Below are 56,675 nucleotides of genomic sequence, written 5' to 3' on the forward strand. Positions count from 1 at the left end.
GGTGCTATCTTGGCTTTCAAACTATTTTCTTTTCTAGGTGCGGGGGCCGACTGATTCGGTGCGCTTCCGCGCCCCTTCTCTCTCGACCGCTTAGCCAATATAACGAAGTCCACATAAGACTGTCAAGGGGTGGGGGAAAGTTTTTTGGGAAAATTTCAAAGGCTCTCTGTGTCGAGGTTTGCGTGACAATAGTACAGAAGAGATGCCAGAATGCATCGTGCTTGCGCAGAAGGGGGAGTTTGTGAATTTTCAGTCGGTTATTGCTACTCTGCATCAGTTTTGGAGCGATCGCGGTTGCTTGATCGTCCAGCCCTACGACACAGAAAAAGGCGCTGGAACTAAAAGCCCGCATACCTTTTTGCGGGCTATTGGACCAGAGCCTTGGTCAGTTGCTTATGTTGAGCCCTGTCGTCGGCCTGGAGATGGGCGCTATGGAGAAAATCCAAATCGAGTGCAGCATTATTATCAGTATCAAGTGCTGATTAAACCCTCGCCAGACAGCATTCAAGAAATCTATCTAGATTCTTTAAGAGCGTTAGGTATTCATCCAGAGGAGCATGACATCCGTTTTGTAGAGGATAACTGGGAAGATGCAGCAGTTGGAGCCTGGGGTGTTGGCTGGGAAGTCTGGCTAGATGGCATGGAGGTGACACAGTTTACTTACTTTCAGCAGTGCGGTGGTATTGATTGCCGCCCTGTTTCCGTTGAGATTACTTATGGTTTAGAACGATTAACGATGTACCTTCAAGGGGTAAACTCAATTTTCGACATTCGTTGGAATGATGAGCTGACCTATGGAGATGTACACCTCCAAGGAGAGGTTGAGAACTCGACTTACAACTTCGAGGCTTCAAACCCAGAACTACTGTTCACGCTGTTTGAGTTGTATGCGCAGGAAGCAGAACGACTAATGCAGCAGGAGCTAGTTTTGCCTGCATTCGATTACGTCTTGAAGTGTTCTCACACATTCAATTTATTGGATTCTAGGGGAGTTATTTCTGTTACTGAACGTACGCGGTATATCCTAAAGATTCGCAATTTGGCACGGCAGGTAGCTCAGCTTTATTTAAAGCAGCGAGAGGCATTGGGATTTCCGCTACTAGAATTTCAAAAGACTAAAGTGTCTTCACTCTAAGTATTAAAAGATTAAAAGTAGTCTTTAGCACTTGAGAATTTTCTGTTTCGGAGAGGTCTTCAGGTTCGACGTTGAGCCAACTTCTATGCTTAGCTATCTACTGTCACTATAGTGATAGACCTAGAGCTATTACTGAAGCATAAAGGAAAACAAATGTCGGGATTGAGCGAATTCCTGGAACCAATTGCTGCTTGGTTCCGCAGTCTGGGTATTCCTGAGCCCGTTGTGCATTGGGGGCATCCTGCCATGATGGGCATCGTAGTTGTTGCCATGGGTAGTGCTGTTGGCATCACCGGATGGCGCAGCCGACTAGCAACTGATTTTACGATCGCAGACCAAAGCCGCAATGCACATCCTAAGATTGCTGGTTGGATGTTTTTGTTTATGGCTTTGGGTTTTACGGGTGGTGTTCTATCACTAGTGATGCAACAGCAGCCAGTTCTTGAAAGCCCTCACTTTTGGACGGGCTTGGTGGTGTTGAGCTTGTTAGCTTTTAACGGTGTAATTGCTCTCGCAGGTTTTGGTGGTAACAAATCACTGCGTACAGTTCACGCTTTGCTAGGGAGCATTGCCTTGTTGCTGATGCTGGTTCATGCGGGGTTAGGTTTGAAGTTAGGGTTATCAATCTAGTTCAGGAGGCGATTGATGACCCTAGCGGGTATTATTCTATGTTTTGCTTACATTCTGGGATTGTTGATAACTACAATCCCAGGCGGCGGTTATTTATTGCTGGGGCTGGGCATTGTAGCAGCCTTGCTAGCTCGCCAACGTTTTGCTATTCCGCCCGCGATCGCCCGTTCGTTACGTTTACCAGAAAGTTGGCAACTAAAATGGAATCCTAAAGTTTGTATAGCTGCTGGATTGGTGGGGCTTTTAGCCAGCCTATACTTTCAAGCCCGTACACCCTATCCAGCGGCAAACGATGTCAGCAAACTGATTAGCTCCTCATCGGTTAATTCAGAGCAGATTGTGACTGTTCAAGGAAAGGTCATCGGCTCACCGCGCCTGACTCGGAGTGGGCGATCGCAGTTTTGGATGAAAGCAACCCAGGTCAGTCAGGTAATTGTTCCAGCACAAGTAGCTAACTCCAACCAAGCGGTTAGTGGCAACCTGTATGTAACGCTGCCTTTGTTACAGGGAACAGGTCTGCGATCCGGACAAGCGATCGCAGTTACAGGTAAGTTATACGAGCCGAAGCCTGCTCAAAATCCAGGAGAGTTTGACTTTCGTGCCTATCTGGCGCAAGAAGGGGGATTTGCCGGTCTCAGCGGTCGTCAAATTAGTTTGACACCAGGGACGCCCATTCCTCAGTGGGGCTGGTGGGCGATTCGTCAAAAAATCATTCAAACACAGGTACGCTGGCTAGGCAGTCCTGAAGGACCGCTAGTTAGTTCTATGGTGCTGGGCAGTCGTGCAGTTGATTTGCCTTATGACATCAAAGATCAGTTCGCCAAAATCGGTTTGGCCCATGCGCTAGCGGCTTCAGGATTCCAAACTTCGCTCATTTTAGGATTAGTTCTAGTCTTAACTCGGCGCTTTCCAGCGCGGATGCAAATAATTTCTGGGACAGGGGCGCTAGCTATATTTGTAGGTTTAGCAGGTTTACAACCCGCTGTGCTGCGAGCAGCTTTGATGGGATTTGCAGCTCTGGTTGCTTTAGGAACCCAAAGAAAAATCAAGCCTTTAGGTTCTTTATTGGTTGCAGCGACGTTTCTACTGTTATGGAACCCGCTGTGGATTTGGGACTTAGGGTTTCAATTAAGCCTGTTAGCCACCTTAGGTTTATTGGTCACTGTCCCGCCTGTGATTAAGCGGCTAGATTGGCTCCCTCCTGCGATCGCAACTTTAATTGCGGTGCCAATTGCTGCTTATTTATGGACTTTACCTTTGCAACTTTATGCTTTTGGGTTGGTTTCTCCCTACAGCATTGTGGTGAATTTTCTAACGACTCCATTGATTTCAATTATTAGTATTGGTGGCGTTGTTAGTGCCTTAGCTGCCTTGGTTTGGCCTTTAGCCGGAAGTGCGATCGCTTGGTTGCTTTACTACCCTACTCATGGGCTGATCGCCATTGTCGATTTCTTTAGTCGATTACCGGGTAATTCCATTGCGGTAGGAACTATTTCTACGTTGCAACTCGCCGTTTTGTATGGCCTGATTTGTCTTGCTTGGCTACAGACCTGGTGGCAGCGGCGCTGGTGGGCAGCAGGTCTGATTGCTGTTGGCTTAATTGTGCTACCCGTCTGGTATAGCTACACAACCTTGTTTCGGGCAACTGTCCTAGCGACATCTGGAGAACCCATCTTAGTAGTTCAAGACCAAAGTCGCGTTGGCTTGGTGAACAGTGGCAACGAAGCGATCGCTAGTTTAACAGTGTTGCCATTCCTGCAAAAGCAAGGAATTAATCAAGTCGATTGGGCTGTGGCTACAGACACTCAGCATAATCATCAAGGCTGGTCTCAAATTGTAGATCAGCTGCCAATTAAAGCTTTTTATACAAGCGCCGCCTCTAAAGTTAGGGCTAGCGATCGCCCACCTGCCATAGCGTCTGACCAGAAGGCTGTGCCTCTCCCTAGCCTAGCTGCCCAAAAGCATTACCAGCTCTTAGCTTCAGGTCAAACAATTCAAATTGGTTCTACTGCTGTACAACCTGTCAGTACTGATTTAGCTGTCTGGGCCTTTAAGCTGTACGACCAGCCGTGGATCTGGCTAAGCCATCTCAAGAGCAGTGAACAGAACGCTTTGGTAGAGTCAGGCCAATTAGCTCCAGCACAGGTACTTTGGTGGACTGGCGAACCCTTAACAAATAGCTTATTAAAAGCGATTCAGCCGCAAATCGCGATCGCCTCTGCTACCTCCATTGATCCAGATACGTTGGCCCAGCTCCGCCAGAAGAAGATTGAGGTTTACTGGACTGGGCGAGATGGAGCTTTGCAGTGGCAACCGAATCAAGGCTTAACTAGGACTCTAGAATCTACAGAAAACGAGGTTCCTCTACTGTAGAATGGGTAAATCCCTCTAAAATAAATAGAGACCAAACCTCTGGAGAGGTGGCAGAGTGGTTGAATGCGGCAGACTCGAAATCTGTTTTGGGGCGACTCAACGGGGGTTCGAATCCCCCCCTCTCCGTTGACAACAGCAGAAATACCGGATGGCTAGCTGAATCAGCTGAAAAAAGGGTTGGAACTTTCCGGTATCGATCATGCTGAGAGAATTAAGTTCGATTGCACTGTTAACCCCCGCTTTGCTGAGCGTAGAAGGCCTGAGTTTTGCTGACAAGAGTCAGGCGCTCAACCTGCCCCAGCTCGATTCCTCACTTAAAGATTTGGTCTGCCAAAATAACTGGAACCGAGCCATTAAGGCAATGGGACCCCGGATCGGCAATCCTCAAATTACATCCCAAGATCGGCAGCAACTGATTGAATTTCGTCATCAACTGCAAGACTGGCAAGCGGCAGGAGCAAAGGTTTCTGAGCTTCCTGGTTGTGAGGGAGTCGCTGTATCGGTAGATGGACCTACAATCGAATACTCAGCATCCACTAGTTTGGATTTTGAAGCAGGATTGGAGTCAGTTGTAGCCATGCGCTCTCTACCGAAAGGATATATCGGGTATGCGGGCCTCTCCCAAGCAGCTGACTCGGTCGATCGCAGTTGTCGCGTAATTGACGCTAGAGGCAAAAGAATTGATCTGAGCGTTTTATGCGACGGACAGTAGCCAATTGGGCTCATGCTCTAGTGCCTTAATTTAATCTAGGCGATCGCTCCCCTCCTATATTTTTGTCTCAGGAATTAGGGGCGATCGTTTCTTTTAGTTGCAAGGAAATGAATCTGATATTGATGACTATTGCGTATAACCCTGCTTATCCTTTGATGGCGACTCCCTTGTACATGTAACCGCCTATTTTAGGAAGAGTAGTGACGTAAAACTTGTCTAATTTCAAGATTTCGAAGTGGTTCGCTTCAACCAACTGCTGAATCTGGCGATTGAGGTGACAACCATCTCCAATCACTTTTTGTAGAGGCGTAAGGCGATTTTGCCAGACCTGAACTTGGGGGTCTTCGCTCAATCCATGCTCAACAAAGAAAAACTTGCCCGATGGCTTGAGCACCCGATGAATCTCCTGCAAAGCTTGATCCACTTTGGCAATGCTGCATAAAGTCCAGGTACTCACCACACTGTCAAACGTATTATCCGCCATTGGCAAATTCTCACCATTTAATAGGCGATGATCTACGGCAATCGCCGTAGATTGAATACGTTTTTGCGCCAAAGCACTAACACCTGGATTCACATCCACCGTTGTAATTTTCTGAATTTGGCAGGGATAGTATTGCAGATTTAATCCAGTGCCAAAGCCGATTTCTAAAACTTCTCCTTCTACTTCAGCCAATAGTTCTTGCCGATACTGCGCCAAAGCGGGGTGAGACATACCCCAATCGAGGAGTCGTGGAAAAATCACTTGTGAGTAAAACCGCATATTAATATCTCCTCAATTTCCTGCACTTTTCTTTTTCTTAACAGATACCAAACTGTTTCTCAGCAAAAACTCAGTCTGATAGGTCTTAATACACAAATAAGCCCAGTCTTGTCTGGGGCGATCGCACTTTTGTCCTGACTAGTTGGAGAGTTTCATGAAAGCTAATTACCTAACCACTTTGGCCGCTGTTGCAACCCTGAGCTTCGGTGCTCTTGTTGGCTGCTCCTCAGACACCAGCACCACTCCTACCAATGGTGGCACCGCAACTGAAGCTAGCCCTGCTGTAACCGAAGCCAGCCCCGCTGCTGGTGCGGCTGATAGCACTGCCAAGCCTGCTGAAGCTGAGAAAGCAGCTGAAGATGCTTCCAAAGCGGCTGATAAGGCAGCTGATGCTGCTAAGGATGCTGACAAAGCTGCTGACACTGCCAAAGACGCCGCTAAAGATGCTTCTGCTGCAAGTGACGATGCTGCCAAGACAGACGCTGCTAAGCAGTAATTGAGCGAGTTTAACGCTACTTGTTGAGTACCTGTTACCTAGAAGATTAACTCTGAGGCTTGATCCTGTAACCAGAGCTTCAGAGATTACATTCTGACTTCAATTAATCAGAGATTGCTAAACACTTTTAGGACGCAACATCTTGCGCCCTAAATTTTTTGGGAGTTTATGAGCGCCGCCAAGCGAGCCAAGTCGAGAACAATTTTTTTATAGTAGGAGTTAGACGGGCGCGGTTGTAGGCATCTGCAGCTTTGCGAATTACTTCTGCTTGAGTGGGATAAGGATGGATGGTATTGGCGATCGCCCCCAATCCCAAATTTCCTACCATCGCCAAGGTTACTTCACTGATCATCTCCCCGGCATGGCGAGCCACAATCGTTGCACCCACAATTTTGTCAGTTCCTTGCTTGACATGGATCTTGGCAAATCCAGCGGTTTCTCCATCTACGATCGCGCGATCGATTTCCTCTAAAGGAACCAAGTAAGTATCTAGGTTAATACCTTGGGCTTCAGCCTGCGGCTCATACAAACCAACATGAGCCACCTCTGGATCGGTATAAGTCACCCAAGGCATGGTGAGCGAGCTCAGTTTTTTGCGTCCTAGAAACAGAGCATTCTGAATCACGATGCGAGCCGCCGCATCAGCAGCATGAGTAAACTTCCAATCCATACAAATATCACCCGCTGCATAAATGCGAGGATTGGTGGTTTGTAGGCGGTCATTCACCCACACCCCTTGAGTTTTGTCATACTTCACGCCTACCCGTTCCAAATCTAAGCCTTCGACTCTAGGAACTCGGCCCGCCCCTACCAAAATTTCATCTACAACGATTGAGTCAGGTTGGCCATTGCTCTCGTAATAAATGACTTTACCTGCACTGCTCACTTCAACTCGCTGAATTTGAGCTGACAACAATAATTGAATGCCTTCGTTGATGAAAGTTTGTTGAATTATCTCAGCCGCATCTGCATCTTCGCGATCGAGGAGGTGATCGTTCTTGTGCAACACCACCACTTCAGACCCTAGCCGCTGAAATGCCTGGGCTAGCTCACAACCGATAGGTCCACCTCCGACAACTGCCAACCGTTGCGGACGCTGAGTTAAGCGAAAAACAGTTTCGTTGGTCAAGTAGCCTGCTTCTGCCAATCCTGGGATCGCAGGCTCAACGGCGCGAGTCCCAGTAGCAATCACAGCTTGTTTAAACCGCAGCGTTTGACCTGCTACTTCCGCTGTATTGGAGCTGGTAAACTTAGCGGTGCCATAGAAAACATCAACTCCTAGCTGTTGAAAGCGTTGAGCTGAATCATGGTAGCTAATCTCGGCCCGCACTCGTCGCAACCGCTCCATCACGGTAGCAAAATCAACTTCCAGATTTTCTGGTATCTGAATGCCATGCTGTCCTGCCGCTTTCAAGTCAGCAACTGCCCGAGCAGAGCGAATCATACACTTCGAGGGAACGCAGCCCACATTGAGGCAATCGCCCCCCAACAAGTGCTTTTCTACCAGTGCAACTTTTGCTCCTAAGCCTGCCGCTCCAGCGGCTGTCACTAGCCCTGCCGTTCCTCCCCCAATGACCACTAAGTTGTAGCAAGCAGCCGGTTGCGGATTAGTCCAATGGTCAGGCCGTACCTGATTCACTAAAGCTTCGTTATACTCATCCATCGGTAGCACTTTTACCGACTCAACGCTTGGCTGAGACATCAGTTCCTCCTTCAGAAATTCCGTCTAAAGCTTTTTGGGCAACTTGAGTGACGTAAATGGTGACAACTACAGTGGCAACTAAGCCCACACTGTAGAAGATCAATTCCGCTGGGGAGCGCGATCGCCCTGTAGTTTTGGTAGCTAAAGTTGCCAAATCACCCAACAGGGATCCAATGTAAACATACATAATAGTGGGTGGCAGCATGCCCAAGCAGCCCAATCCATAATCTCGAAGAGAGACTTGCGTAATGCCAAAAACATAGTTCAACAATACAAATGGGAAGGCAGGAGAGAGTCGAGTCAACAGCACAATTTTGAGCCCCTCCCGTGCCACTGCTTGATCTACGGCGTTAAATTTGGCATGACCTTCAATCTGCTGAGCTACCCATCCTCTCGCTAAATATCTGCCGACTAGGAAAGCCGCGATCGCTCCCAACGTGGCTCCTACAAAGGCATAGATGGAACCAAAAACGACCCCAAATAACACCCCTGCTCCTAGCGTGAGTAAAGAGCCTGGAATCAAGCACAGAGCTGCAAAAATATAAATGCAAATAAAGGCGATCGGTGCCCAAACACCTAAATTCTGAATTTTCTCTAGAGCTATTGCCAATGAAGCTGACAAATTTAAATATTTAATCTCCTTTAAAAGAGCAACTACTACAATCAGCACACCAGCAAATTTGAACCCTAGAATCAATCTTTTCCTCAGCAGCTCTCGACTCATAATTTATTTACTTCAAAAAAGCTGAGCAGATGTTAAAGATAAATTTTATTCCCGCAACGCTTGAGGTCAAGCCTGATAGGATTGGGTGAAAAATTATCCTCACATATCTTCCAATTCATGTTAGGTCATAAACAATTCAAGGCTTTATCAGTTGCATTCTCTTTTACAATTCTCACTTTTTCATTTTCTAGCCAGCCTGCGATCGCGCAACTAAAAGTTGGTAGTTTGAGCGAAATTGAAGGAGATATCACCTGTGGTCGTGGAACTGGTGGAACCCTAGCCTATGCAGAAACCAAAAACTATTTAGTTTACATTTGTGGTGCAGAGGATGATCCCACTGCTCCGCGCTTCTACCGTAGCCGTACGAGAAATGGTGGCCCAGGGTTGAACCTAGAAGCCGTTAATTATGATCCTCGGCAATTACGCTATTTCGAGTTTAGAAACGACGACTACACCTATATTTTGCAAATTCCCACCTCCCGAATTCCTAACCCCGTGCTAGCAGTTGAATTTCCCAATGGGAAACGGGTTGAAGAGAGAGTAACCAGATATTTAGCTCGAACTGACGTAAGTACCCCAAGTCAAGGAGTTTGCTCATTCATTACTAGTAATTCTGTCAATATTCGGAGTGGCCCTAGCACCACTTATTCCGTGCTGACCCAGCTCAATCGCGGTCGTGTAGTCAGGGCACTGAATCGGCGGGGCAACTGGGTCAAGCTGGCAGGAGTTGAAGACCCAACCACCGAACGGGTACGCCCGATCAATGGCTGGGTTTCCAATGCATATATCAACGGCTGTTCAGAAGATCAGTTTGACCGATGGCGGAGGTAGTAGGCGATATATCAATGAAGAGATGAGAAGCGATCGCCACAGTTGCCTCGTTTACTCCTGAGGATTGACCGCAGAGAATAAAGCTGAGTAGTCTGCTTCGGCTAAACTCATCTTCTGAGCAATCTCTAAAATTGTTTGGACTCCTGCCAAACTGCTTACATTTAATCCTGCTAACTGAGCTGCTCCTAAGAACAAATTCATATCTTTCAGCAAATGCTTCGTGGGGAAATTGGGATTGGTGTAATTACGCTCCACCATGCGGGGTAACTTCTTGTCGAATGTCGGTGCGTACAAAGCACTATCCCGCAAAATGTTCATGAAAGTTTCCACATCCACGCCTTGCCGCATCACAAAGCCTAGACTCAAGGCAAAAGCCGTAGTCAACGAGCCAATTAATTGATTGAGCGCTAACTTGAGAGCCGCTGCACTTCCCACCTCGCCGATCAACTGCGGCTCTGGCCCTAGGTGTTGCAAGAGACTCAGCCAACGTTGGAACAGCTCTGGTGAACTTCCCACCATGATGATCAATTTACCTGCCTGCGCCTCTGGAATGCTGCCCAGCACAGGTGCTTCCAGATAGCTGCCTCCCGCCGCCTCAACTTCTACCGCGATCGCACAACTCTCCGTCGGGGCGATCGTGCCCATTTGAATGATGGTACGTCCTGCCAAGGCTGAGCGTGTTTCTGGTGATAAAACCACAGCCTGGATTGCAGGAGCATCTGTCAACATCAGCAACACACAATCTGCTTGTTGCAATACCTCTACTGGGGACTGAGCGATCGCAGCTCCAGCCTGTTGTAACGGCTCTAGTTTCTCTGGAGTACGGTTATAAACAATGACCGACAGATCAGCAGCCAACAGCCGCTCTGCCATCGGCAAACCCATCAAGCCTGTGCCAATAAACCCGACTGTTACCACTGCATTCCTCCACTTGTTCAGCGATCGTCGTTCTGATTCCCCATTAATACTACTGACTAGCGATCGCTCCCTGTCATCTGTCGGCTAATTTCTCTATAGCCTAATCAACTGAGTGAATTTTGCTTCTCTACATTTGAAACAAAAACTTTCACAAAAGGAGTTTCAGAAATGACTTGCTCCTGCCAAGCTAAGTTCTGAGCACCTAAATTTTGGGGTTGATAAGTTGGAATAGTAGACAGCACGGCACAAAGTTGTTCGTCTGGAAACTCCGGTGGCGCTAGACGAGACTCGTTTTTGACTCCAACAGATTTCATTTGAAAGCTAGATGAGCTTTGCTCATCCATTAGTACCCACAAGGGATATTCCCAGTCATCACCCCCTAAAGCCAAGCCAACCGAACGACATTGATGTTGCTGGATTAAGGCGATCGCTGCTCTGTAGGGGGCTTGCAATTCCTTACGTGCTCCGCTGAAGTAAGCTTCTGAACGTGACAAAGTCAGAATTGAAGCAGATTGTTCATCGGAACGATTAGGCAAAGCCAGGAGAGGATGTCTCATAGGCGTAAGGGCATATAGGATCGCCATGAATGCTAAAAGTACTAAGAATGCTCTACGCAGCTTCAAGGGTGCGATGCGATGTAGACAATAAGCAATTAAAGGAACATTCAATACAAACAAAGGTAAAAGTAAGCGATTTCCCCAAATCTGCCATTTCAATAGCAAACAGAAACTTAAAAAACTAACTAAATTAGCAATCGACAACATCAATAAATCTAGACTTTTGGTGCCTCGACTTAGGCTTTTCCAGCCAAAAATTAAGATAATCCAACCTAAAATTATTAACAGAAGATGGATAGGATTACCAACATAATCCTCATGCGGAGCTAGAACTTTAAGCAATGCTAAAGGAAGTTGTGATACATCCTCAGCTAGAGGAGTAGGAGAATAGTTAAACCTTGGATCGTTAACATCAACTTGCAAAACGCTCTGATGAATGAAAGCAATTAACTGCCAAAATCCTGGAATTGGCAAGTTGATGGCTAAATATTTTAGGATATTAGAAGGAATTTGAGGCACACCTAAGACCTCGTTCCTAGTTCCAAACTCTGGCCCCATCCAGCTGTCAAATAGCAAGTAATTTCTCCAGTAACTAGGCAGTGATAAGCCTAGGCTAGCTACGGAAATTAAAATGAAGCTTAAAGCAGTTAATCCAAACTGGATAATTACTTTTTTAAGCGTAGTAGGGTACTTTAAATTCTTATAAGCTAAGTTGCGAACCAGAAGAATAACCATTAGAGAAAAACCAAACACAAAGGCTGTTGGCTTAGCCAGAACACTTAATCCCAAAGATGCAGAAATCCAAAAATAGTCATGCGCTTTATAATCTTTTGTTCTAAAAATAAAGTAAACCAAGCAAACCAGCCAATAAGTAAGAGTTAAATCAGTTTGGGGGGTGGTAGCCTGCATAATAGCCATTGGCAGACTGGCACAAACCAACATAGTGAGCCATTTGGCAGCAGGCTGAGTTAATTTCTCAGCAATCAGGGAATTACCTCCTATAATTCCTAAAAATGCTAACCATTGAACACAGCTAGCGAAGCGATCGCTACGAGCTAATATTTGTAGTTGAGCAACCAAGTATCCTGTCCCGGGAGGCAAAGAAATTTGACGTATGTTATTGGTTGGATAGTAAGCAACTGTTTGATTTTGCAGCCAATGCATAACTCGTGGTAAGTGGTAAGTCATAGCATCCCAATTATTAGGTGCCGCAATCAGAGCAGTAGCTAATGTAAGGCCAAGAACACTGAACACCGTAAAAATAGAAATTAAGTTATCACAATCGGACAATCGCCAATTTAGATTTTGAAGTTTAAGCGGCTGTAGCGATCGCCGCTTAAACTTCAAACCCACCAATGCAGTGTTTAAAGCTAAAAGCAAGCTCCAAAAGCTGGCAACAGAGCTAGTTTCTAGAGAGTGGTTAAAGCTTAAAGCCTCAGTCAAAACTACAATCAATATTCCGTAAATGATAGACGATTTAATGAATGCATCTCTTAAACATAGACGCTGACCAGGCTCAAGAGAAATAAAAATAAGAACTGTGCTTAAAAAATTGAATGCAAGCAGCAAAATCAACATTTTAGCTCATCAACAACAGTGGCTATTTTCGCCTATAGTATATCGATGACTGATATTAAAAAACCCCCTAAGCGATCGCTCAAGAGGTTTAATATGCATTTTGAGTGGTTAATTTTTACTACTTAGCAGCTTTAAGCAGTAGCTCGGCAATCTCAGTCAATTGCTGTTTATTGAAAGCCTGAATTAGCGCTTTAGCAGTAAGTCTGGGTTCCATAAACATAGCTGGAGCAGTAGATTCAGGAATATAGCGCACAGGTTCTGGCACTGCGGCAAGACGACGTAGCTGTTGACTAGGTGCTACTTCATCTGCTCTGCCTGTCTGGACCAAAGCACTCGCTTCTTTTAGCTCCTTAATTACTAGAGGCGCTAGAACTTGATAGGAGTTCTTAGGATTGGCGATCGCGGCTTGAGCCGTTTTGACTAAGTTCTGCCAAGCATTAACTCCTTTGCCCAATTGCAACAAGCGAGCACACAAAGCTTGTAACTGTTGGCGGCTAGCAGCTGATTCTTTTTGCTTAAACAATTGCAGCATCTGCTTCAGGCCTACTGTAACCTGGGCAGTCAAATTATTGGCTGAATTTGCAGATTGAGCCTGAGGTTGAGCAGAAGCTTTAGGTTTGGCAGACTGAGCAGCTGCAACAGTCGATTTGATGTCCACACCAATAAGGCGATTCAGATAGTCTTGCAGCTCGCTAAACGCGGGTTCTGACTCTTGCAAAATCTGGTCGGCATCTTCATCTCTCAGACCAAATGGCCCTTGAAGGCAATCAACTAATTCCTTTAAAGCATCAAAACCTTTAAGGAAAAACGATTCTAGTTGTTGATCAACGGTGAGGGGGTGCTCTTGTAATAACTTAAAAGAGTCTTCTAGGCGATGGCCTATTTTGTGAATGCTGGTGAAGCCTAGCATTGCTGCCCCCCCTTTGATGGAGTGGGCTGCGCGAAATAGCTCATTCAATCGCTCTGAATCTGCCACTGTAGAGCGTAAATCCAGCAGCCCGCTTTCCAGAGTTTCGAGGTGTTCTTTTGCCTCTTCAATGAAGTAACCTAAGATTTGCTGCTGCTTTTGCTTCTCCATTTGCATGGCAGAGTCCCTCAATGTGACGATTTTATCCCTGCTAGATCCCAACGAAAAATCGGCAAACTGATCCTCGGCCCAGCTCAAAGGCTGAACTACTAGAGTCACGATTCTTGCCGAACCGCACCTCAGATCAATTGCCGCTCAATCTGTTATCAAAATAGCTGGGAAACGTAACCAATCGGCTTGGTGCCAATACCGAACTTTGTGTGGAGAATAGGATAAGAGATTCCAGTTCTCCGTATTTTATACAGGTCAAATTTGACAATGCAGAAACCTAGTACTTACGCAGGTGGTTGCCATTGTGGGGCAGTTCGCTTCCAGGTCAAGGTCGCTCGGCATGAAGCTGTTGACTGTAACTGCTCAATTTGTCGCAAAAAAGGATTTCTCCATTTGATTGTGCCGCCGGAAGACTTTACGTTGCTAGCTGGCTCTGAGGAACTAACAACGTATACCTTTAATACGAGTACAGCCAAACATCTGTTCTGCCGTACCTGCGGGATTCATGCCTTTTATCGGCCTCGCTCTCATCCCAACGATTTTGATGTGAATGTACGCTGTCTTGACGGTGATGTGTTGGCAAAGTTTCAAATTACACCGTTCAATGGCAGCCAGTGGGAGGAAAATATTGACCAGCTGCACTCAGAGTTAAACTCAGACACGAACATTTTTGGTCGTTAACCTACATTTGTTAAGCTCGATTGCTAGCTTAAGCCTTCCAGCCTTTCAGGTAAGATAAAGAACGGAAGTTCTGGGCAGAGGAGAGGGTTAGTTTGCCTACGCTTGGCGTTAACATTGACCACATTGCCACGATTCGACAAGCGCGTCGGACGGTGGAGCCAGATCCGGTGGCGGCGGCTGTTTTAGCAGAGTTAGCTGGGGCTGATGGCATTACCGTTCACTTGCGCGAAGATCGACGGCACATTCAAGATCGAGATGTGCGGCTGTTGCGACAGACTGTACGCACTCACTTGAATCTGGAAATGGCGGCAACCGATGAAATGGTGGCGATCGCCCTCGACATCAAGCCCGACTATGTGACCTTAGTTCCGGAACGGCGGGAAGAGGTGACGACGGAGGGTGGCTTGGAGATCGCAGGCCAGCAGGAGCGCATGGCGCAAGTGGTAGCCCAGTTACAAAATGCTGGAATTCCAGTGAGCTTATTCATTGATGCTGATCCTGCTCAAATTCAAGCTTCCACAGCCGTTGGTGCCAAATTTATTGAGTTGCATACAGGCCGCTATGCAGAAGCTCATGGTGAAGTGAGCCGAGCCAAAGAGCTAGAAGTTCTGGCAGAGGGGTGTCGGCAGGCGATCGCCGCAGGGCTGCGGGTGAATGCTGGGCATGGCCTCACTTACTGGAATGTTTATCCAGTAGCTTGCTTAGAAGGCATGGAAGAACTCAACATTGGGCACACCATCATCAGCCGAGCTGCACTCGTGGGGTTAGAGCGAGCCGTGCGGGAGATGAAGCAGGCCATGCGCGGAGAGCTATAGGCCAACAATTTTCAACTAAGTAATTTAAGAACGGGAATTATTCGAGATGCAAACCTACTATTACCTCGTCGCTAGCCAGCGTTTTTTATTCGAAGAAGAACCCTTTCATGAAGTTCTAGAAGAGCGGCATCGCTATTATCGCGAACAAGAAAAGGAAATTGATTTTTGGTTGGTGAAACAACCTGCATTTCTAGAAGCTCCAGAGCTGGCACCGGTGAAGGCGAAGTGCCCTCAGTCTCCGGTTGCGGTGATTTCTACGAATCCTCAATTCATTACTTGGCTTAAACTGCGTTTAGAGTTTGTTTTGACAGGAGAGTTTCAGGCTCCTAGCACCTCTATCCCTGACCCGCTTGCTTCTCTAGCATCGGTATCCTAAACTCCACTCAACAACGGAATTGTTGTCCCGTTTCTCTACTAGGCATGCTTGAGGTTTTTATACTGATGAAGCGATGTCCCTCTGTTTTACTGCTTTCGATCCTGCTAGCTGCTATGGAAGTAGTGGTTGGAGGCGGTGCGATCGCTCAGACTCGCTACTCAGCATGCCAACCCCCTAATGCCGCAGAGTATCTTCTCTTAGTGCCTGGCTCCGCAGCAGACAAACAAACCCAGTTAAAGCGAGTTTTGCCTGCTACAGCTGATTTGACAGTTTGCAATTACCAGAACCAAGTGGTCACTCGTGTGAGTGGGTTTAGTAGCTTGGGCATTGCTAATGCTTGGGCACAGTATCTTAAGGAAGTAAACGGCTTCGATGCGACTGTTGCCCGTCCTGCTGAAGCTCAAGCAACAAGACCTCCAGCACCTGAAATTCAACTACAGCCAACAAGTCCGAATTTAGCAAATCCAAATCCCAATAATTCAGCTTACAGTCCCCGACCCTTAGGGACAGGTTATGCAGTTTTAGTTGATTATTTCGATCAACCGGAAATTGCTGCTCAAGTCCGACAGCTACTGAGCCAGGATGTGGGCTTGGTTTCTTATGGGCAAAAACCTTATTTATTAGCAGGCTATACCACCAACCAAACGACTGCAAACGCTACGCTACAAACTTTGAGCGATCGCGGTTTTTGGGTCATGTTGGTAGATAGCCGTCGGGTTGTCTTGCTCAAACCTACAGTTATGATTTCAGCGGAATAGGTCAGGGTAGCGAGCGACTAAACCATGCGCTCACACCCACTCCTATACGCCTCGACCTAACATCGGTACGGCAAACCAAGAAATCGCGACGCCCAGCGCTGAACCCACGAAAACTTGCACAGGAGTATGGCCTAACAACTCTTTCAAGCGGGCTTCTGTAAACTCGTATTGTTCGTGCAGGACTTCATCAATAATTTGATTCAAAATCCGCGCTTGTTTACCCGCAGCTTGGCGCACACCAGCCGCGTCGTACATCACAATAATGGCGAAGATAAAGGCGATCGCAAACTCTGGTGTAGCCCAGCCTACGATTTGGCCTACGCCAGTTGCCAGAGCTGAAACTAGAGCAGAGTGGGCACTAGGCATACCGCCCGTCTCTACAAGAGCGCGAATATTTAACTTGCGATTTTTGGCAAGTTCAACGATCACTTTTAAGACCTGAGCTACAAGACAAGACACAAGCGCAACGATCAGCACCCGGTTGTCTAGGATGTCGGCAAAGTCCTGCATGTTGGTTTGCTTGGGTTAGAGAACGTCGATCAGATTTTGGATGTTGGATTTTAGATTTAGCACTAGAAAATCTAAAATCCAAAATACGGCAACAAGAGGCTTAATGGGTACGAGCAGTGATGAAGTCTGCGATCGCCATCAGTGGTTGAGCTTTGGCACCGTAGGTAGCCAACTCTGCTTTGGCCGATTCCACCAGTCGCTGAGCTTGGTTTCTAGATTCTTCAATTCCCCAAAAGCTGGGATATGTGGCTTTTTGAGCTTGGAGATCCTTGCCTGCGGTTTTACCCAACTCTTCCTGGGTCGCCGTGATATCCAACACATCATCGACGATCTGGAAAGCTAAACCGATGTTTTGGGCGTAGCAAGACAGCCGTTGCAGATCGGCCTCTGCGGCTCCTGCTAGCAAAGCCCCGGAAATGACAGATGCCTCTAGTAAAGCGGCAGTCTTATGGTTGTGAATGAAATTGAGAGTTTCCAGAGAGACATCAGAGCGTCCTTCGGACTCTAGATCTACGACTTGGCCTCCCACTAATCCAGCCGCCCCGACCGCTCGACCTAAACGAGCAATTACTTTGAGAACCTGTTCAGCGGGGACATTGCGAGTTTGAGTGGCAATAAATTCAAAGGCATAGGCAAGAAGTCCGTCACCTGCCAAGATCGCAATGTCTTCACCGTAAACTTTGTGGTTGGTCAACTTACCCCGTCGATAATCATCGTTATCCATTGCGGGGAGGTCATCGTGGATCAGGGACATGGTGTGCACCATTTCCAAGGCGCAGGCGGTTGGCATTGCCATGTCTGCTGTGCCGCCGAGCAAGGTGCAAGTCGCTAGACACAAAATCGGGCGTAAGCGCTTTCCTCCTGCCATCAAGGAGTAACGCATGGCCTCATAAATCTTTTCAGGGTAAACGACCTCAATAGAATGGTCGAGTGCTGCTTCAACCTGAACTTGCCATTCGCTCAGATAGGCTGATAGATCAAAAGGGGATTGCGGTTGGGACAAATGTGTTTCATCAGTCAAGACCATCCCTAGCTCTCTCCTACTCGTCATCTCAGGTTTTCTTCATCACAACTGGTTAGATTGCTAAAGGCTGCGCCATTCAGCTTCTATACATTCTACGGGGCTTGTTGCACGCCTTGATGACGTTGGATATAACTCCACACAGTATTTTGCAGTAACATGGCCACAGTCATGGGACCAACCCCACCCGGAACGGGGGTAATGGCACTGGCAACGGTCTTAACCGAGTCAAAGTGGACATCTCCGACTAAGCGGCTCTTGCCCTCAGCATTGGTGACGCGGTTAATCCCCACATCAATCACGACGGCTCCTGGCTTCACCATGTTAGCCGTAATCATTTCTGGACGACCGACCGCAGCGACGACAATATCGGCATTGCGAATCACTGAAGCGAGATCTGGCGTTTTGGAGTGGGCGATCGCGACTGTGGCATCGGCTTCGAGTAGCATCAGCGCGATTGGTTTGCCGACCAAAATACTGCGACCAATTACTACGGCATGTTTGCCTTTGGGATCGATTTGATATTCTTTCAACAGCTCCATCACACCCGCAGGTGTGCAACTGCGAAGCCCTGGCTCACTCCGAACCAAGCGACCCAAGTTGACTGGATGCAAGCCATCGGCATCTTTGTCAGGGTCGAGTTGGTTCAGCAGCGCCACACCATCCAAATGCTCTGGCAGGGGTAGCTGAATCAGAATGCCATCCACTCGCTCATCGTGGTTTAGTGCTTGAATGATTTGCTCTAGCTCTGCTTGGGTCGTAGTCGCAGGTAAATGCTGGCCAAAAGAAGCCATGCCTACATTTGTGCAAGCTTTTTCTTTGCCTCGCACATAGGCAGCACTGGCAGGGTTGTCGCCCACCATCAGCACTGCTAAACCTGGAGGGCGACCGTACTGAGCTTGAAGCGACTGAATTTGTTGAGCCAGCTCTGCTTGAATTTTTTGAGCGAGAGCTTTACCGTCGATGAGTTGAGCGCCGTGAGATTGCATCAAAGTTTAAGAAACATCTGTAGTCTAAAGCTGTTCCAAACATTTGTATCGATGCTAGAACAGTGGAGTTATTTGCTTTCTTAGTGTCTCAGATTTGGTTCATCCTGTAATCGTCCACCTCAAATTTCACTTCATTTAGTTAGGCGATCGCGCGGCCATCTAGGAGTATTGTGACCATGCTAGGGAAGATTCAGGCAATTCGACTTAGTGCTTTGATGCTCGTGGCGGGTGTGGTAGGTTGCAGTCCCTTGCCTCGATCAGGGGCTGGAATGCTCATCCTCAGGCCCAATGTTGATGTGACAAATATTCAGGCATTGCAGCAAGAGCAACAACTGGATCGCGTTGTCCACATCCAAGGCAAGGTAGTACGACAAGTGCCTTTAGTGCAAAAGCAAGCTTACGAGATTAAAGACCGAACGGGCAGCATCTGGATTGTGACGCAAAAGCAAGCGCCTAAATCCGGTGAAGCGGTATTAGTCAAGGGCAAAGTCCGTTACCAACAAATTCCCATCGGGAGTCAGGATTTAGGAGAAGTGTATGTTGAGGAGCAAACCAAGCTATAGGCTTGCTACCGTGATTCATAATCGCCATGACTGCTAATTCAGCCCCATCGGAAAACCAGGCAGTGTCGGGAACTGTCAATGACGCTCGTCGCGCTGTCGCGATCGCCATTCTGTATCGAGACAATCAATTTTTGCTACAACTACGAGATGACATTCCTGGCATTCCCTACCCTGGCTACTGGGCCTTTTTTGGGGGTCACTTAGAACCGGGTGAAACTCCAGAGGAAGCCATACAACGAGAATTACTGGAAGAAATTGGCTACCAACCGCCCGCATTAACAAAATTTGGCATTTATGCGGACGATAAGGTGGTACGGCATGTATTTCAGGGACCACTAACGGTTGGGATAGAGGCTCTAGTTTTGGGTGAGGGTTGGGATTTTGGTTTCTTTACCATCGAAGATATTAAACGAGGTGATCGCTACTCTGAAATTGCTCAGCAAGTCCGTCCGCTTGGCCCGCCCCACCAGAAAATTTTGCTCGATTTCCTGTCACATCCGTGCAATCCCTAGCAACGCTCTTGCTTCAGTTCTGCTACAGTTTCTAGAGCCACATAGTTCCAAAGATTCATGAAGTCGCGATCGCTGCAACCGCAACTGGCGAATCTACCCAACTATAAAGTTCGAGAAAGCCATAAAGCGAAGCATGTCAACCTCAAAATCTCGCCCCATCACGGCTTAGAGGTTGTTGTCCCCAAAGGATTTGATCACCGTCGTATTCCCGAAATTTTACAAAAAAAACAAAAGTGGATTGATAAGATTGCTCGGCAATTTGAAGCGCAGCAAGAGTTTTTAACTCCCACTGCTGCTGATCAGGGAGTGACTGAGATTGTGTTACAGGCGATCGCGGAGACTTGGCGAGTGGAGTATGTCCCCACCTCTAATCCTCACGTTGTCGTAACAGAAAAGCCAGGACAGCAATTACAGGTGAGAGGGGCCATTACCCATACAGACCTCTGCCACAAAGCATTGTGCAAATGGCTCGCTCACAAAGCTCGCACTCATCTGGTGCCTTGGTTACGAACGGTTAGTCACGAAGTTCAGCTACCGTTTGAGCAAGCTTCGGTCAGAGGCCAAAAAACTCGTTGGGCTAGCTGTTCCCAAAACAAGATGATTAGCCTCAACTACAAGCTGCTATTTCTACCTCCAGAAGTGGTGTGCTATGTGTTTGTGCACGAGTTGTGCCACACCATCCACATGAATCACTCTGCTGCGTTTTGGCAATTAGTGGGCGAAAAAGATCCAAATTATGAGCAGTTGGATGCTGAATTGCACAACATTTGGCGCTATGTGCCTGTGTGGGTAGAGCATTAATACGACGCCATAATACTAATAACAGAGAACATTAGTAGGCCGCTGATACCAATTGCTATCCCAATCCATGTGGTTCTTTGGTCAAACTTTAAGAAGTTGGCTAGCATTTTCTTGGCTTTTAGATCGTTCTGAATTTCAGGCTGTTTAGTCAACTCAGCTAGAGGTTTGACGTAGTTATAGCCTGTGGAATAAAAGGGGCCAACGTCAGGTTTCCTGCGAATTCTTTCGTAAATTCCAGGGTGGAAATTCTCAAAATAAGCTAGAAGATTTTTGTACCGTTTTGCATAGACCATATTCAAGCCTGTTGCAGCAGCTACGGTGAGAGCCACAGGAATAAGAGCAGCAACAGAGATTCTGGATTGACCAATATAAACTTGCTTTTTTAAGATTGATGTGAGTATTAAGTAGTCCATAAAGTTTTTGATCGTACTTGCAAAGATATAGTGTTGGCGATCGCAATACTGCACTCTCAGAAATCATTTTGTCCATTGCAAAGCAATTAAATAATATAAGATTCATGAGTACAGTTTTAATGAGGATGCAATAGTGAAATTAGCTTTGCTTTGTTGGCTTGCATCAAGCAGTAAGCGATCGCGCTCAAACTCTTTCAACCTAACGAGGCCAAACTTGAACAGCAATCTCGGCTAATTTATGTCCACGTCGCTGAATTTCGGATGCGTTCCAAGCATTTACATTTCTAAAATATTGGTTCAGAGCAAAGCTACTCTTCTCACTCAGGTATTCTAATTTTTCCGCAAATGGCTTATTTGAGAGTTCAGGATTGTAGGCAGTAAGAGTTAGATTCCCTAGAGTGTGCAGCCATTTTTCATATTGCTCGTTAGCATTAGCTCCAAGCATAGCCCGCCATTCATCCGTCAATGTTTGAGGCATTATGTGCTCGACAGAGAGACTCTCCGTTTTTATTTGCTCCTTCGATAAATTTTCAGCAAGGCTTTCTAATATGAGTTTTACTCGATCGTTGCGTCTATCTGTATATAATCTTTCTTCAACAATACTGCGCCTTAATGAGTCATCATCAGGCCAAACTTGAGTTAGTTGTAAACCTAGTAAAACTTGACGCAATGTACTTACTAAGTCACCAGACCAGCGCTCTTTTATTTCACGATACAAAGTATTAAAAACCTTATCCAATGCGTTAGATGGCATACCGCATAGCAGGCGACGTACAAAATAAGATTCAACATATCTTAGCGCTTGTTCAAACTCACCTAGCGATATATGTTTGTTTTTATAGTCATGGTGAAGGTTTAGGAGTAGAGGATAGCAAGTTGTAAAATCTAACCTCTTAAACCTATTGAACCATCTAAATAGTTTGGGTTCTTTTTCAGTTTCAGGGAAGTGGACTCGACGGTAGTAGTCCGCAAATTCAAGAACCTGCTTAAGTTCCTGCAAGGCATCAAGTTGTTTATTCTCAAAGGCTTGCTTAAAAACCTGATAGACTTGGTTTTGTTTAAGAGAAACTCCATCTTTGCGAAGATATTGCCAGAAGGCCAAGGTTAACTCATCTAGGTATCTACCTCTTGCTACTGCTTTAAATCCTTCTTGCAAAGGCAGCCAAGAATCAGAATAAATCTCATCATGTTTTTCTTTTGGTATCTGTAAAAAGAAGTAGTTGCGAATTAAATCTGCTTGTGTGAGTGGCGCTCCCTTATAATTTAGACTTTCAAAAATTAAATAAGGATTGTCATCATCGTTTAACGTAATGCTAACTAGTGTCAAACGTTCCAGGATTACAGTCTTGAGTTTTGATAAGTTAAGAGGAGTATCAGGATCTGCTGATTCACCCTTTTCCAGCTTATTCAGAAAGAATAGATAAGCTTCATCAATTCGCCCACGCTTTTCGGGTTCCTTGGCTTGAACAATTTGCTGGTAGAAGCTGGAGTCGGCCTGAGTTGGCAAAACTTTATATCGATCGTCTCCCTTCTTAAACTTATTGATCAAATAGTATTCATGTAGCTCCTCAGCCAGTTCAGAACCTTGTTTCTTTAAGAGATCCCTTAGTGCAATAAGTAATAGTGTCAGAGTTATTAAACGTTGTTGTCCATCAATCAAGAGATAAGGAGAGATACCATCAGCAGTTCCCGGCTCTGCAAGAGTAACAATAGGTCCAAGAAAATGATACTCTTCTACACCATCACTGTATAAACTCATTAGGTCATCCCAAAGAGTTTCCTAATTGCCTTTTTCCCATGAGTATGGTCTTTGGAAAAGAGGAACCTTAAACTGTTTACTACCCTCTAAAAGATTACGAAAGCTTGTTTCAGATGCTTTCATTCGATTGCTCCCTAAGCTTAAGAAAAAATTTAAAACTACCCACGCTTCTCATCTTTATAACACTAGATTAAGTGTCTGTCGGTGTGACCAAATCACTCTCATACGGAAATAGAATGAGCATTTATTCCAGTAAGTGAAATTCTGACAGACTTGCAGAGCGAATTTATCAAGCGATCCCGCTCGGAGAATTCTTGCAAGGTAATATTGATTCGAGTTGTGCGACTTGAAACTTGAAGGCGATCGCCAGCTAATTACAACGAGGGGGAAACCCTTGCGCTAAAGTCAGTAAAGGCTAGTGCGTATTGTTGAATTTATGACCGTGTCTCCCGCTGCATCTGCTGTTCCTGACCCCACCAATGGCTTGCCAGAGCGACTAGCCAAGCACACCGTTCGCTATGCCGATCATCGCTCTGTGAATCGGGAAGAGTTGACCCCGATGTTTCGGCAGTATGTGGACGTGAAAGACCAGTATCCCCATGCCATTCTGCTGTATCGAGTAGGCGACTTTTTTGAGTGCTTTTTCCAAGATGCGATCGCCGTGGCGCGGGAATTGGAACTAGTGCTGACGAGCAAAGAAGGGGGCAAAGAGGTGGGGCGGGTGCCAATGTCTGGCATTCCTCACCATGCCCTTGATCGCTACTCTGCCCAGCTTGTGGAGAAAGGCTACGCGATCGCCATTTGTGACCAAGTCGAAGATGCTTCAGAAGCACAGGGTTTAGTACGACGAGAAGTCACCCGCGTCCTCACTCCTGGCACCGTAATCGAAGATGGCATGCTGAATGCCCGTCGCAACAACTTCTTAGCCGCAGTCGTGATTGCAGGCAGTCATTGGGGCTTAGCCTATGCCGATATTTCTACTGGAGAATTTTTAACCGCACAATCCAGCGAACTGGATCAACTGACCCAGGAATTGATGCGGTTGCAACCTTCAGAAGTGCTGCTTCCCACTAACGCACCTGATCTGGGCGGGCTGTTGCGTCCCGGCGAAACTTCCGAACATCTGCCTGATTGCTTGCCAACTCAGTTTTGCTACACTCTGCGATCGCAAACCCCGTTCACGATTGGGGAAGCCAAGCCTAGGTTGATGCAGCAGTTTAAGGTGCGATCGCTGGAAGGCTTGGGCTGTGAGCATTTGCCATTGAGTATTCGGGCGGCGGGGGGCTTGCTGGAGTATCTGGAAGACACGCAGAAGGAAACTCAAATTCCGCTGCAATTCCTCCGCACCTATACCCTGACCGACTACTTAATTTTGGATCATCAAAGTCGGCGCAATTTAGAAATTACTCAAACCGTTAGGGATGGCACGTTTCATGGCTCTTTGTTGTGGGCCTTGGATGAGACAGTAACAGCGATGGGTAGTCGCACGTTGCGTCGTTGGTTACTACAGCCATTACTAGACATCAAAGGGATTCAGGCCCGTCAAGACACGATTCAAGAATTGGTAGAAAATGGGGCGCTGCGAGAAGATTTACAGCGTTTACTGCGTCAAATTTACGACTTGGAGCGGCTGGCAGGACGAGCAGGTTCTGGAACAGCGAATGCACGGGATTTGGTCGCTCTTGCCGACTCCTTTGAGAAGTTACCAGACTTGGCCAGCTTGGTGGCGACTGCGCGATCGCCTTACCTCAAGGCATTACAAACCGTACCCCCACTCCTAGAGCAGTTAGGGGAAAACCTGCACGCACATTTGGTTGATTCACCACCGCTGTACCTGACAGAAGGCAACCTAATTCGTCCGGGTGTAGAGCCACAGTTGGACACCATGCGTCAGCAATCAGAAGATGATGTGCAATGGCTGAAAGATTTAGAGCAGCAGGAAAGAGAGCGTACAGGTATTCCGACGCTGAAGGTCAGCTACAACAAAACTTTTGGCTACTACATCAGCATTTCCCGTGCCAAGGCTGAACAAGCACCCAAAGACTACATCCGCAAGCAAACGCTGACCAACGAAGAGCGCTATATTACGCCAGAGCTGAAGGAACGCGAAGCCCGAATGCTGACGGCCCAGGAAGACCAGAAGCGGTTGGAATACGAGATTTTCCTAGGGTTGCGATCGCAAGTTGGCGAACAAGCTGACTTGATCCGCACGGTGGCGAAAGCGGTAGCAGCGGCAGATGTGTTGTCTGCGTTGGCAGAGATTGCGGTTTATCGCGGGTATTGCCGTCCTGAGATGGCTGTGGGTCGGGAAGTCACTATCGTTGAGGGTCGCCATCCTGTGGTGGAGCGATCGTTACCCGCCGGCTTTTTTGTGCCAAATTCAACGGAACTGGGGCAAGAAGCATCAGGAGCAGTCCCTGATTTAGTGATTCTCACCGGACCCAACGCCAGTGGCAAGAGCTGTTATCTGCGGCAAGTGGGACTGATTCAACTGATGGCGCAGGTGGGTAGTTTTGTGCCAGCGCAGGCAGCCACGTTGGGTGTGTGCGATCGCATCTTTACCCGTGTGGGAGCGGTGGATGATCTAGCCACAGGTCAATCCACGTTCATGGTGGAAATGAACGAAACGGCGAATATTCTCAACCACGCAACGCCGCGATCGCTGGTTTTATTGGATGAAATTGGTCGAGGCACCGCTACCTTTGATGGTCTCTCGATTGCTTGGGCCGTGGCTGAACACTTAGCTAGCGAAATTCGCGCCCGCACCATTTTTGCCACTCATTATCACGAACTGAATGAACTCGCTTCGATCCTGACTAACGTGGCGAATTATCAGGTGACGGTGAAAGAGCTACCCGACCAAATTATCTTTTTACATCAAGTGCGACCAGGAGGAGCCGATCGCTCTTATGGCATTGAAGCAGGACGCTTGGCAGGTCTCCCAGGTTCAGTGATTCAGCGGGCTAGACAGGTGATGAGCCAGATTGAAAAACATTCCCGGATCGCGATCGGACTCCGCAAAGGAAGTCAGGTAGAAAATGCGAGTCGAGAGAAAAACGGTAAATCTCCAGCGACTCAACCAACTGAACAATTGGATATTTTTGGTGCTTAGTTCTGCAATTTTTTGACTTCTTTATAAACACTCATGCCAATTTGAATCGCTTCATTCAGCAGTCGGCCATACTCGCTAGCTTGACTGTTGACTTCTAATGTTCTCAAGGTAAGGAGATTATTTTCAATATTGGTAAATAACTCATGACGACGGGCAATAAAGCTTTTGTGCTGTCGCAAAATTTTTTCAGTCATTAAGGCACAAACCAAACTTTCTCTAGTTACTCGAAGTGCCTCCAAAACCTCATCTCGATTAATTAAATTTGCAGGCAAATGCCCAATCGCTGCCAATTTATCAATAATTTCTACTGCTTTAATCACTTCGTTGTATTTGTCGACTTCATCTAGCAAGTTTGCTAGCGAAGCTAAGCCTTTTTGCTTACTCCATAGATAAAAGTTCCAACCCAACATAAGGATAAAAGCAACACTCAAGTTGATGACAAAAAACTGTAAAGCTTGCTGGATTTCCCCTCCTACTTGCGCTGGGTTTTGAGTCAGAATAAAGCCAACGGGCAGAGTAAAAACTAAGATTAAAACAAAAACAGAAACTTCTGTGAGGCAAAAGAAGAAGAGTTTTTTCGAGTCTCGCCATACTGAAGGACGATACGTGCCGCCAAAAATTCCCCCAATAAAAATATCATTGACATCTAAGCCACTTAAATTTTCTAACTCTCCTTCGCCAATCTTCAAAGCTTTGAGATCAGATTGCATGATGGCATAGCCCTTATCCTGATTAATTTCTTAGATGGTGCGATCGCAAAAAGCAATTGTAGTTTTAGTTCGTCAAAATCTCCAGCAGTGATTGAATCACGCTGAGGTAAAAGTTGCCCTCACGCGGGCGAAACAGCTCAAAGGCTTGTCCGGGAGCGCCGAAGAAAGGGCGTAGTGTCCAAGCTAGTTGACAACCCACAAAAGCATATAATCCTAACCAGAAGCGCAAGATATTAGTACGAGTTTTAACTGCTGGATCTACATTTTTAATAACTCTTTTCTTTGACTTTTGGTCTGCATCTACTACCACAAAATCACTTTCAGCTTTTTCCTCAACTAGAGTACCTGAGGTGACTGGAGAAAGTTCTAGCTGTTCAGACTCAGGCCGCATGATTTGATAGAGATAGGAGATGCCGATGAATCCCGTGAGGGCGAAAATTACTACATTTAATAGAATAAAGAATTGGTAATTGCGAATTGTAATCAGAAAAAATAACGTGACAGGAGCAAAGCTAAATAAGAGTACTGCCGTAATCGAAATAGCGGTTAGTAGGAGAGCCAAGCTTTGACTAATACTTTGTTTTGAACCAAAGAAAGCATTAAAAAAGTAGAGTGTTGGCAAACAAATGATGAGTGTAATCAAATAAAGGGCAGGCAGCTTAATTGCAGAGGAAAAAACTTGCAACGGGCTAGCAAAAGCGCCAATAATTCCTCCATAGATTGCCAGAAAAATTGAACTAGAAATTAGTAAAGCCGTAATCTTGGTTTTTAGGCGAGCTTTGTGATGAATTTCATCGACAAAATTCTCGCGATCGCGAAGCAGCGTAATTAATACGGTGAAGTAGTTCATATTGTTATGCCAACCAACATCAATCCTGTAGTACGTAGCCTAATTGCTTCTAAAATCTAAAATCAACGCAGACCTAAAACTTCTAAAATTGATTGAATTACATTCAAGTAGAAGTTTCCCTGCATATCTCGAAACAGCTCGAAGGGTTCTCCTGGTGCGCCAAAGAAGGGGCGTAGTGTCCACCCTAGCTGGCTGCCCACAAAAGCATAAAGAATCAGCCAAGACTGCAAAATTTGTGTACGAGTTGCTTGCCCTGCTGAATCCTGAGGCGATAGCGCTTGGAGACTGTGATAGAGAAAGTTGATTCCTAAGAATCCAGTGATTCCAAAAATTACGACATTGAGCAGCTTAAAGAATTGATAGTTATCAATTGTCGCTAGGAAAAATAGAGTGACTGGAGCAAAGCTAAATAGCAAAATGCTAATAATTGCCGCTGAACCTAGCAAAACTACAAAGTGTTGGCCCAAAGTTAGTTTGGAGCCAAAGATGATGTTAAAAAAGTATAAAGTTGGCAGACAAATAATCAGGGTAATCAGGTAAAGTGCTGGTAGTTTTACTGCAGAAGATAGCGCTTGCAAAGGTCCAGCAAAAGCACCAATTACCGCTCCGTAAATGGCAAATAGAATCGAACTAGAAATTAGCAAAGAGGTGATTTTGCTATTAAGCCGAATTCCCTGACGCACCTCATCAATAAAATCTTTGCGATCGCGTAGCAGTGTAATCAGCACCGAAAAGTAGTTCATAAACTCACCCGAAAGGGGGTTCGCCTAACTACACAAGTGTTGTTGCCCATTACGGAAAAGCTGAGGCTGGTTGATAGAGATTACAGCACCAGCTCGGCCAAGCCCAAGTAGTAAATACCTTCGGGGGTAATTTCAAAGCGGCAAGGCAACACTTCTAGCCCTTGAGCGACCGCTTCCCGCAAAAGTTTGCCATAGGCAGGATCGCGATCGTCACCGGGGGCAAAGTGCGTACAGTCTCCCCGATTAATAAAGTAGAGCATGACGGGTCGGACTTCTGGAAGCAACGCCGCCAGTTCACGAATATGTTTCTGGCCCCGTGTCGTCACCGTGTCTGGGAAGCGCACCAAGCGATCGCCTTCGCACCAAGTTGTGCTTTTTACTTCCAAATAAATCGGGCGTTCTAACTTCTCACCCGTCAGCAGAAAATCCAACCGACTTTTTTCTTGACCGTAAGCCACTTCCAAGCGAATGTCGCTGTAGTCTCCCAGTTCTGGAATCAGTTTGTTTTCTAGTACCAGCTTGACGATGCGGTTGGGCATGGCAGTATTGACTCCTACCCAAGTTGGCCCATTTTCATACACCTCAATTAGTTCCCAAGTGTAGGGCAGCTTTCGCGTCGGGCTGTCACTGCGCGACACATACACCGAGCTACCCGGTTTAGAAATGCAGCTCATCGGCCCTGTATTGGGACAGTGAGCCGTAATCACTTCACCGTTGGTCAACTCGATGTCTGCGAAGAAGCGTTTGTAGCGCTTGAGGAGAATGCCGGGGTAAAGCGTCGGGTACTGGTAGATTAAAGCGGTCATCTGTATGAAATTCGAGTGAACTGCCACTTTGACGCTGGTTCACTTTTCGCAACTTCATCATCTTGACATAGGCTGACCAGTTTGCTGCTTTGCGCTGGAGTCGAGCTTTCATTGCTTTCGCGGCCAGAGCATACCCCCCGTCTGCACCATCAATAAAATGTACTTGCTGCCCGTTGCGTTCAAACACTAAGCAGGTCATCAGGGCGCGATCGGATAGGTGGATTCCGTGCACCAACTTGCCCGCTTTGTATTGAGCTTCTAGATAGCTATTCAGTTGTTCCCGCTGGTCGGCTGTGCCCGCAATCACCATCCGCAGCATGTCATCAAACTTGCGGTAATCTGTGGCTGCTGTGACAATCTGTTTGTAAGCACCCCAATCTACGTCACCCACCTTAGTCTCAAATTTCATGAAGGACCGGCCGAGAAAATTTTCTAGCTTTTCCTTCAGCAAGTACATCTGTTGGGGTAGCCAAGCTTGAGAGGTGGCCCGTGCTTTTGCTTCCGGTAACAAGTTGGAATGCTGAAACGAAAGCTGAAGACTTTTGGCAGCAACCGGATGTAAATCTGCATCCTCGCCAAAAATTTCTTGGATTTTTTGAATAACGGTTCGGTAGGTCAGGTATTGCTCTTTTTTAGAACCCATTGCCAGCACCAAAATGCTCAGCACTTCGCCCCGCTGGTTAGGAATATCTTGCCAGCGGCACTCCAGACCCGAAAAATCAGGTTGTAGTGGTTGAGTTGAGGGTTTTAGCTGATAAGGATTATTCGGGATATCCTGCTTCACCATCTCAGTAGCGCAAGTTAAACCCCCACCCGTAAATATTCCTTGGCTGTAGTTTTCTGAGACTTGCAACTTGGCCACTTTAATTTCAAAGCCAGCAGCCAGAACGTCGGTAACTGGAACCAGCCCCACTCTGAGATCTAAGTCAAATCTTGTTTTAGCAGCCTGTTGCGTCGCTAGTAGGGCTTGCTTCGTCTGCTCCAGCAAAGCGGGAGGGATCAAAATAGAAGCTCCGTCACCCCCAAAGACAAAGGGAATCTCGTCAGATTTAGCAACGTTGAGCACAGCCACAATTGAGCAAGCACCCAACAGATTGACATCTTTATAACGCCCTGCTTCTATGGCCTGGGTCGAACCCACAATATCTGTAATCACCACATGCCAGTCGTGGGGCAAATCCACAAAATTGTGCGGCTGGGTAATCTCGATAAACTCCTTGAGGCGCGGGAGCTTGGCATAAAATTGCTCGGTGCTCATAGGCTAACTCTGCCTTAGTTTCCGTATAGTGGCATGACTTAAGCACCCTGAAGAACTGCCTGAAACAGTTCCGCATCTCCAAAGCTTGAGTGAACTCAGTTGTTATCTTTGGGTTCGGCTGCAAGTTTGGAGATGCGATCGCTAGATCTGTAGATGAATTCAGTATGACTTTGTTTTATCAGTTCTTGTAGTGAATCTTTGGCCTAAGTTACTACGCGAAATCGCTGAGTAGTCTGTAAACCATTTACTAGAACTGTTCGCTGCAAGCATCCTTATAAGGACTGTAGTAGGGACGGCGGCGTTCCATAAGATTGATCCGGGCGGAACTGGCCGATTCGCGATTAAATAGGGGATGCACGTTCGTTATTTGTAACTATTCGTGTCTGAAACTAAAAAGCCTTCTCGTTCCCTCGCTGGAATTGCTGGGATTGTGGCTGTGGCCACGATGATCAGCAAGGTATTTGGATTGGTGCGTCAGCAAGCGATCGCCGCTGCTTTTGGGGTGGGTCCTGCCGCTGGAGCTTACAACTTTGCCTATGTGATTCCAGGGTTCTTGCTGATTTTGTTGGGTGGCATCAATGGCCCCTTCCATAGTGCGATCGTCAGTGTGCTTTCCAAGCGCAAACAAAGCGAAGTCGCTCCCATTGTCGAAACGATCACAACTTTGGTCGGTGGGCTGCTCCTACTGGTCACCATCGGCTTGATCGTGTTTGCCGATCCGCTGATGCATCTGGTGGCTCCCGGTTTATACATCAGCCCGGAGGTGGCCCAGGCGCAAGGGGTAACTCCAGAGCAATTTCAAGTATTGGCTCAAACTAGAGCGATCGCCGTCCAGCAGTTTCGGATCATGGCTCCGATGGCGTTGCTGGCTGGGTTGATCGGGATTGGCTTTGGCACCCTCAATGCCTCCGATCAATATTGGCTACCCTCCATCAGCCCTTTGTTCTCTAGTGTGACCGTGCTGATCGGGATTGGCGTCTTGGCATTCCAGCTTGGCCCTCAAATTACTACCCCCCAGTACGCCGTGCTCGGAGGAATTGTATTAGCTTGGGGAACCTTGGCGGGTGGTGTCTTGCAATGGCTAGTGCAATTACCAGCACAGGCACGAGCGGGTATGGGTGGACTAAGGCTGCGCTTCGACTTCCATCGCCCCGAAGTCAAAGAAATCATCAAAATTATGGGGCCAGCGACCTTTTCCTCAGGCATGATGCAAATCAATGTCTGGACGGATTTATTCTTTGCTTCGTTTTTGCCCCAAGCGGCAGCGGCAGTATCAGCTTTAGGTTACGCGGGGTTGTTGGTCAACACGCCTCTGGGCATTCTTTCCAACATGATTTTGGTGCCCTTGATGCCTGTGTTCTCTCGGCTCACCGATCCGGCAGACTGGCCCGAATTGAAAGGACGGATTCGGCAGGGTTTGTTGCTGACTGCGGTAGCTATGCTGCCTCTGAGTGCCATCATGATTGCGCTGGCGTTTCCCATTGTGCGGGTGGTGTATGAACGCTACGCTTTCGATAAATCCGCCTCCCACCTTACAGCTTCTCTCTTGATTGCCTATAGCGTTGGCATGTTTGTGTATTTGGCGCGGGACGTTCTGGTGCGGGTGTTCTACGCTTTAGGAGACGGAGACACTCCCTTCCGAATTAGCATCGTTAATATCTTTTTGAACGCGGTCTTGGACTTCTTGTTAATCAAACCTTTTGGCGCGTCTGGTCTAGTCTTAGCCACAGTTGGGGTTAACGTCACCTCCAGTATTGCTCTATTGGTGATTCTGCATCGCCGTCTACATGGCTTGCCTTGGCGAGAGCTGGGTTGGCCGATTTTAGGTCTGAGTTTGGGTAGCGCGATCGCGGGAGGATCTTCCTGGGCAACACTAAAGGCCTGCGAACAATTTCTGGGTACCGAAGGCATCATGACTCAACTGCTAGAACTCACGACAGCTGGTTCAGTCGGCTTAGCAGTATTTGCTCTATTTGCAACTCAGTTACGGTTGCCAGAAGTTGATTTATTTATCGATCGCATTCGCCAGCGTCTACTGAGGCGCTAAGCAACAGACCATAACTCACGACAAAGGGCACGCTAGGTGCCCTTCACTTTTTAGACCTAAAGCTGATCTTGGTACTTTTCTAGGAGGTCCATGAGCGTGACTTGGCACTGCATGGGTAGGAGATCGAGTAGAGGCACTTCACGGCGGCCACCGCCCAGCTTAACTGACATGCTGCTGAGGATTTGCTGCACTCGGTTTTCATTCACTGAACTGGAGATGAGCAAAGGATAGAGTTGCTCTGCCAAGGGAGTGCTGAGGTGAGCATCGCTTAAGTAGAGGTGCCACTTGGCAATATCCATGTAGACATTTTCGCCAATATCAGCGGCGAGGGCTTCTAAAAGCTCGGTTGTATTGGTTTTTGCCATGATAATGATTTCCTAAATGCAAAATGGGGGCTAAACCAGCTAATTTAGCCAGATTCTGCCCCCATTCTAATCAAGCGATCGCCCAGACAACTTCGCTCTATGGTTTGGTAGACTTCGCACTCGTTTTTTTGGAATCAGCAGGAGTTCCAGCAGAAAATTGAGGGTTGTAGCCAGAGTAATCTGCGATCGCAGCAATATAAATTAGATGCACTAGCAGTCCTACAGCCCACGCTCCCGTGACCCACTTAGACCAAGGCCAAGTGGCAGCTTCTAGCGTGCGCACAAACCACATGCCAGAATTGGTCGCACCAAAAACTGCTACGTGCATGGCAAAATTCATCCGATCATCCAGACGGCGATAAGCAGGATCGCGACGATCTGGTTGACGAGGCCAACGAGGCGGCATAGAAAACCCTTTAGTAAGTGATTAAGCGTCAGAGTGGCTATTGTAATCGATTAAGCGCTGGATGACTGGGACTGGGACTGAGAGGGTGGGAGTTTGACAGTGTTGTCTGTACCGCTGAGTAGTTGAGCTTTCATTGCAGCCAACTCGTCATCTACGGCGTCGCCGCCTTCTAAGGAAGCAAATTTCTTTTCTAGGTCGTCCGTTCCCAGTTCTGCGATCGCCTCAGACTGGGCTTCTAGTTGCAGCACCTTTTCTTCCATCCGCTCAAACGCAGACATGGCGCTACCCGTTCCCACGCGACCCAGCATGTCATTAATCTGCTGAGAAGCTTTAGCAGAGCGAGCCCGCGCAATATACAAGTCTTTTTTGGTTTTGGCCTCAGAAATCTTGCTTTCCAAGGTCAACATATTTTGCTTCAGCTTGGTGACAATGCCACTTTGCTGGTCTAGCTGCGATCGTAAAGCTTCGGCAGTTTCCTGATAAGACTTACGACGGGTCAAAGCCTCTCGCGCCAAGTGATCATCGCCTTTTTGCAAAGCGAGTTGCGCTCGTTGATACCACTCATTAGAGGTGGATTGCGCTTGAGCACATTGTCGTTCCGTGCGCTTTTGAGTGGCGATCGCTTGAGCAACAGCTTGTCGCATATGAATCAGGTCTTCCTGCATATCCAAGACCGTTTGCTCCAGAATCTTTTCTGGATCTTCTGCTTGCCCCACTAAGCTGTTGATGTTGGCTCGAATTACCCGCCCAATGCGGTCCAATAAGCCCATACCGATCTCCGTCCACGTTGCTACGATAGGCTTTGTGGGCCGCTAACGCATCAGCTACAAAAACGCAGTTTCAACGACCCCAGCGGAATATTAACCTCATGGTATCGCACCTTTCCGGTTCGTAAGCGAGCCGAAAGCAGGAGATTAGTGCTGTTCTACCTTAGCGGGAATCCCTTGTTTTTCGAGTTCTTCTGCTAAGGCTTCTGCTTTGCCAGCCTCATCAAAGGCTCCCAATTGAATGCGAGCACCATCTGGGAAGTTCTTCACATAGGCATCCGGAATGGCTTTTTGAGCTTCCTCCAGCGTCGCATCACCACTGTATTCAGTCACCACCTTATAGTCATAGGCACTGTTACCCGCCGGAGCTGAGCTAGCAGTATTCTCCGCTTCCGGTTCAGCCGCTCGCGATCGCGGAGATGGAGGCTCTGGAGCAACCATTACAGGGGCAGGCTCTACTCTGGGAGGCTCTGGAGCAGGTGCATATCGTTCAACGGGCGGCTCGGCAGCAGGCGGGTTGTAAACAGGTTGGTTATAAATTGCAGCGGGTGGAGGGGGAGGCGCGATCGATAGGGGGGGGGCCACAGGCTGCACCACATAGGGAGCTGCAGAGCGAGGAGCAGCCGCTTGGGTAGCTGGCGCAGTTGTAGTAGTTCTTCCAGCAGCAGACCCGGTGTTAGCGCTTGGAACTGCCTTCACCTTAGGCACAGCAACCGACTTGCCAGGGGTAGCGCTTACTTTTCCGGCTCCTGTATTGGCCTTCAGCGTGCTCAAGGTACCCAAGTTCAAATCGACAAATTCTTTCGAGGCCAGATTGGGTGAGTTAGGCAGGCCCACTGCTGCACTATTGGGCGTGACACTCGTAGAGTTAGTGGTTGTAGTGGATGACGTGGCATTAGGCGATCGCCCTATACCTATGGGACGCAGCACCGAAGGATTCATCAACACGTAACCCAAGGTGGCGCTAGACAGCAAAAGCAGCAGCATTGAGCCTAAACCTAGCGGGGTGAGTAGGCTTTGCATAAAGCCCCGCTCAACTCTGGCTTCTGCTTCTTCCTCTGCCAAGCTGCGTAAAAGTTCCTCGGACGACTCCAGGTAATCATCTGGCGGCATTTGAGTAGCAGCCATGCTGATCAAGCTGTTAGTTTCAGAACTATTAGCTTCCGCATAGGCAGCGGTTGGTGCTTCTGATTCTGAGACGCGAGGTAGCACGGCTAGTTGGGAAGCAGAGTGGCTACGAGCAGAACTAAACGATGATTCAGAGCGCGGTTCCTGACTGGGTGACCAGGCTCTAGGTTCAACAGGTGGTGCAATCGGTGCCGTAGTGGATGGGCTGGCAGTAGCAGTATCAGTACTGGTGGCAACTCCCGAATTCATCGGCTGAGGCTGAGTTCTACCCCCTACTGCGCCAACTGAAATCAAATCCAAGGTCTTCCGGGCTTGCTGGCGACCTAGCCCACGAGGCGGTGGCACAGAGCGACCTGTTCGCTGACGCCGATAGCGAACCAATTCCTCTTCTAGGTGCACATCCAAACTGCCCAAGGCCGTTTGCAACACCGAATGTAAGGATTGGTTTGGCTGGGATTGATTTGGGGATTCAATCGAGGGGCGTTGATTCATTACAGGATTCCTACCATCTTGACTAACCACAAACTTTCCAAGTGGGTGTCCCTCAACCTACGCCATCCAGGACAGCCATAAACTTTCGCAATCCGCCCTAAATTGTTTTGGTCAAAGCCTAGCTTTAATCCTCACTCAGACGCAAGCGGGTCTAGATCAACCCTAAACTAAATAGACGTGGGTGAGGGATGAGGGCGAATCAGTAGATGCATCGTATAGTACTGCTGTTGATTCTGATCCTAAAGTAGAGAACCTTTAGAAAAGGGTATACGATTTTTTACCGAGATCGGCAGCATGGCTTTTGAATCCCTTCATCATGTTTTAGGCAGCTTCGAAAATCAAGGGGGATGGCAAGAGCGACAGCAGTTCAAGCGCTTGTTGGCCTATTGGCCAGAAGTAGTGGGACTAGCGGTTGCCAGCCAGACAAAACCAGTTGCAATTCAGCGAGGCGTGCTAAAGGTAGCCACTTCTAGCCCTGCCTGGGCTCAAAACTTGATTTTTGAGCGACAACGGATTCTAGAAAAGCTCAACACTCGGCTAACCATCGAACTCACTGATATTCGTTTTTCTACCGCTCAGTGGCACAGCAGCCAGAGAGAAAATTCTGCTGTCACTTCTGGGCCAGAAGCCAACCCTTGGCAAGACCATCCTAGCCATGTAGCTAACTTCCAGGCACCCAATCAATCACCTCCCGTTCAGGCAGCAGCGCCAAAAGACCCTCAAACCGCGTTTCAAGCTTGGTCAGCGTTAGTGCAACAGCGATCGCAGCATTTACCCTCTTGTCCCCGTTGCCACTGCGCGACTCCACCGGGAGAGCTGCAGCGCTGGAGTGTTTGCGCCCTTTGTGTTGCGCAACAATGGCGAGGGTAATTCGTCACGGTTATAGCTTGTGTAGATTGGGAATTCAGCTCTGCATCTGGGTATGACTAAGCAGGGGGCAACCAACTCACTGCTATCTTTGGCGTTCTCACCCAGACGAGTTACTAAGGCTTTAAGTCCTATGATGCGGCGTTGCACCTGTCAAATGGCTGAATTTACAGACTCAAATAGCAATTCAAGTTCCTTGACTTTGCTCGAGCCCTAAACTGATTTAAATGTAATTGCCTATATTTTCTCTTGATCCCCAACTATTTTTGAGAGAAATCAGCTCGATTGAGTCAGAACCAAAAGTACTGTAAATGTATCTGGTTTTTAACAGGATTATAAAGACAATCTAAAAGACCTTTTTTATCATGAATCGCTGAAAACCAGGTACAAAAGCGATCGCAGGTTCCCGAATCAACACTCTCAAAAAAACTTTAGCTTAAAAATTAAAGACAACAGGTTACCTCCTAAAAAATCCTTCTATGAGAACCATAAACCTCGAAACTTCAGCATGTCGCCACTGTCGGTATTACACTCCCGAAGGACGACGCGGCGGCTCTTGTCAGCAGCTAAATGTACCTGTTCGAGGCAGTTGGAAAGCTTGTTCCCTGGCGATCCCCCCGTTTGCGCCCTCTTGGGAGAAGTCTGAAGAGATTATGAATTGGTCAGAGAGTACATTAATCCTAGGAGATGTGATCTCATTGGATTGTTCTCCAATTAATTTCTCAGAAAGAAAAGATGATTTGGCAGTGCGATCGCTGGCCAAATAATCCCCTCTCTTCTCTAAATCGGCTCTGTAAAAATACTGAAGTAATTTCGTTTTTAGATTTGAGATTGAAGCTAAACGCATTCTCATTTCGCTGAGTTGAGATTGAAGTTTTGGTGAAATGGCTACAATTACAGACAAAAATTTGAAACCGCACCTCTAAAACAAGAGTGCGGTTTTTTAAGTGGTTGAGTTTTAGAAGTTAGGCTACGGTTCGTCTCAAGGCAACCAAGGGTACTGGCGGAAGTTAGGTTGACGCTTTTCTAAGAACGCCTCTTTACCTTCTGCTCCTTCTTCCGTCATGTAGTAGAGCAAGGTGGCATTCCCGGCTAATTCTTGCAAGCCCGCTTGGCCGTCACAGTCGGCATTAAAGGCAGCTTTGAGGCAACGAATCGCGATCGGACTTTTTTCCAGAATTTCCTGTGCCCATTGGATGCCCTCTGCTTCCAACTGCTCCACAGGCACCACGCAGTTGACTAACCCCATTTCTAATGCCTGGGTCGCATTGTATTGACGGCAGAGGTACCAAATCTCGCGTGCTTTTTTTTGTCCCACCAGACGAGCTAGGTAGCTAGCGCCAAATCCGCCGTCAAAGCTGCCGACCTTGGGGCCAGTTTGGCCAAAAACAGCATTGTCTGCGGCGATGGTTAAATCACAGAGAATGTGGAGAACATGTCCGCCTCCGATCGCGTAACCCGCCACTAAAGCAATGACTACTTTGGGCATGGAGCGAATCAGACGTTGCAAGTCGAGGACGTTGAGCCGCGGCGTCCCTTCATCATCTACATAACCGCCTTGTCCCCGCACACTTTGGTCGCCTCCAGCACAGAAGGCATATTTGCCATCCGTATGCGGCCCCGCCCCGGTGAAAAGAACGACCCCAATACGGCTATCTTCACGGGCATTGGCAAAGGCATCATAAAGCTCAAACACCGTTTTGGGGCGAAAGGCGTTGCGCTTGTGGGGGCGGTTGATGGTGATTTTGGCGATGCCATCCGCTTTGTGATACAGGATGTCTTCGTAGGTTTTGGCAACTTGCCATTCAACTTGCATAGTCTGTGCGTGAGTGTAAACAATTAGGCCATCTCTTACCCGGAAGAAATGGCCTAGGCTCAGTGGTGCCATTTTAGAGCAATTCCACGAACGGACTCTGACAAGTCAGGTCTGCGAAGATGCCGATAGGCTAGTGGAAAATTGCTTGGCAATATCAACTAGGAGCGGCAGTTGATATTGTTCTGGAACCAGCAAATCTTTAATAGTGTTTAAGGCTTCTAGGTCGTCAGGTTCCAACGAATAGCCATTTGCTAAAACCGCCACCTCAGAAGTAGACAGTGACAAACGGCTGGCGATCGCCTGCAAATACATACTCTCCCGCAAGTCTACTTCACCATCCGCTGCGGCCATCTTGTAGCCCAAGCCGATTAGCAACACTTTTTCAGACTTGGAAAGTAGCATCGTGAGCTTGAGTAGCTCATTTGGAATGATATAAATCTGATGCCGCTGCACGCCAGCGATCAGTTGTTGTGTCAGCTCATGGGTTTGGTCATCCAACGTCAGAAACGAGCTGAGCGTCTGCTGCAACTCTTGCTTCTCGGCATCCGCGATCGCCCGATCCACTAGCATGACGCCTAGCAACACTGTGACCAGAGCCGCCAGAAACACTAGCAAGGGATTTAATTCGTCCTGTTGCAACTCTTGGCCCGTGATGCGGCAGAGAAGCTCTAGAGTTTCAGCGCTGATTTGTGATTGATCCATGCCTGAGAACCGTTGTTCGCCTTCAAGAGTAAACCTGGGGTGCTCAGTTTTGTCAATCAGCGGCAAATTTTGCTAAGTTAGCCCGCCGCCAAGCACTGTCTACCTTGCGATCGGTCCGCACCTCCAGCACTCGGATGCCGTTTTGAGGGAGGGGGTTCAAACGCTCTATTAGCTGGGGCCAGGTTTGAATCAGTTCATACTCCACTCCATAGGCTTGGCAGAGTGGCACGAAATCAACCGTTTGCGGTGTTGCGAAGAATTCTTCAAACACCTGCTCAAATTGGGCGATCGGCAGCATCTCGAAAATGCCACCGCCATTATTGTTGATCACAATAATGGTCAAATGCCCTACCAGCTTGTTTCTGAGCAAAAAACCATTGGTGTCGTGGAGCAGTGCTAAGTCTCCCGTCAACAGGACGCTACTTTGATTGCCGTGCGCCATACCCAGAGCTGTAGACAATGTGCCATCAATCCCATTCGCTCCCCGATTAAAGTGAGGTTTGATTGCCGTATTGCCTGGTTTCCAGAAAAACTCCACATCCCGGACAGGCATGCTGTTGGCGATAAATAGAGGCGTGCCGGGAGGCAAATGCTGGGACAGCAGCCAAGCAACTTTGCCCTCAAACCACGCTTCTGTATCTGACATCGTTTGGTCTAGCTTTTGCCGCACCTTCCCTTCAGCACTACACCAGTCCTTGAGGTAACTACTTACTGACTTGGACGTAGGCGGCAACAGCGGAGCCAACTGCTCGATCGCCAGTCGTAAATGAGTGGTGTGACCATGCAGCGGATCTAAATTGCGATCGCCCAGATCAACAATCCACTGCTGCGGCTGCACCCTCTCCAGCCAGAGCCGTAGTTCCTTACTAGTCGGCATTTCCCCAATCCGAATCACCATTTCCGGGACCAATTGCTCTGCTAACTGCCGATTTCGCAGCAGCAAATCATAGGTAGAAATCAGATCAGGGTTGAGGTCTGCATAATTTCTCAGTGGTGACAACCCTTCCGCCAGCACAGGCCAACCCAACGCCGCCGACAGTTGCGCCACCGCTGTACAGTACTGCAACGGCGATCGTGGTTGAGCAGGCCCCGCAATAATCACCCCCCGCTCACAAGCTTGCCAAGTCGCTAGCGGTAACTGAATATTTCCCACCCCAACCGCGTCAACCTCCGTCATAGGCTGCACTGCTGCAAAAAACTGAGCCAAGTCAAACTGCAATCGCCACTCCTCCACCCCCGGATCAGGAATCGGAGCCAACGGGTCACGAAACGGCAAATTGAGATGCACCGGACCCGCTACAGGCCACAGCGATCGCTCCCAAGCGTAAACCATCGTTTGGCGCAGATACTTAAGCAACCCCATCTCTAAAGCAGGTGTCGCCAACTCCGCATACCAATTGGGAAAATCCCCAAACAACTTTTGCTGATCGATTGCCTGCCCCGCATTGCAGTCGCGCAACTCTGGAGGCCGATCCGCGGTTAACACCAACAACGGCACCCGACTTTGCCGCGCCTCAATTACCGCTGGATAAAAATTCGCCCCCGCCGTCCCCGACGTACATACCAACACCACAGGTAGCCCCGACTGTCGCGCCAAGCCCAAAGCAAAAAACGCTGCCGATCGCTCATCCAGCACCGGAATCGCCTCAACTTCAGGGTGCTGAGCAAACGCGATCGCCAACGGTGTAGACCGAGATCCCGGACAAACCACCGCCGTTCTTAACCCTAAACGAACCAAAGTTTCCGCCAGGATAGAAGCCCAAACAGAATTTGTATTGCGGAAATCAATGGACATGACAGAGAGGGGTGAAGAGTGAGGAGTGAGGGGTTGGTAAAGGAGGAAGGGGAGTTAGAAGGAGGAAGGGAGAGGGGTCAGAAGCTAGAGGGTGAGGGAAGAGGAGCAAGGGGTGAGAAGCCAAAAGCTAACAGCCATATAGCATCTACTCACCCAAACTAAAACTCGAAACACCCACACCCAACCTCGTCTGGAGGGGGGTCTGGGGGACGCAGCCGTCCCTCAGCGGGGGTTTGGGGGCGAGTGCCCCCAAGCTCGGTTCTAGCCAGAGAACTACTAAACCAATGCTTGCAACAACGCCTGCAACTTCAGCTTAATCTCCGTCAGCTCCTTCTCCGGATCAGACCCCGCGACAATCCCTGCCCCCGCATAAAGCCTTGCAGAGCAACCATTCACCAATGCCGAGCGGATTCCTACTATAAACTCCCCATTCCCCTTGTGATCTAGCCAACCCAAAGGAGCCGCATAGAGCGATCGCTCAAACGCTTCATAGCTGCGGATTCGCTGGCAAGCAATATCCCTAGGAGCCCCCGCCACCGCTGGAGTTGGATGCAGTTCAGCCAAAATTTGGAGCAGCGACACATCTGCTGGCACCGTGGCTCGAATCGGAGTGCGTAAATGCTGAATATTCGATAGCTGTAACAAATGAGGAGAAAGCGATCGCCTTGGCATTAAGCCCAAACGAGAGAGAGATTGGGTCAAAAAGTCAATCACCACTTGGTGTTCCCGGATCTCCTTTTCACTATTGAGCAATCCTCGCGCTAAATTGGCATCTTCCAAGGCAGTTTTACCCCTGGGAAAAGAACCTGCCAAGGCATCGGTCAACAGCTCTTGATCTTGAATACTCAGTAAACGCTCAGGACTAGCACCAATAAAGTTTTGTCCCTTGCCATTACTTAAACAAAACACATAACAATCTGGATAAAAGCGTCGCAGATTGCTCAAAGAGTGAATTACATGAAACAGAGTCGGTGAAATAACATCAATTGCGTGAGCCAAAACTATTTTATTAAACTGTTTTGACTCAATTGCTTCTAGAGCAGATAAGACAGCTAGCTTGAAATATTTTGTATCTGTAATGTCTCGTTGATCAAAGATTCCTCGACCTTGAAAGTTGACCTCAGGGACTCGATATTTAATCGCAGTAATTTTTTGGAAGTCCCCCCACGCTCGATCGAGCAAGGATTCCAAGTTGGCACTAGCATCAATAGCAAAATTGGCTACTAACACATAGCGGTTAGCCTGGCAGGCAACTTGCCAGCGAGGTAAAAAAAGAGTTGAGTTAGGAAAGTAAGCCTCTTTAGTTGGAGTTTCCTCAAAAAAGGTAAAGCCACCGAAGAAATGTGGCCCCGAGAGCGGCAAACTCAAGTCACCTGTTTTAATAGTGTTAATTAAACAGGATTCAATGAAATCTTGAGCTTGAGCAAATCGTTGAGAGCCTTCTACCTTGAGACTAGAAACCGCACCGATCGCGGCGATCGCTCGACGGCTAGACTCTCCAATTCGTTCGTCTTGCCCTCGTTTCTCAAAGTAAAAACTAAGTTGGCTTGGCTTGCTTAAGCAATGCAGTACAGCTAGCGGATCTATTGGGTCAATTTCTAAAGAAATACTTGCGATTTGGGTGCATTCTTTCTCAATTGAAACTTGTTGACAAGCTAAAAGAAATTGATAGAGATCCTTACGATCTTGAAATAGATTAGTCCGGTATGGTGTGACTGGCATGAAAGCGAAGATAGCAATTTTTTTGAAATTGAGTTTATAAATCGTGATCAGCAAGCGTGGTATGCCCGAGGTTGTAACCTCTTCTTTCTATCTAAGCACCGCAGCGCTCGGCAGACCAATTCCGCCTCCATACCCCCGCCCTCTCTCAAGTTCTCATTAATCAGGGCGTGAGTTCTAGGGTCAGCCAGAAAAGTTTACAGGTGAGACTAATTCATCCTTCTAGGGTAGCTAAATTGCCCAAAGAACTGACTCTAGGGTGAGTGGGCCAGAACGTCAGACCACTAAACTCAAAAGGCGTCTCAAAGTCTTATGAGCTCTTGGTTTGTGGATACTTACATTCTTAGTTTTCTAGTTCTTGGCTTACTTCTGCTGTTGATCACTTTAGGTTCGAGCTGGATCAACCGTTTGCCTCTCTCCTACGCCTTGATTTACCTGGCTGTCGGTATTTTGCTAGGGCCTGGAGGTATCAACTTAGTTAAGCTGCGGCCTGAGGCTGAGTTTTTAGAGCGAGCAACTGAGTTTGTCGTGCTGATCTCGCTGTATAGCTGCGGCTTGAAGATGAATCGCCCGCTCAAACTGTGGGCCTGGAGTTCTACAGCGCGGCTGATTGGCTTTCTGATGCCGATCTCCATTGGCGCGATCGCCCTGTTGGGGCACTGGTTTCTCAAACTCAACTGGGGCGAGGCCATTCTCTTGGGTGCCATCCTAGCTCCGACCGACCCCGTACTCGCCTCAGAAGTGCAACTATCTGACCGAGATGACCGTAACGAGCTACGCTTCGGTTTAACGTCTGAAGGTGGCTTAAATGACGCGCTAGCCTTTCCTTTTGTCTATTTTGGGCTCCACTGGATTGAAGACGGCAACTGGGAGAGCTGGTTCAAAAACTGGGTGGCTGTAGACTTGCTGTGGGCGATCGCAGCAGGACTGGTGATGGGAATTGTGGTTGCCAAAGCAGTGGCTTGGGTTGATCAGAAAATCCAGAACTACCGGAAGGTAGACGAACTCTTTGAAGACTTTACAGCCATCAGTACCATTCTCTTGACCTACGCCCTCACGGAAATGGTTAATGGCTACGGATTTTTGGCAGTTTTTGTTGCTGGAGTGGTAGCCCAACGCAGTTATCGCAACCCTGAAAAACCGCGTTCTCAACTGAGTTTCATTGAGCGGCTAGAGAAGCTGGCGGAAGTTGGCGTGATTTTGCTGCTAGGGTCACTGTTACGCATCGAGCCGATTCTGCGCTTTATTGACGAAGCCCTTTTAGTGGCGGGAGCGTTAATTTTTGTCGTACGCCCAATTGGCGCTTGGATCAGCACCATTGGGGAAAAATATACCAGCCTAGTGCCTAAAGGTTCGAGACGAAATTTCCGTGAACGCTTTCGTCCTACCACTCGTTGGCTATTAGGTTGGTTTGGTATCCGGGGCGTTGGTTCCTTGTATTACCTCGCTTACGCTTACGGTAAGGGCTTGGAAGGTGAAACAGGTGAAATGATCGGTTGGATTACTTACCTAACTGTCGTGATTTCTGTGATATTACATGGCATCAGCTCGACTCCGTTGATGAAATGGCACGACGAGAGTATTAGCGACATTTTGGAAGCCGAAGAAACGACTTCCCCGTCTTCGAGCCAATAAGCCTGAGGTTCCTGTAGGCTATGTTACGGGAGCCTTTTTGACTGGAGGAGACATCCCACGCAGAGATTGCGATCGCAGGGGTGCGGTTACAGTTTGAATGGGCTTCTGGCAACGTACCAATTCTGTGGAATGACTACTAAATCTGTTGCGCCATCAAACTCAGCCAATAAGCTGTGGTTCGCGGCAATCAAACCTCCCATGTACAGTGTTGCTGTTATGCCAGTGTGGGTGGGAACTGCGGTTGCCTTTGCTGAAACCAGAGCCATTAACACTGCAATATTTATCACTTATTTATTGGCTTCAATTTTCATTCTCGCCTGGATGAATTTGAGCAATGATGTGTTCGATTCAGAAACAGGAATTGACGCCAATAAACATCATTCTTTAGTCAATCTTACAGGTGACAAATCTCTAATTTTCTGGCTCGGAAATGCTTTCTTAGCTTTAGGAATTTTAGGTAGTTCTGCGATCGCCTGGTGGCAAAAAGACTTCACTCTTTTAGCCATTGTGTTGGTAGGTTGTGCTTTAGGATACACCTATCAAGGCCCACCCTTTCGATTGGGTTATCAAGGTGTAGGAGAAATTATTTGCTTTATTTGCTTCGGGCCTTTAGCCGTTTCTGCCGCCTACTACAGCCAAACTCAATCTTGGTCGAGCACTAGTTTGACTGCCTCGATCATTATTGGTATTACTACCAGCTTGATTTTATTTTGCTCTCATTTTCATCAAGTAAAAGATGATTTGGCTGCGGGTAAGCGATCGCCCATCGTCCGTCTCGGTACTGCTAGAGGAGCACAACTAATTCCTTGGTTTTGCGGCTTTATCTACGCTTTAACACTACTATTTACCCTTTTAGGCCTGTTTCCAATTCAGACATTGCTGATCTTTGCTAGCTTGCCTTTTGCCATTCAACTGACTCGGCATGTACAGGCTTATCACAATCAACCAGACAAGGTAAGCAACTGCAAATTTATCGCTGTGGCTCTCCATTTTTGGAGCGGATTATTGTTTGGATTGGGATTTGTACTCTAAAGGATGCTTGCCACCCAAATTCATTCCTACCAGTTCGAGTTTCGAGCCTATCAGCGCCCATTTCGCCAGCCTTTGAAAACTAGCCAAGGGTTATGGAATGTTAGAACCGGAATTCTGCTGCGTCTAACTGACGAAACGGGCCAGGTTGGTTTTGGGGAGATTGCGCCTTTGGCTTGGTTTGGCTCCGAAACCTTCGAGCAAACATTAGTTTTTTGTCGGCAACTTCCTTCTGAAATTACTGCTGAACACATCTCAGCCATTCCATCCACCTTGCCAGCTTGTCAGTTTGGCCTTGAATCTGCTTGGTTAGCCTTAAACTTAAACAACGTCGCAGCCAAAATCCGAAATCCAAAATCCGAAATTCCCTACAGTGCTTTGCTTCCCACTGGCCCGGACGCAGTAGAGGCTTGGCGATCGCTTTGGCAGCAGGGTTTCTACACTTTTAAGTGGAAAGTGGGAGTCGCAGCCGTGCAAGAGGAACTGGAAATTTTGCAGACCTTGTGCCAATCTCTTCCACCCCAGGCTCGTTTACGGCTGGATGCCAATGCAGGTTTGACCCTAGAGACGGCGATCGCTTACTTACAAGCTTGCGACCAATTAGGCATTGAGTTTTTAGAGCAACCGCTGCCAGTCAATCAGTTCCAGAACATGTTGGCACTGAGCCAACAGTACTCTACTCCCTTAGCCTTGGATGAATCAGTTGCCACTCTGGCTCAACTCAAAACTTGCTATGCCCAAGGTTGGCGAGGCATTTTCGTGATCAAACCAGCGATCGCGGGGTTTCCCTCCCAATTGCGGCAATTTTGTCAAACGCACCAAATTGATGCAGTTTTTTCCTCAGTTTTTGAGACAGCCATTGGTCGAGATATAGGTTTAAGCTTGGCAGCAGAACTCACTTCAAGCGATCGCGCTGCTGGCTTTGGTGTAACGCACTGGTTCAGCGATAGTTGGGATCAACTTTCAGATTTTGAGCAGTTATGGAACAGCCTCTAGCTTCTGGCCTGCTTTTGCAGCATTTACAGGCGCGATCGCAAACTGACTGGCTTATTGGTGTTGACCAAGTCAAACTCACTGATCTGGCTCAGCATTTATTCCAAGAACTCACTCAACTCATCCACCAAGGAACTACTCCTAAAATCTTTTTAGCCGAGCGATCGCCAGAGCGGTTTCTGGCAGGATTCCTCGCTGCTTGTGCTGCTCAATGCCCTGTGTTTTTGTGCAATCCTTGTTGGGTCCAGGCGGAGTGGCAGCAGGTCTTGGATTTGGTGACACCGGATTTAATTTGGGGCGATTGTGACTCTTTAGCTCTTCCCTCAAATACTTTGGCCCCCTCAGTATTAGAGGACTTTGCTCAAGTTCCCCCCAAGTGTGGGGGGCTAGGGAGGCCAGGTTCAGACCACTCAGGTTGGATCATGATTCCGACAGGGGGGTCATCTGGGCGAATTCGCTTTGCTATCCACACTTGGTCAACGCTGCTGGCTTCAGTGCGGGGTTGCCAGCAATATTTTGAGGTGCAGAAAATTAATTCTTACTGTGTCTTGCCGATTTACCACGTCAGCGGTTTGATGCAATTTCTACGCTCTTTTGTGTCAGATGGGAAATTGGTAGTGCAGCCCTTCAAGCAATTGGAGGCAGGAGATTATAGCTCGATTGACCTAACTCAATTTTTCATTTCTCTGGTGCCAACTCAATTACAGCGTTTGCTAGAAAGGCAAGAATCAAGCCATTGGTTGGCCCAGTTTCACACGGTTCTCCTTGGTGGAGCGCCCGCTTGGAATGATCTGCTAGAAGCTGCTAGACGCGATCGCATTCGTCTAGCCCCCACTTATGGCATGACCGAAACCGCCTCTCAAATCGCCACCCTTCACCCAAAAGATTTTTTGGCAGGTCATCAAAATAGTGGTCGAGTTTTACCCCACGGCAACGTCAGTATCCACAGCGAGTCTGGAGAATTGCTGCTACCCGGTCAGGTCGGCCACATCAGGATTCAAGCTGAGTCATTGACGCTGGGCTATTATCCGCAACTGTTTGAGCAACCTCAGTTTCAACCCGATGACTTGGGCTATCTCGACCAGCAAGGCTATTTGCACATCATCGGTCGCAGCAGCCACAAGATTATTACGGGGGGCGAAAATGTTTTTCCCGCCGAGGTGGAAGCAGCGATTCGAGCGACCAACTTAGTGACTGATGTTTGTGTAATTGGCCTTCCAAATGCTCACTGGGGGCAGGTTGTGACAGCGCTTTACGTTCCTGCCTGTCAAACTACTTCGACTAATTTAAGCGATCGTTTGCAAGCACGCTTAAGCAAATTTAAGCAGCCTAAATACTGGATTTCAGTCGAGCATTTACCGCGAAATCTCCAAGGCAAAGTCAACTACGAACAGGCTCAAGCGATCGCCCTCAAATGGTTTCAGAATCGCTCCACTGCTTAAGCCATTGCCACATCATTTCTGGCAAATTTTCTCGTTTTCTAATTGTCGGATTAATACAGACATGACGAGTATGCGCTTGGCTTAACGGGCGATCGCTGGAGCCTTCTGCAAAAATTTGGTAATCAATTCTGAATTCTTGCTCTGAAATTAATGTTGGTGTCAGATGAATCAATTCTTGATCACCACAAAACATGGGTCGAAAAAAATCAACTTCTGCATGGGTGATGGGAATGGCGATCGCAGAGTTGCTGAAAAACTCCTTCAAATTAATTCCTGAGGCTGCCAAAGAGGCTTCATAAGCTTCATGACACATCGCCAACACATTGGCAAAGTAGACTACACCCGCTGCATCAGTGTCTTGAAAGCGAATGGTTCGAGAATAGATAAAAGGCATTGATTTTCTAGTTCTAATTAAGTGCTAACAGACTCAGCTTGTGAAGCTTGTTGTAGATAACCTGCTGCCACACAATCCGCCACAATTTGCTCCACTAAGGGCCACAACTCCGGTGCTCCTTCCTGGACAGGCTGCATCCGCCACAACACTTGATCTGCTCTAATGCCATGCTTTTTCCAAGAAGCTCCCCCAGTTTGCTGATTGTTTAGAATCGGTTGGAGGCGATCGAGGGCAACGGCAAATTTGGCTTCTGGAGTCACTTGAGCTTCAAATTCTTCCCAGAGCGATCGCAACTCAGTTCCTTGGTCTGGAGGCAACAACCCAAATAAGCGATCGGCAGCCGCCAGTTCCCGCTCCGCTTTGCTTTGGTTACCGCTGAGGTCGTAGCAGAACGTATCACCTGCATCAATCTCGACTAAATCGTGCAGCAACAGCAATTTGACAGCGTGTAATAGATTCACGCCTGCGGGCGCGTACTCAGCCAGCACGATCGCCATCAAGGCAATATGCCAGGAATGTTCTGCGCTATTTTCCTGCCGCGAAGCGTTGGTGAGCAACGTCTGCCGCAAAATCTGCTTTAGTTTGTCAATTTCGACAATAAAGGCAATTTGTTGAGCGAGTCGGTTGGATGGCACAGCAAACCCCAATCAGTTCTAACCAGGTTTCTACCATGCCCTAGTTACTTCAACCAAGACTCCAACAAAGCGCCTCGCTCTTGTAAATCTTGCCGCTGGTCATCCGTTAAACCCACTCCTACACCCAGACGGCAACCTTCCACCCAAGCTCCAGCCCAACTAGTTTTGTTGAGGGTCGCCCCTCGCAGGTCCGCATTTCTTAAATCAGCATCTTGCAACTGAGCGTAAATCAAGTCAGCTTTCACCAGGCTGCTACCGTTCAGTTTCGCTCCTGTTAAATTCGCTCGAATCAAATTCGCTCCATCTAATGTCAAACCTGCTAGCTCCACACCACGCAAATCAGGAAACTTGACTCGACTAGGTTCAGCAAAAAAGCGCATTACACAAGCAACATTGGCATCAGTGTTGGGCATCAGCAACATGAAGTCGGCGTAGCGAGCCAACCCCAACTGTTTCAGGATTTGCAGGCGATCGCTCACTTCCTGCTCCAGGAAACGGTTAGAGAAGGCTAACAAATCTGATGCGGTAGTTGGCAGCATAAGCTCCTCAAAATCTCGCGATCGGCTTTTCTCATCATTTTGCACTGGTCGCAAATTTACTGGTTTAGTACGGATATTACTGAGGCACTAAATACGAAATTTTCTATCTAGGAAATGTAGTTACTCATGTCAGACCTTTACGAGAGCAAGAACGAGCCCATGCCTATCAATAACGACGCAGTCACGGTCAACGAAGATACAGTCGTATCAATTAATGTACTTGGCAATGACAGCAGTACCGATGGTAGCTTGCTCACTATTGTTAACTTTAGCCAAGCCACCAACGGCTCGGTTTCAAGTAATGGAGATGGAACCTTCACCTACACCCCAAACGCCAACTTCAATGGCAGTGATAGCTATACCTATATGGTCGGTTCGGGTACAGGTACTGAGAGCGCTACGGTGGCGATCACGGTTAGCCCTATCAATGACGAACCGATCGCTAGTAACGACGCTTTCACAACTAGTGAAAATACAACCATCACCATTTCTGCTCTACTAGCCAATGATTTCGATGTTGATGGTGATTTTCTCACAATTATTGACTTCACTAACGTTGCTAATGGCGTGCTGATCGATAATGGCGACGGCAGCTTCTCCTATAGTCCCAATTTTGGCTTCACTGGTGCTGATGGCTTTAGTTACATCATTAGCGATGGCAATGGAAATACCAGCCAAGCAAGTGTCACCATTTCAGTCGGTAATGGCTCTGGTGAAGGATTGGGTAGCATTAATGGCACACCAAATGATGACACTCTGCCAGGCACTAATGGTAACGACACCATCTACGGCTATGGCGGCAATGACACGATTAGCCCTGGCCTAGGCTACGACTATGTCGATGGTGGCGAAGGGGAAGACACCTTAATCATTGACTACTCCTCCCTCGACTCTATGTCTGGCTACTCCTATGGCTATGGCAGTGGTTACTACTCTGGCTACAGTTACAGTGGCAATGGCTACAGCAACATCAGCTTTAGTAACATTGAACGCTTCAACATTACAGGAACGGCAAACAACGATTATCTTTACGGTGCTGAGCTAAACGACATCCTCAATGGTAATGATGGCGACGACGAAATCTATGGTGGTGGTGGAGCTGACATCCTCAACGGTGGCAACGGCAATGACACCATTTATGGTGGTGACGGTGACGACACTATTAACGGTGGAATTGGCAATGATGTCATTTTCAGCGGCAATGGAGCCGATACCATTGATGGCGGTGCTGGCGACGATGCTTTAAAGGATGTAGATTTCTCTGCGGATACAACTGGCCTTAATTTCAATGACACTAATCCCATTACTGGCAACATCACTTTAGCCAACGGAACAGTTGCCACTAATGTCGAGTTCATCGATGGTTTGACTACAGGCATCGGCAACGACACCATCAACTTCAGCCGTCAACGTAACAACACCATCAACACAGGTGCTGGCGACGACATCATCAATGCGGGGTTGGGGCAAGACTACGTCAATGGGGGTGAAGGAGAAGACACCCTCACTATTGACTACTCCTCGCTCGGCTACATGTATGGCTCTTCCTATGGCAATGGCAATGGTTACTACTCTGACACGTACAACAGTATCAGCTTTAGCAACATTGAGCGCTTCAACATCACAGGAACTGCCAATAACGACTCTATTTTTGGTGGTTACGGCGATGATGTACTCAATGGTGGGGCGGGGGATGATCTTATTTCTGGAAGTGGCGGAGCCGATACCATTGATGGCGGTGCTGGCGACGATGCTTTAAAGGATGTAGATTTCTCTGCGGATACAACTGGCCTTAATTTCAATGACACTAATCCCATTACTGGCAACATCACTTTAGCCAACGGAACAGTTGCCACTAATGTCGAGTTCATCGATGGTTTGACTACAGGCATCGGCAACGACAACATCAACTACAGCCGTCAGCGTAACAACACCATCAACACAGGGGCTGGTAATGACAAAATTAACTCTGGCCTAGGATACGACTATGTCGATGGCGGCGAAGGGGAAGACACCTTAGTCATTGACTACTCCTCCCTCGACTCTATGTCTGGGTCTGGTAATTCTTACTACTATGGCTATAACAGTAGCTATTACTCTGGATATGGAGTCAATGGCTACAGCAGCATCAACTTCAGCAACATCGAGCACTTGAATGTCACTGGAACTGCCAATAGTGACATTTTCGGAGGTGGTAGTGGCAGCGATGTTCTCAGCGGCGGGGCTGGTAATGATGTCATTTCTAGCTGTGGAGGTGCAGACCTCATTGATGGTGGTGCAGGTGAAGATGGATTAGGAGATGCAGATTTCTCTGCGAATACCACTGGACTCAGCTTCAGTGATGCAACTGCGATCGCGGGCAATATCACTTTAGCCAACGGCACAGTTGCTACCAATGTTGAGTTCATTGATGGCTTGACCACAGGCAGCGGCAACGACACCATCAACTTCAGTCGTCAGCGCAACAACATCATCAACACAGGGGCAGGCAACGACACGATCAATGCAGGTTTAGGACAAGACTTTGTCGATGGCGGCGAAGGAGAGGACACTCTCATCGTTGACTACTCCGCCCTCAACTCCATGTCCGGAGGTTCTGATTACTACAGCTCTAGAGGTGGTTACTTTGCAGGCTATGGAACCGATGGCTTCAGCAGCATCAGCCTTAGAAACATCGAGCACCTGAATGTCACTGGAACTGCCAATAATGACATTTTTGGGGGCATTGGTGGTGACGATGTTCTCAACGGTGGAGCTGGTAATGATGTGATTAGTGGGGGTGGCGGCGCTGACAAGATTGATGGTGGTGCTGGTGAAGATGCTTTGAACGATGCTGACTTCTCAACTGCCACTAAGAATCTCACTTTTGGAGATACTGGCAGCATCAGTAAGGAACTCAAGCTAGCCAATGGCACTGTTATCACCAATATCGAGTTTTTCGATGGGCTCACTACAGGTAGTGGTAATGACACTATCAACTACAGTCGTTACCGCAACAATACGATTAACACAGGTAGTGGGAACGACAACATTAATGCGGGCTTAGGAGCAGACACTGTGGATGGTGGAGCAGGTGATGATCTGCTCCACATCGATTACTCCTCTCTCAGCTACATGTATGGCTACAACTACTCCAATGGTGGTGGCTATTACTCTGGCTACAGCGCCAATGGCTACAACTCCATTAGCTTTAGCAACATCGAGCGTCTCAATATCACTGGCACTATCAGTAGCGACTCCTTGTATGGCGGCGATGGCAACGATACCCTCAGTGGTGGCTTTGGCAACGACTACATCTCCGGTGGTGCTGGTAATGACACGCTGAATGATGGAGCTGGCAGCGACACTCTCATTGGTGGCACAGGTAATGACGCGATCACCCTGACCAATGATGGTTTCTCTAACACCATTTTTTACACCAATGGTGATGGCAGCGATACAGTGAAGCAGTTCCGGAGAGGGGCAGGCGGAGACGTCATCTTCTTTAGCGGCATTGCTGCGATTGATGTCGTCAAATCTGGCAACGGCACACAACTACGGCTCAGTGATGGCATCAGCAACAACGCAGGTTTCGGCAAAGGTGCTTTACTAGTGACGTTAGCAGAGACAGCAGGCTTTGCAGCAGCCGACGTTAATATAAATCTGCTTTCAAACGATGGAGGCCAGTTCCTATTTGCTTAGTTCTGCTAAAAACAAGTCTGGAATTGTAATTAGCTAGTAAAAGAGGGGACAACGGGAAAAGTTTGTCCCCTCTTTTGCGTTCGTAACGACTGCTATTAGCATTACCTCACTTTGCGTTTAATCTAAGCTTTTTCTGACTGCGGCTAATCCATACCAAGGGACATCTGGATACTCGTGATGCTCCCAGTGATAACCAAAGTGATAGCAGCTAAGAAATGACCAAACACTTGAACAATTGAGGCTAGTTGCCCGATGGCGATTGGTATATCCTGCTGAAGGCTCGCGGTGAGGTAGATAAATCCCAAAGTAAAAGAGTTGCCAGGAGCTTAAAAGAAGTGGCAACAACCAAAACAACAACACATTAGCTAGGGGAACTTGAAACCCAAATAGCAAACTGTAAAAAACAATGCTCATGCCAATTAGCAAAATCCAACTTTGCTTGCCTGACAGGTAGCTTTTCATAAAGTGAAAGTACCAGGCCCTAATGCTTTGAGGCTCCCGATCATAAAAGTCTGGATCGCGATTGGTAGCTGGAGCGCGATGATGTAGGCGATGGTTAGCTAAAAGATCTTGATAGGGCAGGAGGGCATAAAAAGCAGAAACTACGGTGCCAATACCCTCGTTAATTTTGCGGTTTTTGGAAATAGTTCCGTGCATTGCGTCATGAGCTGTAATGAACAGCCCAGTATGCAAAAAAGTTCTAATTAGAATAACTGGAATTAAACCAAAAATTTGTAAGCTAGAAATATCAATCGTGAAACACCATATCAAGCTTCCTAACCATAGGCTAGTAATAGTAGCAGCGATTAAAATTCCTGCATAAGAAGCTATAGAAATCGAAGATGATTCCTTTAATCTAATATCTAAATTTTGCATAATATCCAATTAAAAATTCGGGCGATCGCTAAACAGCAATCCGATTCAATCAAGTTCGCTGCTGTACCGCAAACCGATCATCAAAAGCCGCTGTATCAAACTGCTAGTAAGAGCACTGACTTTGTAGGGTGCCATAGTCCATCAGCGCTCTTAGCTATTTAGGAGATTAGACCCAGTTCTCTGGAGTGTCTAAGCCCCACTCATGCTTCAGAAATTCTTGGTACATCTTTTCTCGCAGCATCATTTGCTCATACAAGCTGACTAGAAACTCCTGAGCTTGTTCACGGGACATGAGCTGAACTTGATCTGCGAAACTTCTAAGACTGAATTCTTGTTCTAAAGATAATTGGGCGGGGGAATTCATAACGGGCTCCTTGCCAAGTAAAACCAAGAGAGAGTAATAGTGAGAAAAAAGCTTTGAAGTGATTTTTGTAAACCTATGTAAACAAAGATAACAAATTATTTAGGAAACGGTTTCTATCTTCTGTAGAGTTACCTCTTTACAACTTTAGGTACAGGTATGGCACAAAGCGGCCAAGCCCAGACCACTAGCGAGGTAGGGGAGTGACTGCCGCCACTTCCTCTAGTTCTGGATCTACCACTTGCAGGTGTTGTTCTAGCAGGGCCAGATTTCGGATGTTCGATTTATAAAAGGCATCGAACAAGTCACCAATCAGCGGTATAGAACCCACTACTGCCTCCAAGCCGATGTTGAAGACCATGCGGTACAACACGGGAGAGGGCAAACTGAATCGAGCTGCCAGGAAAATGATGTAAGCCGAGAAGGCGGTGCTTACAAGATCTCCTGCCCCTGGAATTAGCCCCATAATCGGGTCTAGGCCGATTCGGAAACCGATACCCGGAATTCGAATGGCAGTGTCCATCAAGCGGCTGAGCTTACGGATACGATTGAGTGTGAGGAGACGTTCAGTGTTGTTCATATCTTGATCGTCGCAAAGGTGACAGGCGATCGCTTGTATCAGGAGAGAGAATGCAAATAGGGTTATTGCCTCGTCCTCGTGACTGAGTTGAGGGTGGCTGAATATGCAATTGGGTAGGCTGCACCAAAACGGCGATCGCTCTCCCTGCTTCAGTCTCAGTGCGAACTATGAGACAATCACACTGTGTCTGATCTCTTGCAATCTGGCGAAATTCTTTATAGTCCCGGTGGTCACTTCTGCTACCGGATTGTGGGTCCTTGCTGTCGTTTGTTTGACCGTGAGCAATTGCCTTGGCCTTGTTGCCGGTTGGAATGGCGGGGCAAAGAACCGAGTTGGCGCAGGATTGGCAAACGCTACGTGCCTGATTTAGCCACCAAAACTCACCCTTCCTATGCAGTTGAAATTTTAGGTCAAGGTTGCTCTGGAAAAACAATTGAAATCACGCTCTACTCCGTCAAACTATCCCCTGTAGAGCAAGAATGGTGGTATGCCAGCCATAAAACCCCACAGGCTGACTTTCCGCTTGAAGCGGCTATCTCCGGTCTAGTTTCTTAACCGTCTCGTTCGTGGTCTTCAATCTAATGATGCAGATCCAGTAGATAGCGATCGCTCACCTGGGCAGCAACTGTTTCTAGCAAGCTGAGAGGTGCAGATGAGACGAGTACAGAGGGATAGACAGCACTCTCCCATTCCGGATGAATGACTAAAGTACAGTCGCCTTGAGCCATCGTGGGATATTGCAATGCTGCCCGCACCACCGCAACATCATCCAAGTGCAGCCGACCGGGAGGCGATCGCAGGGGCCAACCTGTTGCTGGATCAAAAAGGTCTGCCAAATGGCCTAGGAATTCTAGTTCTAGTGCAACTTGATGCCCAAACTGCAAAAACTGTTCACGTCCCTGGCGCTTTTGGGTTTCTGTTGCCAGAGTTCGACTCAGCATCAAGCTAGAGCATTGTTGTAGCACGACCAAAATCGACAAAATCGGCTGCGACCAATCGGGCAGCAATTGGTCAGCGTAAGTCTGAATAAATTGAGTGGGCGAATGAACTGAATATTGCATTCGCATGCTAGGGATGGAATGAGAGGAGCGATCGCTTCTCCACTCTAACCGCCGTCCCTTCCAATCTAAAATTCAATTTAAACGGCAACTCCCCCAGTGGATAACCAGCGTGGGGGAGAAGGGTTTGAGCGAAAGTAGAATCGTGCCTAGACGAGTTTGAGGTTGGGATACTCCGCTATCATGTCGTCTGTGGTCAGAGTGTCATCCTCAGCTTGAGGAGTCCACAGAATCTCCACTGCTAGCAGTTGTTCGCTAGGGATAGCACCAATCTGGCTAAGTGCTCGTCGCAAATCTTCGGTGTTGTTGATGGCTGGGAACTGCCATTTACCTTGCGTCCCGACCAGGATGGTCACCACAATGTACTCACTGGGAGCTTGACTGGTGTTAGTCAATGCACCACCGGGTTCAGCAACAGTCAGGGCAGATGCGTCATTGGCTGACTTCAGTTGCCTACGAGTGTTGAAGTTGGTCAGAGTTTCCTCGCCAAACTTACTGCGCTCTGCTAAAGCTAATCGATTAAACTGAGCTTCAGCCGCGCTTAGACGAGTTTGCTGACTTTCGGACCCAGCGTAGATCCAGTACTCTGGGTGACGCAGCAAGGCAAGAGAGGCTTCTTGCAGAACTTGAACCAACCCTTCCGAAGAGCTAGTATCAGCAGCTTCAGCAATGCGGTTCAGGTCAGCTTGCAGAGTTCGAGCTTCGGCCAACAAACCCACTTGCAGCTTCGCGACTGACACAGCAGGGTTGCTGGAGGAAGCATCATAGTCTAGGCTTTCGCCATCTGCGCCCGCACCGACTCGGCGGAATGTGCTGACGAGGAAGTTGGCGATCGCAAAGAAGATCAAGATACCAAATAGGCCACTTAATCCACCCGTACCACCGAGGAACGGAATAAAGAAGAGAGGAGAAAATCCACCGCCACCACCATAACCGTATCCATACCCACCGCCATAACCACCAGGGCCAGGAGTATAGCTACGGGGAGCAGAGTAAGTGGGGCCACGACTGGGGGCTCTGAATGAACCACCGCCAATGCGTCCACCGCTACGGGCTGCCAACGCACCATCGGCATTACTCAGTGCCAGAGTCAGCACTAGGCCAACCAGAAGCACGGACTTTAAAAAAGGTTTGATTACAGAAAAAAGTTTATTACGCATAAGGCGTGCCTATC

Annotated in this window: 55 protein-coding genes, 1 tRNA gene and 1 pseudogene; 24 read left to right on the forward strand and 33 right to left on the reverse strand. The window is 47.8% G+C overall.

Features of this window, described 5'->3' with window-relative positions:
• The first annotated feature begins 241 nt into the window (after nt 1-241).
• The 5 genes from glyQ to H6F72_RS18130 all read left to right on the forward strand — a co-directional run bounded on the left by glyQ (nt 242) and on the right by H6F72_RS18130 (nt 4,850).
• Complete coding sequence (gene glyQ / locus H6F72_RS18110) at nt 242-1,135, forward strand: glycine--tRNA ligase subunit alpha (RefSeq protein WP_190438699.1); 894 nt, start codon at nt 242-244, stop codon at nt 1,133-1,135.
• A 153-nt stretch (nt 1,136-1,288) separates the two neighbouring features.
• Complete coding sequence (locus tag H6F72_RS18115; RefSeq protein WP_190438702.1) at nt 1,289-1,765, forward strand: DUF4079 domain-containing protein; 477 nt, start codon at nt 1,289-1,291, stop codon at nt 1,763-1,765.
• 15 nt (nt 1,766-1,780) lie between these two features.
• Nucleotides 1,781-4,138, forward strand: a complete 2,358-nt coding sequence (locus H6F72_RS18120; RefSeq protein WP_199299169.1) for a ComEC/Rec2 family competence protein — start codon at nt 1,781-1,783, stop codon at nt 4,136-4,138.
• Nucleotides 4,139-4,179: 41 nt separating this feature from the next.
• A tRNA-Ser gene (locus H6F72_RS18125) sits at nt 4,180-4,264 on the forward strand.
• A 73-nt stretch (nt 4,265-4,337) separates the two neighbouring features.
• On the forward strand, nt 4,338-4,850 hold the full coding sequence (locus tag H6F72_RS18130) for a hypothetical protein (RefSeq protein ID WP_190438709.1): 513 nt from the start codon (nt 4,338-4,340) through the stop codon (nt 4,848-4,850).
• Between the two features lie 145 nt (nt 4,851-4,995).
• Here the strand turns inward: H6F72_RS18130 and H6F72_RS18135 are convergent, their stop codons facing one another.
• Nucleotides 4,996-5,613 carry a class I SAM-dependent methyltransferase gene (locus H6F72_RS18135; protein WP_190438712.1) on the reverse strand — a complete coding sequence of 206 codons (618 nt, stop codon included), beginning with the start codon at nt 5,611-5,613 and terminating at the stop codon, nt 4,996-4,998.
• Nucleotides 5,614-5,767: 154 nt separating this feature from the next.
• On the opposite strand from H6F72_RS18135, the gene H6F72_RS18140 reads away from it, so the two are divergent.
• Nucleotides 5,768-6,109, forward strand: coding sequence for a hypothetical protein (locus tag H6F72_RS18140; protein ID WP_190438715.1), 342 nt, complete (start codon nt 5,768-5,770; stop codon nt 6,107-6,109).
• Nucleotides 6,110-6,275: 166 nt separating this feature from the next.
• Here H6F72_RS18140 and H6F72_RS18145 read toward each other — a convergent pair whose 3' ends face one another.
• Together H6F72_RS18145 and H6F72_RS18150 are read right to left on the reverse strand one after the other, a co-directional pair.
• Nucleotides 6,276-7,811: a mercuric reductase gene (locus H6F72_RS18145; RefSeq protein WP_190438718.1), complete on the reverse strand. Its 1,536-nt coding sequence runs from the start codon at nt 7,809-7,811 to the stop codon at nt 6,276-6,278.
• On the reverse strand, nt 7,792-8,433 hold the full coding sequence (locus tag H6F72_RS18150; protein ID WP_242017014.1) for a TVP38/TMEM64 family protein: 642 nt from the start codon (nt 8,431-8,433) through the stop codon (nt 7,792-7,794). Before H6F72_RS18150 ends, H6F72_RS18145 begins: the two co-directional genes overlap by 20 nt.
• Before the next feature lie 219 nt (nt 8,434-8,652).
• On the opposite strand from H6F72_RS18150, the gene H6F72_RS18155 reads away from it, so the two are divergent.
• Nucleotides 8,653-9,366 (forward strand): SH3 domain-containing protein, encoded by a 714-nt coding sequence (locus tag H6F72_RS18155; RefSeq protein WP_190438724.1) that lies wholly within the window; start codon nt 8,653-8,655, stop codon nt 9,364-9,366.
• A gap of 51 nt (nt 9,367-9,417) precedes the next feature.
• Here the strand turns inward: H6F72_RS18155 and H6F72_RS18160 are convergent, their stop codons facing one another.
• The 3 genes from H6F72_RS18160 to H6F72_RS18170 form a co-directional block, all read right to left on the reverse strand.
• Nucleotides 9,418-10,332 (reverse strand): NAD(P)-dependent oxidoreductase, encoded by a 915-nt coding sequence (locus tag H6F72_RS18160; RefSeq protein ID WP_370527543.1) that lies wholly within the window; start codon nt 10,330-10,332, stop codon nt 9,418-9,420.
• A gap of 56 nt (nt 10,333-10,388) precedes the next feature.
• Entirely contained in the window at nt 10,389-12,419 is a 2,031-nt protein-coding gene (locus H6F72_RS18165; protein ID WP_190438727.1) for a glycosyltransferase family 39 protein, read from the reverse strand.
• 118 nt (nt 12,420-12,537) lie between these two features.
• Nucleotides 12,538-13,503 carry an Hpt domain-containing protein gene (locus tag H6F72_RS18170; RefSeq protein ID WP_242017015.1) on the reverse strand — a complete coding sequence of 322 codons (966 nt, stop codon included), beginning with the start codon at nt 13,501-13,503 and terminating at the stop codon, nt 12,538-12,540.
• A gap of 261 nt (nt 13,504-13,764) precedes the next feature.
• Between H6F72_RS18170 and H6F72_RS18175 the strand changes: the two genes are divergently transcribed.
• From H6F72_RS18175 to H6F72_RS18190, 4 genes are all read left to right on the forward strand, one after another.
• Nucleotides 13,765-14,178, forward strand: coding sequence for a GFA family protein (locus H6F72_RS18175; protein WP_190438730.1), 414 nt, complete (start codon nt 13,765-13,767; stop codon nt 14,176-14,178).
• Between the two features lie 92 nt (nt 14,179-14,270).
• Complete coding sequence (locus H6F72_RS18180) at nt 14,271-14,993, forward strand: pyridoxine 5'-phosphate synthase (RefSeq protein WP_190438732.1); 723 nt, start codon at nt 14,271-14,273, stop codon at nt 14,991-14,993.
• A gap of 46 nt (nt 14,994-15,039) precedes the next feature.
• Nucleotides 15,040-15,369 (forward strand): MgPME-cyclase complex family protein, encoded by a 330-nt coding sequence (locus H6F72_RS18185; protein WP_190438741.1) that lies wholly within the window; start codon nt 15,040-15,042, stop codon nt 15,367-15,369.
• A 113-nt stretch (nt 15,370-15,482) separates the two neighbouring features.
• Nucleotides 15,483-16,127, forward strand: coding sequence for a hypothetical protein (locus tag H6F72_RS18190; protein ID WP_199299170.1), 645 nt, complete (start codon nt 15,483-15,485; stop codon nt 16,125-16,127).
• A gap of 42 nt (nt 16,128-16,169) precedes the next feature.
• Here the strand turns inward: H6F72_RS18190 and H6F72_RS18195 are convergent, their stop codons facing one another.
• The 3 genes from H6F72_RS18195 to folD form a co-directional block, all read right to left on the reverse strand.
• Entirely contained in the window at nt 16,170-16,637 is a 468-nt protein-coding gene (locus tag H6F72_RS18195; RefSeq protein ID WP_190438748.1) for a divergent PAP2 family protein, read from the reverse strand.
• Between the two features lie 100 nt (nt 16,638-16,737).
• A complete protein-coding gene (gene crtE / locus H6F72_RS18200) occupies nt 16,738-17,664 on the reverse strand; it encodes a geranylgeranyl diphosphate synthase CrtE (protein ID WP_190438751.1) in 927 nt (308 codons plus the stop codon).
• 89 nt (nt 17,665-17,753) lie between these two features.
• Complete coding sequence (gene folD, locus H6F72_RS18205; RefSeq protein WP_190438754.1) at nt 17,754-18,647, reverse strand: bifunctional methylenetetrahydrofolate dehydrogenase/methenyltetrahydrofolate cyclohydrolase FolD; 894 nt, start codon at nt 18,645-18,647, stop codon at nt 17,754-17,756.
• 176 nt (nt 18,648-18,823) lie between these two features.
• On the opposite strand from folD, the gene H6F72_RS18210 reads away from it, so the two are divergent.
• The 3 genes from H6F72_RS18210 to H6F72_RS18220 are packed head-to-tail and all read left to right on the forward strand — an operon-like array spanning nt 18,824 to nt 20,523.
• Nucleotides 18,824-19,210, forward strand: coding sequence for a hypothetical protein (locus H6F72_RS18210; RefSeq protein ID WP_190438756.1), 387 nt, complete (start codon nt 18,824-18,826; stop codon nt 19,208-19,210).
• 26 nt (nt 19,211-19,236) lie between these two features.
• Entirely contained in the window at nt 19,237-19,722 is a 486-nt protein-coding gene (locus H6F72_RS18215; RefSeq protein WP_190438758.1) for an NUDIX hydrolase, read from the forward strand.
• Between the two features lie 57 nt (nt 19,723-19,779).
• Nucleotides 19,780-20,523, forward strand: a complete 744-nt coding sequence (locus H6F72_RS18220) for a M48 family metallopeptidase (protein ID WP_190438760.1) — start codon at nt 19,780-19,782, stop codon at nt 20,521-20,523.
• Here H6F72_RS18220 and H6F72_RS18225 read toward each other — a convergent pair.
• The 3 genes and pseudogenes from H6F72_RS18225 to H6F72_RS30820 form a co-directional block, all read right to left on the reverse strand.
• A complete protein-coding gene (locus H6F72_RS18225) occupies nt 20,520-20,936 on the reverse strand; it encodes a hypothetical protein (RefSeq protein ID WP_190438762.1) in 417 nt (138 codons plus the stop codon). The genes H6F72_RS18220 and H6F72_RS18225 overlap by 4 nt on opposite strands.
• A gap of 199 nt (nt 20,937-21,135) precedes the next feature.
• Entirely contained in the window at nt 21,136-21,690 is a 555-nt protein-coding gene (locus H6F72_RS30815; RefSeq protein WP_255527357.1) for an HNH endonuclease family protein, read from the reverse strand.
• 468 nt (nt 21,691-22,158) lie between these two features.
• Nucleotides 22,159-22,701, reverse strand: a pseudogene (locus H6F72_RS30820) (DUF262 domain-containing protein); the annotation flags it as partial.
• A gap of 430 nt (nt 22,702-23,131) precedes the next feature.
• Here H6F72_RS30820 and mutS point away from each other — a divergent pair.
• Nucleotides 23,132-25,807 (forward strand): DNA mismatch repair protein MutS, encoded by a 2,676-nt coding sequence (gene mutS / locus H6F72_RS18235; RefSeq protein WP_190438774.1) that lies wholly within the window; start codon nt 23,132-23,134, stop codon nt 25,805-25,807.
• Here the strand turns inward: mutS and H6F72_RS18240 are convergent.
• From H6F72_RS18240 to H6F72_RS18260, 5 genes are all read right to left on the reverse strand, one after another.
• Complete coding sequence (locus H6F72_RS18240; protein ID WP_190438777.1) at nt 25,804-26,517, reverse strand: hypothetical protein; 714 nt, start codon at nt 26,515-26,517, stop codon at nt 25,804-25,806. The genes mutS and H6F72_RS18240 overlap by 4 nt on opposite strands.
• 64 nt (nt 26,518-26,581) lie before the next feature.
• On the reverse strand, nt 26,582-27,367 hold the full coding sequence (locus H6F72_RS18245; protein WP_190438779.1) for an actin-binding WH2 domain-containing protein: 786 nt from the start codon (nt 27,365-27,367) through the stop codon (nt 26,582-26,584).
• 62 nt (nt 27,368-27,429) lie between these two features.
• Nucleotides 27,430-28,110 (reverse strand): actin-binding WH2 domain-containing protein, encoded by a 681-nt coding sequence (locus tag H6F72_RS18250; protein ID WP_190438782.1) that lies wholly within the window; start codon nt 28,108-28,110, stop codon nt 27,430-27,432.
• An 80-nt stretch (nt 28,111-28,190) separates the two neighbouring features.
• Nucleotides 28,191-28,916, reverse strand: a complete 726-nt coding sequence (gene sfsA / locus H6F72_RS18255) for a DNA/RNA nuclease SfsA (RefSeq protein ID WP_190438784.1) — start codon at nt 28,914-28,916, stop codon at nt 28,191-28,193.
• Entirely contained in the window at nt 28,819-30,174 is a 1,356-nt protein-coding gene (locus H6F72_RS18260; RefSeq protein ID WP_190438786.1) for a DUF3095 domain-containing protein, read from the reverse strand. The genes sfsA and H6F72_RS18260 overlap by 98 nt, the downstream gene beginning before the upstream one ends.
• A gap of 379 nt (nt 30,175-30,553) precedes the next feature.
• On the opposite strand from H6F72_RS18260, the gene murJ reads away from it, so the two are divergent.
• Nucleotides 30,554-32,221, forward strand: coding sequence for a murein biosynthesis integral membrane protein MurJ (gene murJ / locus H6F72_RS18265; protein WP_190438789.1), 1,668 nt, complete (start codon nt 30,554-30,556; stop codon nt 32,219-32,221).
• Nucleotides 32,222-32,277: 56 nt separating this feature from the next.
• Here murJ and H6F72_RS18270 read toward each other — a convergent pair whose 3' ends face one another.
• The 4 genes from H6F72_RS18270 to H6F72_RS18285 form a co-directional block, all read right to left on the reverse strand.
• Nucleotides 32,278-32,586 (reverse strand): DUF3181 family protein, encoded by a 309-nt coding sequence (locus tag H6F72_RS18270; RefSeq protein WP_190438792.1) that lies wholly within the window; start codon nt 32,584-32,586, stop codon nt 32,278-32,280.
• Between the two features lie 97 nt (nt 32,587-32,683).
• Nucleotides 32,684-32,992, reverse strand: a complete 309-nt coding sequence (locus tag H6F72_RS18275) for a 2TM domain-containing protein (RefSeq protein WP_190438798.1) — start codon at nt 32,990-32,992, stop codon at nt 32,684-32,686.
• A 50-nt stretch (nt 32,993-33,042) separates the two neighbouring features.
• Entirely contained in the window at nt 33,043-33,762 is a 720-nt protein-coding gene (locus H6F72_RS18280; RefSeq protein ID WP_190438802.1) for a PspA/IM30 family protein, read from the reverse strand.
• Between the two features lie 144 nt (nt 33,763-33,906).
• Nucleotides 33,907-35,379: a hypothetical protein gene (locus H6F72_RS18285; protein WP_190438805.1), complete on the reverse strand. Its 1,473-nt coding sequence runs from the start codon at nt 35,377-35,379 to the stop codon at nt 33,907-33,909.
• Nucleotides 35,380-35,673: 294 nt separating this feature from the next.
• Between H6F72_RS18285 and H6F72_RS18290 the strand changes: the two genes are divergently transcribed.
• The gene (locus H6F72_RS18290) at nt 35,674-36,249 is read left to right on the forward strand and encodes a DUF721 domain-containing protein (RefSeq protein ID WP_190438808.1); all 576 of its coding nucleotides are present in this window, start codon (nt 35,674-35,676) and stop codon (nt 36,247-36,249) included.
• A 476-nt stretch (nt 36,250-36,725) separates the two neighbouring features.
• Nucleotides 36,726-37,013 carry a hypothetical protein gene (locus H6F72_RS18295; RefSeq protein ID WP_190438813.1) on the forward strand — a complete coding sequence of 96 codons (288 nt, stop codon included), beginning with the start codon at nt 36,726-36,728 and terminating at the stop codon, nt 37,011-37,013.
• Between the two features lie 215 nt (nt 37,014-37,228).
• On the opposite strand, the gene menB is transcribed toward H6F72_RS18295, so the two are convergent.
• The 4 genes from menB to H6F72_RS18315 all read right to left on the reverse strand — a co-directional run bounded on the left by menB (nt 37,229) and on the right by H6F72_RS18315 (nt 42,281).
• Nucleotides 37,229-38,062, reverse strand: a complete 834-nt coding sequence (menB, locus tag H6F72_RS18300; RefSeq protein WP_190438816.1) for a 1,4-dihydroxy-2-naphthoyl-CoA synthase — start codon at nt 38,060-38,062, stop codon at nt 37,229-37,231.
• 105 nt (nt 38,063-38,167) lie between these two features.
• The gene (locus H6F72_RS18305; protein WP_190438819.1) at nt 38,168-38,764 is read right to left on the reverse strand and encodes a TerB family tellurite resistance protein; all 597 of its coding nucleotides are present in this window, start codon (nt 38,762-38,764) and stop codon (nt 38,168-38,170) included.
• A gap of 52 nt (nt 38,765-38,816) precedes the next feature.
• Nucleotides 38,817-40,559: a 2-succinyl-5-enolpyruvyl-6-hydroxy-3-cyclohexene-1-carboxylic-acid synthase gene (gene menD / locus H6F72_RS18310; protein WP_190438823.1), complete on the reverse strand. Its 1,743-nt coding sequence runs from the start codon at nt 40,557-40,559 to the stop codon at nt 38,817-38,819.
• 276 nt (nt 40,560-40,835) lie between these two features.
• The gene (locus H6F72_RS18315) at nt 40,836-42,281 is read right to left on the reverse strand and encodes an isochorismate synthase MenF (RefSeq protein ID WP_190438825.1); all 1,446 of its coding nucleotides are present in this window, start codon (nt 42,279-42,281) and stop codon (nt 40,836-40,838) included.
• Nucleotides 42,282-42,590: 309 nt separating this feature from the next.
• On the opposite strand from H6F72_RS18315, the gene H6F72_RS18320 reads away from it, so the two are divergent.
• The 4 genes from H6F72_RS18320 to H6F72_RS18335 all read left to right on the forward strand — a co-directional run bounded on the left by H6F72_RS18320 (nt 42,591) and on the right by H6F72_RS18335 (nt 47,377).
• Complete coding sequence (locus tag H6F72_RS18320; RefSeq protein ID WP_190438828.1) at nt 42,591-43,913, forward strand: sodium:proton antiporter; 1,323 nt, start codon at nt 42,591-42,593, stop codon at nt 43,911-43,913.
• A gap of 129 nt (nt 43,914-44,042) precedes the next feature.
• Nucleotides 44,043-44,945, forward strand: coding sequence for a 2-carboxy-1,4-naphthoquinone phytyltransferase (gene menA / locus H6F72_RS18325; RefSeq protein WP_190438831.1), 903 nt, complete (start codon nt 44,043-44,045; stop codon nt 44,943-44,945).
• A gap of 3 nt (nt 44,946-44,948) precedes the next feature.
• Nucleotides 44,949-45,938, forward strand: coding sequence for an o-succinylbenzoate synthase (locus tag H6F72_RS18330; protein ID WP_190438838.1), 990 nt, complete (start codon nt 44,949-44,951; stop codon nt 45,936-45,938).
• Entirely contained in the window at nt 45,923-47,377 is a 1,455-nt protein-coding gene (locus H6F72_RS18335; RefSeq protein WP_190438840.1) for a 2-succinylbenzoate--CoA ligase, read from the forward strand. The genes H6F72_RS18330 and H6F72_RS18335 overlap by 16 nt, the downstream gene beginning before the upstream one ends.
• Here the strand turns inward: H6F72_RS18335 and H6F72_RS18340 are convergent.
• The 3 genes from H6F72_RS18340 to H6F72_RS18350 are packed head-to-tail and all read right to left on the reverse strand — an operon-like array spanning nt 47,346 to nt 48,945.
• Complete coding sequence (locus H6F72_RS18340) at nt 47,346-47,771, reverse strand: thioesterase family protein (RefSeq protein WP_190438843.1); 426 nt, start codon at nt 47,769-47,771, stop codon at nt 47,346-47,348. The genes H6F72_RS18335 and H6F72_RS18340 overlap by 32 nt on opposite strands.
• A gap of 17 nt (nt 47,772-47,788) precedes the next feature.
• The gene (locus H6F72_RS18345; protein ID WP_190438851.1) at nt 47,789-48,406 is read right to left on the reverse strand and encodes an HD domain-containing protein; all 618 of its coding nucleotides are present in this window, start codon (nt 48,404-48,406) and stop codon (nt 47,789-47,791) included.
• Between the two features lie 44 nt (nt 48,407-48,450).
• On the reverse strand, nt 48,451-48,945 hold the full coding sequence (locus H6F72_RS18350) for a pentapeptide repeat-containing protein (RefSeq protein ID WP_190438853.1): 495 nt from the start codon (nt 48,943-48,945) through the stop codon (nt 48,451-48,453).
• Nucleotides 48,946-49,104: 159 nt separating this feature from the next.
• Between H6F72_RS18350 and H6F72_RS18355 the strand changes: the two genes are divergently transcribed.
• Nucleotides 49,105-52,626: an S-layer family protein gene (locus tag H6F72_RS18355; RefSeq protein WP_206755448.1), complete on the forward strand. Its 3,522-nt coding sequence runs from the start codon at nt 49,105-49,107 to the stop codon at nt 52,624-52,626.
• 117 nt (nt 52,627-52,743) lie between these two features.
• Here the strand turns inward: H6F72_RS18355 and H6F72_RS18360 are convergent, their stop codons facing one another.
• The 3 genes from H6F72_RS18360 to H6F72_RS18370 all read right to left on the reverse strand — a co-directional run bounded on the left by H6F72_RS18360 (nt 52,744) and on the right by H6F72_RS18370 (nt 54,443).
• On the reverse strand, nt 52,744-53,502 hold the full coding sequence (locus H6F72_RS18360; RefSeq protein ID WP_190438858.1) for a fatty acid desaturase: 759 nt from the start codon (nt 53,500-53,502) through the stop codon (nt 52,744-52,746).
• A gap of 166 nt (nt 53,503-53,668) precedes the next feature.
• Nucleotides 53,669-53,866 (reverse strand): NblA/ycf18 family protein, encoded by a 198-nt coding sequence (locus H6F72_RS18365; protein WP_190438859.1) that lies wholly within the window; start codon nt 53,864-53,866, stop codon nt 53,669-53,671.
• 184 nt (nt 53,867-54,050) lie between these two features.
• Nucleotides 54,051-54,443, reverse strand: a complete 393-nt coding sequence (locus tag H6F72_RS18370; protein WP_190438861.1) for a DUF4112 domain-containing protein — start codon at nt 54,441-54,443, stop codon at nt 54,051-54,053.
• A 183-nt stretch (nt 54,444-54,626) separates the two neighbouring features.
• Here H6F72_RS18370 and H6F72_RS18375 point away from each other — a divergent pair, with 183 nt between their 5' ends.
• Nucleotides 54,627-54,998: a hypothetical protein gene (locus H6F72_RS18375; RefSeq protein ID WP_190438863.1), complete on the forward strand. Its 372-nt coding sequence runs from the start codon at nt 54,627-54,629 to the stop codon at nt 54,996-54,998.
• A 23-nt stretch (nt 54,999-55,021) separates the two neighbouring features.
• On the opposite strand, the gene H6F72_RS18380 is transcribed toward H6F72_RS18375, so the two are convergent.
• Nucleotides 55,022-55,504 (reverse strand): methylmalonic aciduria and homocystinuria type D protein, encoded by a 483-nt coding sequence (locus tag H6F72_RS18380; RefSeq protein WP_242017016.1) that lies wholly within the window; start codon nt 55,502-55,504, stop codon nt 55,022-55,024.
• Nucleotides 55,505-55,650: 146 nt separating this feature from the next.
• Nucleotides 55,651-56,661, reverse strand: a complete 1,011-nt coding sequence (locus H6F72_RS18385) for a DUF1517 domain-containing protein (protein WP_190438869.1) — start codon at nt 56,659-56,661, stop codon at nt 55,651-55,653.
• Nucleotides 56,662-56,675: the final 14 nt, after the last annotated feature.

Origin of the sequence: Trichocoleus sp. FACHB-46 (assembly GCF_014695385.1) — a bacterium.
Lineage (GTDB): Bacteria > Cyanobacteriota > Cyanobacteriia > FACHB-46 > FACHB-46 > Trichocoleus.

What these genes read in the sequence shown, in the direction of transcription:
- H6F72_RS18115 (WP_190438702.1), top strand. Translation starts at nt 1,289, where the DNA reads ATGTCGGGATTGAGCGAATTCCTGGAACCAATTGCTGCTTGGTTCCGC.
- H6F72_RS18120 (WP_199299169.1), top strand. Translation starts at nt 1,781, where the DNA reads ATGACCCTAGCGGGTATTATTCTATGTTTTGCTTACATTCTGGGATTG.
- H6F72_RS18130 (WP_190438709.1), top strand. Translation starts at nt 4,338, where the DNA reads ATGCTGAGAGAATTAAGTTCGATTGCACTGTTAACCCCCGCTTTGCTG.
- H6F72_RS18135 (WP_190438712.1), bottom strand. Translation starts at nt 5,613, where the DNA reads ATGCGGTTTTACTCACAAGTGATTTTTCCACGACTCCTCGATTGGGGT.
- H6F72_RS18140 (WP_190438715.1), top strand. Translation starts at nt 5,768, where the DNA reads ATGAAAGCTAATTACCTAACCACTTTGGCCGCTGTTGCAACCCTGAGC.
- H6F72_RS18145 (WP_190438718.1), bottom strand. Translation starts at nt 7,811, where the DNA reads ATGTCTCAGCCAAGCGTTGAGTCGGTAAAAGTGCTACCGATGGATGAG.
- H6F72_RS18155 (WP_190438724.1), top strand. Translation starts at nt 8,653, where the DNA reads ATGTTAGGTCATAAACAATTCAAGGCTTTATCAGTTGCATTCTCTTTT.
- H6F72_RS18165 (WP_190438727.1), bottom strand. Translation starts at nt 12,419, where the DNA reads ATGTTGATTTTGCTGCTTGCATTCAATTTTTTAAGCACAGTTCTTATT.
- H6F72_RS18170 (WP_242017015.1), bottom strand. Translation starts at nt 13,503, where the DNA reads ATGCAAATGGAGAAGCAAAAGCAGCAGCAAATCTTAGGTTACTTCATT.
- H6F72_RS18175 (WP_190438730.1), top strand. Translation starts at nt 13,765, where the DNA reads ATGCAGAAACCTAGTACTTACGCAGGTGGTTGCCATTGTGGGGCAGTT.
- H6F72_RS18185 (WP_190438741.1), top strand. Translation starts at nt 15,040, where the DNA reads ATGCAAACCTACTATTACCTCGTCGCTAGCCAGCGTTTTTTATTCGAA.
- H6F72_RS18190 (WP_199299170.1), top strand. Translation starts at nt 15,483, where the DNA reads ATGGAAGTAGTGGTTGGAGGCGGTGCGATCGCTCAGACTCGCTACTCA.
- H6F72_RS18195 (WP_190438748.1), bottom strand. Translation starts at nt 16,637, where the DNA reads ATGCAGGACTTTGCCGACATCCTAGACAACCGGGTGCTGATCGTTGCG.
- crtE (WP_190438751.1), bottom strand. Translation starts at nt 17,664, where the DNA reads ATGGTCTTGACTGATGAAACACATTTGTCCCAACCGCAATCCCCTTTT.
- folD (WP_190438754.1), bottom strand. Translation starts at nt 18,647, where the DNA reads ATGCAATCTCACGGCGCTCAACTCATCGACGGTAAAGCTCTCGCTCAA.
- H6F72_RS18210 (WP_190438756.1), top strand. Translation starts at nt 18,824, where the DNA reads ATGCTAGGGAAGATTCAGGCAATTCGACTTAGTGCTTTGATGCTCGTG.
- H6F72_RS18215 (WP_190438758.1), top strand. Translation starts at nt 19,237, where the DNA reads ATGACTGCTAATTCAGCCCCATCGGAAAACCAGGCAGTGTCGGGAACT.
- H6F72_RS18220 (WP_190438760.1), top strand. Translation starts at nt 19,780, where the DNA reads ATGAAGTCGCGATCGCTGCAACCGCAACTGGCGAATCTACCCAACTAT.
- H6F72_RS18225 (WP_190438762.1), bottom strand. Translation starts at nt 20,936, where the DNA reads ATGGACTACTTAATACTCACATCAATCTTAAAAAAGCAAGTTTATATT.
- H6F72_RS30815 (WP_255527357.1), bottom strand. Translation starts at nt 21,690, where the DNA reads ATGCCATCTAACGCATTGGATAAGGTTTTTAATACTTTGTATCGTGAA.
- mutS (WP_190438774.1), top strand. Translation starts at nt 23,132, where the DNA reads ATGACCGTGTCTCCCGCTGCATCTGCTGTTCCTGACCCCACCAATGGC.
- H6F72_RS18240 (WP_190438777.1), bottom strand. Translation starts at nt 26,517, where the DNA reads ATGCAATCTGATCTCAAAGCTTTGAAGATTGGCGAAGGAGAGTTAGAA.
- H6F72_RS18245 (WP_190438779.1), bottom strand. Translation starts at nt 27,367, where the DNA reads ATGAACTACTTCACCGTATTAATTACGCTGCTTCGCGATCGCGAGAAT.
- H6F72_RS18250 (WP_190438782.1), bottom strand. Translation starts at nt 28,110, where the DNA reads ATGAACTACTTTTCGGTGCTGATTACACTGCTACGCGATCGCAAAGAT.
- sfsA (WP_190438784.1), bottom strand. Translation starts at nt 28,916, where the DNA reads ATGACCGCTTTAATCTACCAGTACCCGACGCTTTACCCCGGCATTCTC.
- H6F72_RS18260 (WP_190438786.1), bottom strand. Translation starts at nt 30,174, where the DNA reads ATGAGCACCGAGCAATTTTATGCCAAGCTCCCGCGCCTCAAGGAGTTT.
- H6F72_RS18270 (WP_190438792.1), bottom strand. Translation starts at nt 32,586, where the DNA reads ATGGCAAAAACCAATACAACCGAGCTTTTAGAAGCCCTCGCCGCTGAT.
- H6F72_RS18275 (WP_190438798.1), bottom strand. Translation starts at nt 32,992, where the DNA reads ATGCCGCCTCGTTGGCCTCGTCAACCAGATCGTCGCGATCCTGCTTAT.
- H6F72_RS18280 (WP_190438802.1), bottom strand. Translation starts at nt 33,762, where the DNA reads ATGGGCTTATTGGACCGCATTGGGCGGGTAATTCGAGCCAACATCAAC.
- H6F72_RS18285 (WP_190438805.1), bottom strand. Translation starts at nt 35,379, where the DNA reads ATGAATCAACGCCCCTCGATTGAATCCCCAAATCAATCCCAGCCAAAC.
- H6F72_RS18290 (WP_190438808.1), top strand. Translation starts at nt 35,674, where the DNA reads ATGGCTTTTGAATCCCTTCATCATGTTTTAGGCAGCTTCGAAAATCAA.
- H6F72_RS18295 (WP_190438813.1), top strand. Translation starts at nt 36,726, where the DNA reads ATGAGAACCATAAACCTCGAAACTTCAGCATGTCGCCACTGTCGGTAT.
- menB (WP_190438816.1), bottom strand. Translation starts at nt 38,062, where the DNA reads ATGCAAGTTGAATGGCAAGTTGCCAAAACCTACGAAGACATCCTGTAT.
- H6F72_RS18305 (WP_190438819.1), bottom strand. Translation starts at nt 38,764, where the DNA reads ATGGATCAATCACAAATCAGCGCTGAAACTCTAGAGCTTCTCTGCCGC.
- menD (WP_190438823.1), bottom strand. Translation starts at nt 40,559, where the DNA reads ATGTCCATTGATTTCCGCAATACAAATTCTGTTTGGGCTTCTATCCTG.
- H6F72_RS18315 (WP_190438825.1), bottom strand. Translation starts at nt 42,281, where the DNA reads ATGCCAGTCACACCATACCGGACTAATCTATTTCAAGATCGTAAGGAT.
- H6F72_RS18320 (WP_190438828.1), top strand. Translation starts at nt 42,591, where the DNA reads ATGAGCTCTTGGTTTGTGGATACTTACATTCTTAGTTTTCTAGTTCTT.
- menA (WP_190438831.1), top strand. Translation starts at nt 44,043, where the DNA reads ATGACTACTAAATCTGTTGCGCCATCAAACTCAGCCAATAAGCTGTGG.
- H6F72_RS18330 (WP_190438838.1), top strand. Translation starts at nt 44,949, where the DNA reads ATGCTTGCCACCCAAATTCATTCCTACCAGTTCGAGTTTCGAGCCTAT.
- H6F72_RS18335 (WP_190438840.1), top strand. Translation starts at nt 45,923, where the DNA reads ATGGAACAGCCTCTAGCTTCTGGCCTGCTTTTGCAGCATTTACAGGCG.
- H6F72_RS18340 (WP_190438843.1), bottom strand. Translation starts at nt 47,771, where the DNA reads ATGCCTTTTATCTATTCTCGAACCATTCGCTTTCAAGACACTGATGCA.
- H6F72_RS18350 (WP_190438853.1), bottom strand. Translation starts at nt 48,945, where the DNA reads ATGCTGCCAACTACCGCATCAGATTTGTTAGCCTTCTCTAACCGTTTC.
- H6F72_RS18355 (WP_206755448.1), top strand. Translation starts at nt 49,105, where the DNA reads ATGCCTATCAATAACGACGCAGTCACGGTCAACGAAGATACAGTCGTA.
- H6F72_RS18360 (WP_190438858.1), bottom strand. Translation starts at nt 53,502, where the DNA reads ATGCAAAATTTAGATATTAGATTAAAGGAATCATCTTCGATTTCTATA.
- H6F72_RS18365 (WP_190438859.1), bottom strand. Translation starts at nt 53,866, where the DNA reads ATGAATTCCCCCGCCCAATTATCTTTAGAACAAGAATTCAGTCTTAGA.
- H6F72_RS18370 (WP_190438861.1), bottom strand. Translation starts at nt 54,443, where the DNA reads ATGAACAACACTGAACGTCTCCTCACACTCAATCGTATCCGTAAGCTC.
- H6F72_RS18380 (WP_242017016.1), bottom strand. Translation starts at nt 55,504, where the DNA reads ATGCAATATTCAGTTCATTCGCCCACTCAATTTATTCAGACTTACGCT.
- H6F72_RS18385 (WP_190438869.1), bottom strand. Translation starts at nt 56,661, where the DNA reads ATGCGTAATAAACTTTTTTCTGTAATCAAACCTTTTTTAAAGTCCGTG.